Genomic DNA, 57,036 nt, shown 5'->3' with positions numbered 1-57,036 from the left:
ACGGGCCATACCGGCCGGCGGATCCGTAATGTCGTCAACATCGGTATCGGTGGTTCGGATCTGGGTCCGGCGATGGCGTACGAGGCGCTGCGCGCGTACACCGACCGGTCGCTGACGTTCAGGTTCGTGTCGAACGTGGAGGCCCCCACGACTTGCACGGTTGGCTGAGACAGAAACATCAGGTAGCCGAAGAATCCGCTGTCGACATGCGCGGTGCCTCACACTCGGACACCGCCTGCGTCGCCGCGTCCTCGACAGTACGCAGTTCGCCCATCGCGGATAGGAATGCAGGGGCGTCCTTGCTGACCGTGCCGTGGATCGTGGCGAGAGCACGGCTACGGCGTGCGGAGAGATCGGGCCGACGCTCGATCTCCACCTGAGCGGCCCAGTGAGTCAACCAGTGCTGAAGGTGTCCGATCTTGCCGGTCCGAAGGGCGGCGGCGAGTGCTTCTTCCTTGTGCTTTTCCATCTCGTCCAGGCGGTGAGGAGCGATCAGGGCGAGCGCCACGCGGACGGCGCCGGGGGTACGTTCGGGGCGCGGGACCAGCTCCGTGCCGTGATCCGGCTGTGTGCTCACGATGTCCTCCAAAAGGCGGCCTTGCGGGCGCTGCGCGCACTGGGCGAGTGCCGTCGCGATGGCATCGGTGGGCGGCGACTGTGCCATGAGGAGGCTGTACGGCACGGGTGGGCCCCGTTGCAGACGGCCAGGGCCTGTCGCCGACGAGGGCTACCGGGCCGGGTCGGTGTCGTAGGCGTGACGGGCCTGCTCGACCTTGTCCAGGTTGCCGGCCGCCCATTCGGCGAGGTGGGCGAAGAGCGGGGCGAGGCTGCGGCCGAGGTCGCTGATCTCGTACTCGACCCGAGGGGGGACCTCTGGGTGGTACGTGCGCACGACCAGGCCATCACGTTCCAGTTGCCTCAGCCGCTGGGTCAGCACCTTCGGTGTGATCCTGGCGATCCGCCGTTGCAGCTCGACGAAACGTTGCCGGCCGTGCGTGTTGAGGGTCCACAGGATCGGAGTGGTCCACCGGCTGAACACGATGTCCACGACCGGGCCGATGGGACAGGCCAGTTCGGGGTCGATCTCAGCGGGTGCCGTCCAGGTGGCGTTGCCGGGCATGCGCATCCCTTCGGCATAGTCATTTTCCTGTAGGTACCTACTATACCGACGGTGTTAGCGTCCCCGTGTCGCTCGGAGAGATGCCTTCTCGGCGGCGGCCTCGCCCGCTCGTGCGACGCCAACCATGCTGAATCGACAGGGGAGTTGGTCATGATCGTAGTGACGGGGGCAACCGGTAACGTCGGTCGTTCGCTCGTGCGGGCCCTCGCGGCAGCCGACGAGCAGGTGACCGCAACCTCACGGGGCATCTCGGAAGCGGACGTGCCTGAGGGCGTCCGGCATCAGCAGGCAGACCTGATCGATCCTGAGAGCCTTCGGCCCGTTTTCGAGGGCGCCGACGCGCTGTTCCTGCAAAGCGGTGGCCCCAGCGCGCACCTGCTGAGCCCCCGGGACATCCTCGACGTCGCCAAGGCCGGCGGCATCGGGCGGGTCGTCCTGCTGTCTTCTCAAGGAGTCGCGACCCGGCCGCAGTCGGCCTCTCACGGGGACACGGGACGCTCCATCGAGGACGCCGTCCGGCAGTCCGGCATGGACTGGACGCTCCTGCGACCCGGCGGCTTCGACTCCAACGCCTTCGCCTGGGCCGAGTCGGTCCGCGCCCATCGGGAGATCGCCGCGCCGTTCGCCGACGTCGGCCTGCCGACCATCGACCCGGACGACATCGCGGAGGTCGCAGCCGCAGCCCTGCGGGAGGACGGCCACGCCGGACGGATCTACGAACTGACCGGCCCCGCCCTCAGCACTCCCCGCCAGCGAGCCGAGGCGATTGCCGACGCGCTCGGCGAACCCATCCGGTTCATCGAGCAGACACGCGACGAGGCCGGCGCACAGATGCTGCAGTTCATGCCGGCGCCCGTGGTCGAGACCACGCTGACCATCCTCGGCGAGCCCACCCCTGCCGAGCAGCGCATCAGCCCCGACGTCGAGCAGGTCCTCGGCCGCGCGCCCCGCACCTTCGCCGAGTGGGCTCAGCGCCACATCGCTGCCTTCCGATAGGACCCGCCTTCCGATAGGACCCGCGGTCCCCGGCCATGGCGATCCTGGTCGATCCATCACCCAGCACTGCCGACCGCACTCAGACAGTCAGTCGCTGACGGGCCTGGGCGAAGTGACTCATTCCGGCGAACCGACGCTCAGTCGGATGAGGACGGCGGTGTTGGCGCGCGGCAGCGAGACGGTGAGGGTTCCGTCGGTCGGGTTCCACTCCGTGGTGGGGTCGGCGGTCGTGGGCTGGAGCACCGTGGGGTCGAGGTGTACGCCGCGCAGGTGCGGGACGGTGAGTGTGCGGGTGGTGTCGACGGGCCCGTTCTGGTCGTGACGGCTCGGGTCCGCCCCGTGACCGCCGTTACCCAGGTCCCCGCCCAGGCCCCGTCTCCAGACCACCAGGTACGTCGACTCCCGGCCCCGCAGCCCATGCGCGATCCAGGTGTCCTCCCAGCCGGGCAGGCCCAGCGGCCAGAACGGGTGCGCGTCGCCGATCCGGGGCCGGAGGTCCTTGTAGACGGAGATCGCCGAGCGGACGAGGTCGAACTGTTCGTCGCTCATGAGGTTGAGGAAGCCGGAGAGGTGGACCCGGCCGAGCAGTGCGCCGGTGAGGGTGAAGGCGATCTCGTCGAGGCTCTGGTCCGGCTGGGGGTAGGCCCACACGGCGGCCTGCTCGGGTGTGGCCGCGGTGGCGGCCGCGGCGGCGATGGGCGGGTAGCGCAGGGGGTCCTGCTGGTCGCTGGTGGACTGGAGTTGGGCCACCGCCAGTTGGGCGTAGTCCATGCGCAGGCCGCCCGAGCCGCAGTTCTCCAGGACGAGGTGGGGGTGACGGTCGAGGAGGGAGTTCATCCAGTCGAGGTGGGCGCGGTGGTGCCCGAGCAGGCCGGCGCCGGGGCTTTCGACGCCGCTCGTCGTGCCGGTGCCGACAGCGCCGTCCGTACCGACGGCCCCCTCCGTGCCCGGCCCGATGTTGATGTTGTAGTCGAGCTTCAGGTACCCGACGCCCCACTCGCCGACCAGCCGGTCCACGACCGTGTCGAGGTGGGCGCGGGCGGCCGGGTGGCGCAGGTCCAGATGGTGTCGGCCGTGCTCCGTGACGCGCACGCCGCCGCGCTGGAAGAACGCCTCGGGCGGCAGGGTGTCGGCCAACGGGCTGCGCACGCCGACCACTTCGGGTTCGAGCCAGAGCCCCGGGGTCATGCCGTGACCTCTGATGGCGTCCAGAACCTCCTGGATGCCGCCGGGAAAACGATTCGGGGCGGCCTCCCACGCGCCGACCGCGTCCCACCAGCCCTGGGCGTCGTCGTCGTACCAGCCGGCGTCGATGACGAAGATCTCGGCGCCGGCCCTCCCCGCCGCCTCGATGAGGGGCAGCAGCCGTTCGGTGGTGGGGTCACCCATGAGGGTGTTCATGTAGTCGTTGTAGATCACCGGGAGCGCGTGGTGGTCGGGGTGGTCGCGGCGGATGCTCCTGCGGTGGTCCGTGAGAGTCGCGAACGCGGCGTCCAGGCCGCCGGACCCGGCCCGGACGAGGACTGCGGGGACCGTGTGGAACTCCTGGCCGGGCGCGAGGGTGTGGTGCCACTGGTGGTGGGCGTCGTCGGGGCCGAACAGGGCGACGTACGCCGCGCCCTCACGTTCGCCGGACTCGAAGCGCCAGCCCGCGCTGGACTCGATCTGCCAGAGCCAGGCGCGGCCGTCCCGGTCGGTGAGGGCGGCGACGGGGAGATGGCGGCCGGTGGACCAACTGCCCTGCGAGTAGCGCTCGAAGCAGCCGCGTCCCTCATGGCCGTGGGCGGCCCGGCTCAGCGGGACGACCTGGTCGCGGAAGGCGGCCCGGCGCCAGCGGCACTCGGCGAGCCAGTCGTTGTCCGCCCAGTGCAGGGTGAGGCCGTCGAGGCCGCCGTCGGGGTCGCGGATGCCGCCGAGGGTCAGGGTCGACACGCTCTCCAGCCGGAGCGCGGTGGCGCCCTCGTTGACCAGGCGTACCCGCGCACGCAGGAAACCCGAGCCCGCGTCCGCGTCCGCACCCGATCCCGAACCCGAACCCGAACCCGCCTCCAGGGTGACCTCGGCGGCCAGCCCGGTCACCGGGTCCGCCAGCCGGATCGTCGTACGCTCCAGGCTTCCGACCTGGACCGTCTCGTGGCCGCGGTAGGCCAGGCGGTCACCGACGGCGGTCTCGATGAAGCGCTCCCCCGACCACATGCGCCCGTGACCGGTGACGGTGACCTCGACGAGCGGCACCAGACAGGCCCAGTCCTGGCCGGGCGCTCCCAGCCGCACCGAACCGGCCGCGTCCACGACGGCGTGCAGTGCGAGCGCCGGGTGCGCCCAGATACGGGATCTCTCGACTGTTCCTACGGCACTGGTCAACGCAACTTCCCCTTCTGGGACGGTTCGGTCCTGCGTGTCTCGTGTCAGCGCTGAGCTGGGGCTTCACGCTCGGCGGGAGGGACCGTGCGGCGCCGACGGATGTGATCGGCGGGTAAAGCCGCGATTACAGATCTCTTGACGCCCACCGTGTGACCGCTCACAATCCTCGCATGCATGTGACCGGTCACACAAGCTCCGGCAGCCACCGCGGTCCCCGACAGGGAGCTTCCAACTCGCCGCCCACCTAGACAGCCACCACCCTCCCCGGACACTCACCGCCCCCCAGCTCCGCCCCGCCACCCTTCCCCGTCGGACCAAGGATCCCGCCATGAGAAGAGCCGTTTCCGTCCTTGCCACCGCCTGTGTTCTCGGGCTGACCGCCACCGCCTGCAGCGACAGCACCGGTGGCGCCACGGGCGCCGCGCCGCAGGGTTCGGTCGATCCGACCGCCTCCCTCAAGGGCGTCAGCCTCACCATGTGGGTCGCCCAGAACAGCGTCTCGGAGCCCAAGCAGGCCATCGACGCGTTCGAGAAGGCCACCGGAGCCAAGATCACCACCGAGGTGATACCGGACCCCTACGAGTCGAACGTCCCCACCAAGCTCGCCTCGGGCGTCAAGCCGGACCTGATGTTCTGGCAGCCCACCGGCAGCACCCTGCCGTTCGTCCAGCCGGCCAAGAACCTGCTGCAGCTCGACAAGGAGGAATGGGTCTCCAAGCTCGGCGAGACGGAGAAGAGCCTCGGCCAGGTCGACGGTCACCGCTACGCGGCCATCGTCACCAGCCCCGCGGTCCTCGGCGTCTACTACAACAAGGACGTCTTCAAGAAGGCGGGCATCACCACCATGCCCACCAGCTACGACGACATGCTCGCCGACGCCGCGAAGATCAAGGCGAAGGTCCCGGGCGTCGCCCCGTTCTTCGAGGTCGGCGGCGACAAGTGGCCCCTGCAGTGGCAGGTGCAGGCCCAGATGACGGACCTGCCGCAGTCGTTCTGGGACAACCTCAACAAGAACAAGGACAGCTGGACCAACAAGACCATCGTCGACGCCATCACCACCTACAAGACGAAGGTCCTCGACGGCGGCCTGGCGCAGAAGAACTACAAGACGGCCACCTTCGTGGACCAGGGCAAGGCGATCATGGACGGCACCGCCGCGATGGCGGTGAACGTCACCGCGCTCCAGTCCGAGATCCAGGCCACCTCCAGCACCGAGGAGATGGACAAGAAGCTCGGCTGGTTCCCCATCGCCAACAGCTCCGCCAAGGCCGAGTACTCCCCCGACCAGACCAACGGCGTGGTCGCCTTCAACACCGGCGACACCAAGCGCCAGAACGCCGCCCGGCAGTTCATGTCCTTCTGGCTCGGCCCGAACTACCCGGCCTACATCAAGGCCAACAAGCTCGTGTCCGTCGAGCCGTCCGTGCCCAACCCCGAGGGCCTGCCGCAGACCGCCATCGCGCAGGCGAAGGCGCTGTCCACAGCCCAGGGAGTCTTCCAGGTCAAGGCGCTCACCGCCCCCGACATGCACCTCGCCCTCGCCGACATGATCTACGGCAAGAAGACCCCGCGTGAGGTCGCCCAGGCCGCCGAGGACCAGTTCAAGCAGGTCCTCAAGGCACGCGGCGTCTCCGGTTTCTGACCAATGCGCTCCGCTCGGAGGGGCCGTGAGGGGCGGTGGGTTGGCTGCGGGTTCGTCGTGGCTGGTCGCGCAGTTCCCCGCGCCCCTTCAGGGCGTTGCGGTGCCGTCGGTCTCAGCCCCTCGCCTGATCGTCCCCGGGAGGTTTAACAGTGGCGGACACAGCCACCATCGGCGTCGGTGACGCCACGCGCGAGAAGGAACCTGACCGGCCCTCGCGTCACGGCGTGCGGAGGCGCTCCCGCCGCAGGGCCAACCAGCCCTGGTGGTTCGCCGTGCCGGCGCTCGCCGTGTTCGGCCTGTTCTTCCTGCTGCCGAACCTGCTGAACTTCGTCTACCCGTTCACCGACTGGTCGGCGTTCCACTCGAAGATCGGCTTCGTGGGCCTGTCGAACTTCAGCACCATCCTGCAGGACGGGTCGATGGCCCGGGACATCCGTATCACCCTGGAGTACGCGGTGTTGGTGGCCGTCTTCCAGAACGGTTTCGGTCTCGGCCTCGCCCTGCTGCTTGAGCGCGACAGCCGCTTCAACCGCTTCTTCCGCGCGGTGTTCTTCCTGCCCGTGCTGATCTCCGCGCTGGCCGTCGGCTACCTCTTCCGGGCCCTGCTCGCCCAGGACGGGGCGCTGAACAGCGTGTTGTCCTCGCTGGCAGGGCATCACGTCGACACGCCCTGGCTCGGTTCGACCACCTGGACGCTGGTGGTGGTGACCCTCATCCACGGCTGGAAGTGGATGGGCCTGGCCATGCTGATCTACCTGGCGGGTCTCAAGAGCATGCCCGGGGACGTGCTGGAGGCCGCCCGCATCGACGGGGCCGGTGCCTGGCGCACCTTCTGGTCGATCAGGTTCCCGCTGCTCGCGCCCGCGGTCACGTTCAACGTGACGACCGCGCTGATCGGCTCCATGAACACCTTCGACATCGTCCAGGCCACCACCGCGGGCGGCCCCGGCAGTGAGACCGAGGTGTTCAACATCTACATGTTCCGCATCTTCGGCCAGGGGCTGTACGCGCAGGCGTCGGCGATGAGTCTGGTGCTGTTCCTCATCGTCGTCGTCCTCGCCGTACCCGTCATCGTCGGCCTGCGCCGCAGGGAGAACAACCTGTGACCACTCTTCCCGCGTTCGCCCCCGCACGCCGGCGCCCCCTGCGCTGGATACAACCGGCCGCCGTGCTGTTGATCGCCGCCGTCACCATCGGCATCCCGCTGTGGCTGGTGGCGGTCACCTCCGCCAAGCCGCAGGCCGAGGCCATCAAGCCCAACCTCGCCCTGCCGCACCACGTCCAGGCCGCCGCGAACTACCGACAGAGCTTCGACGAGGGCAAGATCGTCCAGGGTTTCGTCAACAGCCTGCTGGTCGTCGCCCCGTCCGTCGTCATCGTGCTGCTCCTCGGCGCGGGCGCCGCCTGGGTGTTCGCCCGCCGCAAGGGGCGCCTGGTCAACGCCATGTACGCGCTGAGCATCAGCGGGCTGCTGCTGCCTCCCGCGGTGATCACCATCGTGATGGAGCTGCGTCAGCTGGGGCTGGCCGGCACCCGCCCCGGCATGATCGGCGTCTACGCCGGGATGTACCTGTCCACGTCGATCTTCTTCATGACCGGGTTCATCCGCGCGCTCCCCGAGGAACTCGAGGAGGCCGCGCGGATGGACGGCGCCGGACCGGTGCGGGTCTTCCTGCGCATCATCCTGCCGCTGCTGAGGCCGGTCATCGCCACCGCGACGATCATGGTGATGCTGTTCGCCTGGAGCGACATCTTCTACGCCTTCTTCGTCCTCGGCGGAGGTGCCAAGGCCACCCTGCCGCTCAACCTCTACCAGGTCGCCAACGCCCAGCTGTACCTCAACAACTGGCATTTGATCTTCGCCTACGTGGTGATGATGAGCCTGCCGATGGTCCTCGTCTTCGTCCTGGCCCAGCGCCGCATCGTCTCCGGCATCACCAGCGGCGCCGTCAAGTAACCGCCCACGCCCCCCACTTCGCGTGGCAACCCACCCCCGCAGCACCCACAGACCTCCCGCGACGGTGCGGGAGGAGAAGGACAGTCATGCCTCGAACACCTCGCAGATCCGGACGCCTCCGCAGCCTCATGGGCGCGGGCGTCGTCGCCGCCGCCCTCGTCGGAACGGCTCTGACCGTGCCCGCCGCGCAGGCCGCCACACCCCAGTTGACCGTCGACCTCGGGCAGACCACCGGCGCGGTCATGCACGGAGCCAACGGCGCCCTGTACGGGCTCAGTGACGACGGAGTCCCCGGCGACAGCATCGTCACCCCGCTGCACATGACGTCGATCGCGACGAAGGCACCCGACGGCGCGCAGCACCCCAACGGTGACGCGCTCGCCGTCCAGCCCGCCTTCGCCCGCGGTGGCGGCGGCGACAACCTGATTTACATGCAGGACATCTACGCGCAGTGGCCCTACGAGAACCTCGGGCTGGACGACTACCTGTCCAAGGTCGACACCATGGTCCGCAAGGTGGCCGCCAGGCCCGACGCGGGCACGTTCGTGTGGGTGCCGTTCAACGAGCCGGACGGCAACTGGTACAGCGGCCTGGGCAGTTCGGACACGGCCACGTACAAGAACGCGCTGAGCAGGTTCGAGAGCGACTGGACCACGGTCTACCAGAGGATCCGGTCGATCATTCCGGACGCCAGGATCGCCGGCCCCAACGAGACGCACTACGACGCCCGCCTCATGGGCGACTTCTACCCGTGGGCGAAGGCCAACGACGTCCTGCCGGACATCACCACCTGGCACGAGCTGGACCCGGGCTCCCTGTCCCACTTCGAGGGCACCCTCAAGGCCTACCGGACCCTCGAACGCGACAACGGCATCAGCGCCCGGCCGGTCAACATCAACGAGTTCGGCAACCGCCGCGACCTGTCGGTGCCGGGCCAGATGGTCCAGTGGATGTCCATGTTCGAACGGAACAAGGTCTACGCCGACCAGGCGTACTGGGACGTCGCCGGGAACCTGGACGGCAACGTCAGCCAGACCAACATCCCCAACGGCGACTGGTGGCTGCTGCGTTGGTACGCGGGCCTGACCGGCAAGACCGTCGAGGTGACCCCGCCGCAGCTCAACGTCATCGACACCCTGCAGGGCATCGCGTCCCTCGACACCGGCCGGCGGCAGGCTCAGGTGCTCCTCGGCGGCGGGACCTCCGGCTCGGCGAACACCGTCATCCAGCACATCCCGGCCTCGTTCGGCCGCAAGGTCAACGTGTCCGTGGAGCGCACCGCCTGGAGCGGTTACGAGGGTGCGGGCCCCGCGCCGAGGGTGCTGGCCCGCACGACCTACCCGGTCGCCAAGGACGGCAGCGTCACCGTCCCGTTGACCGGCCTCGACCCGATGGCGGCCTACCGCATCACCGTCAACCCGGCCGGCAGCGGCTCGCCCGCCACGGCCGACGTCCCCTGGTCCGCGACGTACGAGGCGGAGGACGCCGCCCTCACCAGCGGCACCGTCTACACCCAGGGCACGGTGTCCAACCCGTACGGCTACGCCACCTCGGGCACGAAGGACGTCGGCAGCCTGAACCAGGCGGACAGCAAGGCCGCCTTCACCGTCGACGTCCCGAAGACCGGCACGTACGACCTCGACGTCTTCTACGGCAACCAGTCCGGCGGCCCGGCGACCCAGACCCTCACCGTCGACGGCGGCTCGCCCCGGACGATCACCTACTCACCGACCCTGAACTGGACCTACCGGGCCACCGCGGGCGCCTCGGTGTCGCTGACCGCGGGCACCCACACCCTCACCCTGGCCAAGGGGACCAACGAGGTCACCCTCGACAAGATCGACCTCACCGCGGCCTCCGGCGCGCAGACCGCCTACCCGGCCGCGTACGCCGACATCACCGGGAAGCCCTCCTACGACTACAGCGCCTCCGGCACCACGGGCGCCGGTGCGCTCGCCCTGAAGGCGGGCTCCTCGGCGGCCTTCGACGTGTACGCCCCGGCCGACGGCTACTACACCGTGCACACCGACTACGCGTCCGACGGACCGGCCGGGCTCTCCCTGGACGGTGCCACCGCGGTCCGCCTGCCCGCCACCCGCGGCAAGCTCACCGACCGGAGCTCACGGCTGTACCTGTCCGCGGGCAACAACCGTGTCACCGCCACCACTTCGGGCGCGACGACGCTGACCCTGCGGGACCTGCGGGTCGCCGCGAAGGGTGACACCTCGGGCGTCACCGCCTACGAGGCCGAGGACGGCACCCTCGCCGGAGCGGCCGTCGTCTCCTCGGACAGCTGGGCCTCCGGCGGCAAGTACGTCGGCTACGTCGGCAACGGTTCGGGCAACACGCTCACCGTCAAGGTCGACGCCGCCCACGCCGGGCGGTACGTCATGAACGTCCGCTACGCCAACAACCAGGTCGCGGGTTCCGGGAACTACAACACCAACGTCGTCTCCCGGGCGGCCCGGATCTCCGTCAACGGCACCGCGCAGACCGTCATGTTCCGCAACAACTACAGCTGGTCGAGCTACTGGGACCTGCCCGTCCCGGTCACCCTCGCCGCCGGCACCAACACGATCACCTTCGCCAACGCCGACGCCTACGCCCCCAACATCGACCGCGTCACGGTGGCACCGCTCACCGGCTGAGGAACGAACTCCGGTCGGGGCCCGGCCACTTGGGCCGGGCCCCGCCGGGGTTCGTAGCGATCCTGTGCTACGAGGCGAAGTCGCCGATAACCTCGCCCATGTTGTAGCTGTACAGCTCACGCTTGCAGGACGAGCAACTCGCGCTCGGCGCGTGCTCGCTCAGCGACCACAGTTGCGGTGCGAAGCCGTCGCCGCGGCCGTGCGCGAGGTACAGGTCCTCGGGGCCGAAGGAACTCTGCAGCGCCTTCGCGTTGCCGACGAGCTGCGTGGTGCCGTCGACCGAGGTCGCGGTGGCCTGGAGCAGACGGCCATTGTCGTAGCCGTTGCTGCGGTGGAAGTACCACTTGCCCTCGTAGCGGGTCACGCCCTGGATCTTGTGCCAGAGGGCTTCGCCGTTGAAGGTCGCTCCGGTGGGCAGGCCGTAGGCGGCGTCCGCGTTGGCCTTCGTGCCGGCTGAGCCTTCGACGGCGGCGGTGAGGACGGACATCGGGTAGGTGCCGACCCGGCCGGGGCTGCTGCCGCCGTTGTTGGTGTTGCAGTACTCACCGAGCACCATGTGGTCCGTGTCGGTGCGGTCCAGGGAGATGTAGGACGCCTTCGGCCGGGCGGTGGCGTAGCACTGGTTGCCGCTGGTGTCGCCGCTGGTCCTGGCCGCGGTGAACTTGAGCGAGGCGACCTGCGGCATGACGTAGCGGTAGCCGAAGCCGTACCAGACGTTGCTCTGCCGGCCGACGCGCTTCTTGTCCAGGACGTCGCTGACCAGGCCGTCGGGCGTCGGGTCGTTGACGTCCGCGTTGTTGTCCGGGTTGAGGTCCATGATCTTGCGGAGGTCGAAGACCCGCATGCCGTTGGCGGTGTCGGCGACGTACAGGTAGTTGCCGTACCAGACCATGCCGCCGGCGTGGATGCCGTTCTGGGCCTTGCAGGCGTTCGTCACCGAGGTGGTGCACTTGCCCTCACGCGCGTGCAGCGCGTCGAAGGAGATGTGGTCCTTGGAGTTGACGTAGGGCCAGACCAGCAGCACATGGCGGTACTTCTGGGTGGCCTGGTTGAAGAAGCTGACCCGGATGCCCTTTTCGTTGCAGGCGTCGGACGCGGAGTCCTGGACGCAGTTCTCGCGTCCCGCCTCGTAGTTGCTGCGGCCGGGGTTCTGCCCGTCGTACGAACCGACGGCGATGGGCTCGGCGTTGGACGTGCCCCAGTCCTCGTCCTCCTGCGCGTCCGAGACGCCGGAGATGGCCTGCGGAACCCATTCGCTGGACGTGGCGTCGTCGCTCTTCCAGCACACCCGGTGGTTCACGGCGAGGTCGGGGCCGTAGATGCCGGTCGAGCCGCAGCCGCCGTCCCAGCCGGCGTCCCGGTTGGCCTGTTCCATCAGCTCGGTGAGGCCCTGCTTGGGAAGCGCGGCGTCGAGCTTGTCCACGAGGCCGGTGAGGGACGAGCCGGCCTCCAGTTGGAAGTCGCCGGGGCGCCCGGGGACCGGGGCGGCGAGGAGCCCGGGGTTGCCCGACTCGGGCGGGGCCAGCGGGGTGCTTCCCGCGAAGTCGTCCTGTTCGCCCTCGGGTTCGTCGCTGAAGCCGTCGTCCGGCATGTCCTCGGTCGGCTCGTCCGCCGTCACCGCCGCGCGCGGCGTGGGGGCTGGGGCGGCGGACGCCCCGGTGGCGGGCATCAGCCCGGATGTCAGCGCCCCGGCTATGACCGCCGCGGCGGCCAGGCGTATTCGACCGGACAGGTGTGTCATGTGAAGGCCCTCCCGTTGGTGGAAACACGCGGATCAGCAGGCCTTTCACGGCCCGTCAGCCGATCGCGCCACCTCAGTCAACAGGCCAACTCAGGGCGTCATACGTACATTTGAGCGAGGGTCACCAGATCTACACGAACGCGCGGAGGGATCCGGCCGGGCGGCCCGCCGGGCGCGCCCGAACCCGGATCCGAGGAGTGCCCGAGCCCTACGGCGTGGGCAGCGCGACCGGTCCCCCGGTGCGCAGGGACTCGTAGGCGGCCAGGACGACGCGCAGGGTGCGCAGGCCCGACTCGCCGTCGGGGGACGGTCGTCGGCCGGTGCGTACGGCGTCGAGGAACTCGTCGAGCATGGCGGCGTCCAGGTCGGCGCCGCCCGCCTCCCAGCGGTCGCGGCCGGTGCCGGAGTCGAAGCCGCCGAGCAGCCGGGGGAAGGCGTCGAACTCCACGATCGCCTTCTCGGCGACGCAGGTCATGGCGAGGCCGCCCCAGGTGGGGTGATTGGGGGGATGGCTCCAGCTGGCGTCCACGGCGGTGACCAGCCCGCTGGGGTACCGGATGGTGACGAGGCCCGCGGTCTCGACGGCCGGGGTGGGACCGCCGTCGTCCAGGATGCGGTTGGCCTGGGCGTACACCTCCGCCGCCTGCTCGCCGTCCAGCAGGGCGTCCACCAGGTCGGCGATGTGGACGGTGTGGTCGGCCAGCGCCCCGCCGCCCGCCAGTTCCGGGTCGGCGAACCAGGAGTGTGAACGTGCCGGATTGGAGCCGTTGTTGGCTCCGTGGACGCTGACCAGTCCGCCGAGCGAGCCGTCGGCCAGGGCGCGGCGCAGGGCGGTGAACGCGGGGCTGAACCGCACCGGGTAGGCGGTCATCAGGGCGACCCCGGCGTGCGCGCAGGCGTCGATCATGGCCCGGGCGTCCGCCTCGGTGGTCGCGAGGGGCTTCTCGCACAGCACGTGGGCCCCGCTCGCGGCGGCCCGTTCGACCAGGTGCCGGTGGCAGGCGTTCTCGCTGGTGACCACCACGGCGTCGGGGCGCGAGGCGAACACCTCGTCCCAACTGTCGGCGTAGTCGGCACCGAGATCGTCGGCGAGGTCCCGGCCTCGGGTGGGGTCGTCGGGCGGGGCGTCGGGGTCCGCGGTGACCAGTTCGATGCCGTCGCGGTCGCGCAGCAGCCTGATGTAGGTCGCCGCGTGCAGATGGGCGAAGGACAGTACGGCGACTCTCACTGGTCGGTCCTCTCCGTGGTCACGGTCGTGGTGCGCGGGCCGAGTTCGACGGCACGCCCGGTGCGGGCGGACTCCGCCGCGGCCTGCGCGATGCGTACCGCGGCCACACCGTCCCGGGCGCTCACCCGGGGGTGCGGGCCGCCCGTGAACGCGTCGGCGAACTCGCGGATCTGGGTGAGGTAGGGCGACTCGCCGAAGTCCCCGTCGGGTATGCCGTCCGCCGGGCCGCCCGGCGCGCTACCGGTGATCCGCAGATCGAGGTGGGCCTGGGAGTCGTGCTCGACGGTGCCGCCGGTGCCCGACACGTGGAACGTGGTGCGAAACGGTGTCGCCGGCGGCCCCCACACGCCCACGACCTGCGTGATGGTGCCTCCGGCGTGGGTGAGTACGGCGGTACCGGTGGCGACCGACCCTTCCGGGGCGGGGGCGGTGAGGTGCCCCTGCTGCCGGGCGTGGACCCGTACGACGTCGCCGAAGATCCAGCGGGCGATGTCCATGTCGTGGATCATCTGGTCGGTCAGGATCCCGCCGGACCGCGCCGGGTCGGCGAACCAGCCGCTCCAGGTGGGGTAGATGCCGGTGCGGGTGAAGCGGGCGACCGCCACCCGGCCGAGGCCGCCGCCCGCGACGAGGTCCCGCAGCCGGGCGTAGGCGGGGAAGAACCGTACGACGTGTCCCGGGTACAGCCGCACCCCGGCCGCTTCGGCCGCGTCGGCCATGTCCTCGGCGTCGGCCGCGCTGAGCGCCAGCGGCTTCTCGCACAGGACGTGGGCACCGGCCGCGACGGCGGCCAGCGTGATCTCCTGGTGGGTGTCGGTCGGTGTGCACACGTCCACCACCTGGGCGCCGGCGATCGCCTCGCGCAGGGAGCCCGCGCTGGTCGCGCCGAACTCGCGGGCCAGGGCGGGGGCGCGGCTGTCGGGCGCGTAGACGCGTATCCGCGCGCCCAGGGCGACCCACGCGGGCAGATGAGCTCGGGCGATGCCGCCCGCGCCGATCAGCGCGACTTCTAGTTCTGCCATCGAATTCTCCGACCTTTGTGTGGTCCGCTCTCCGCCGGCGAGCGGGGTGCGGTCAGCCCTTGAGGGCGCCGCTGAGCACGCCGCTGATGAAGTGCCGCTGGAAGAACAGGTAGACGACCACCACCGGGGCGATCACGATCAGGGTGGCCGCGGCGAGCAGCGGTACGTCGACGCCGAACTGCCCGGTGAAGAAGCCCAGTCCGGCGGGGGCGGTGCGGCGGGTCGGGTCCTGGATCAGGATGAGCGGCAGCAGGAACTGGTTCCAGCTCCAGACGAAGTACAGGACGCCCAGGGTGGTCACCGCGGGGCGGGAGCTGGGCAGCAGGATCCGCCAGAGCGTCGCCCACGACGAGGCGCCGTCCAGCCGTGCCGCTTCGATGAGGCTGCGCGGCATGGTCGCGAAGTGGGCCCGCATCCAGAACACCCCGAACGGCATGAACGCGCCGATCTCCGCGAGGGCCAGCCCCGGCACCGTGTTCGTCAGTCCCGCGGCGCGCAGGTCGTAGTAGAGCGGGATGACGGTGCCCTCGGTGGGGATGGACAGACCGAGCAGCAGGTACGCGTAGAGCCGCCCGCGGCCGGGGACGTCCAGGGTGGCCAGCGCGTACCCGGCCAGGGTGGCGCAGATGACCGCGGCCGGCACCACGCACACCGCGATCACCACGCTGGAGCGCAGCAGCGTGCCGAAGCCCGCCGCGGACCAGGCGCGGGAGAAGTTCTCGAAGTGCAGCCCGTCCGGCAGGGCGAAGCCGGTCAGCGGGGCGCCCGCCGGCTGGAGCGAGGCCAGCAGCAGGGAGGCGAACGGTATGAGCACGGCGGCCATGAACAGCGCGAGCACGAGGGGTGCCGCCCATCGCCCGGTGAACGCTCTGGCGCCGGTGGGCGCGGCCCGGCCGGTGGGCGTGCCGGTGCCGGTGGGCGCGGCGGTGGTCGAGGTCACGGTGCCTCCCTGGACAGCCGGTTGATCACCAGGACGGCGAGCGAGATGACCGCCGTCAACGCGATCGCCAGGGCGCTGGCCACACCGACCGCGCCGCCCCCGAAGGCCAGGCGGTAGATGAGGATGCCGGGCACGACGGTGTTGTTGCCCGGGCCTCCTCCGGTGGTGATGTAGATGAGGTCGAAACTGGACAGGGCGGCGATGACGGTGATGGACAGCGCCACCGCGAACTCCGGTCGCAGCAGCGGGACGGTGATCGACGTGAACTCGCGCACCGGGCCCGCCCCGTCCATCCGGGCCGCCTCGTAGATCTCCTGGTCGATGCGCTGGGTCCCGGACAGGAACAGCACCATGCACAGGCCGGAGACGACCCAGGTCCCGATCAGTCCGACGGCGGGCAGGGCCCAGGTGAAGCTGCCGAGCCAGGCGTCGGCGAGGTGGCCCAGGCCGATCGCCCGCAGTGTCTGGTTGAGGACGCCGTCGTCGGCGTACACCCAGCGCCACAGGATGCCGACCGCGACCAGCGGGATGACCTGCGGCAGGAACAGCACCGTGCGGACCAGGCCGGTGCCCCGGCGTCCGGCCCGCCGGGACACGATCGCCGCCGAGACCAGCCCCACCGCGATCGGCAGGACGGAGAAGAACAGGATCAGCGCGCCGGCGTGCCAGGCGGCGGCGCGCAGCTGCGGATCGTCGGCAATGCGGCGGTAGTTGTCGATGCCGACGAAGGACGGGATGGTCACGCCGTCCCAGTCGAACAGCGAGAGGTAGGCGGTGTGCAGCAGCGGCAGTACGGCGAAGAGCGTGTACGGCAGCAGGGCCGGCAGCAGGTACAGCAACGCCACGGCCCGTCTGCGCCGGCGCCCGGACCGTAGCGTGCGGGGGTGTCGGAGCGCGGCGTGGTCCGGCCCGTGCTTCAGCGGCCGCGGGTCGCCGGGAGCACGGGGGGTGCCGGGTGCGCCGGGGACGCGGCCGGGATCGGTCAGTCGGTCGGCAGTGGTCATTTCTTGTGGTAGTTGTCGAAGTCCGTCTGCAGACCGGCCAGGAACTTGTCGGGGGTGACTTTGCCTCCGACGAGCAGCTGCAGCTGGGTGGTGAGGGTGTCGCCCATGGTCGGGCTGGAGGAGTTCTGGATGAACGGCTGCAGGCCGGCGTCCTTGACGATCGCCTGCCAGCCCGCCTGGACCTCGCCGAGCAGTCCGCTCTGGCTGGGCATGGCGCTCGCGTCGGGGGCCATGAAGCCCGCCTTGGCGATGATGGGGGCGGCCTGCGCGTCGGCGGCGAAGTCGAGGAAGGCGGCCGCCGCGGCGGCGTTCTTGGACTTGCTGGACACGCAGTAGTACACCCCGGCGCCGGTGGTGTGCAGCTTCCCGCCGGCGGTGACGGGCGGCATGGTGAAGTACCCGGCCCGCGCGCCCAGGCCCTTGGCGACCGCGGCGGCCGCCCAGTTGCCGCTGATCCGGAAGACGCCCCCGCCCTTGGCGAACGCGGCGGTGGCGTCGTTGTCGCTGACGCCGTTGACCTTCGGGGTGACGTACCCCTTGTCCACCCACCGCTTGAGTGTCTCGGCGGCCTTCTTGGCCTCCGGCAGCACGATGGTGGCGCCCTGGTGTCCGAAGGCCCACGCCTCGCGGTCCTTGGGGTCCAGGTAGGCCGACAGCAGCACGTTGAAGGGGTGGTTGAGTCCGCCGTCGAGGTTGCCGGCGACGAGCGCGGTCTCCCCGGCCGCCTTGGCCTTGGCGAACAGGGCCTCCAGTTCGTCCACGGTGGCCGGGGGGACGGTCAGGCCCAGCTTCTTGGCCTTGTCCTTGTTGTAGTAGACGCCCTCGAACGACAGGCCCGCTCCGACGCCGTACAGGTCACCGGTGCCGACGGTCTTGCCGTCGGGGGTGAGGGTGATCTGGTCCAGGCCGGGGAACTTCTGCGCCCAGCCGTACTGCTTGCCGTACCCGTCGACCTTGAGCAGCAGCCGGCCGGGGATGAGGTTCTGCATGCCGGGGGTGAACTGGGCGATGTCGGGGGCGGTGTCGGCCGACATGGTGGTGTTGATGCTCTTGAGGTAGTCGTCCCAGCCCGTGTACTGGCGCTTGACGGTGATGTTGGGGTGCTTCGCACGGAAGGCCGCCAGCAGGCCCGGGGTCATGGTGGTGTCGTCGGCGTCGGCGACCAGCAGCGTGATCTTCTTGTCGGCCGGTACGGCGGTGTTGGCGGGCGCGGCGCTGCTCGGGTCGGACGACGAGGCGCCCGGCGTCAGATCACTGCACGCGGTGAGTGCCGCGGCGCCGAGCGCGCCGGTGGCCGTGAGGAAGGTACGTCTCGAAAGGGACGACGGTCTGTGGCTCATGAGGTCTCCCGGGCGTGGCGGGACAGCGGGAGCCGACGGCGGGGCCGGCGGCGGAGGGCGCGTGGAGTGCGCCAGGGAACGCGAGGAGTGACGCGAAGAAGTCGGGCGGCGGCGTGGACGGGCCGGGGTCGCGGCGGGTCCTGCGGGCGGCGGATGTCTCAGCGGTCCGGGAGCGCGGTAGCGCCGTACCCTCATGCCGCGACAGTGCGCTAGTTCGATAAAGCAGTTGCGTTTTATAATCAGAGCGAGTCCGGTCCGCGTCAAGGACTCATGGCTGGATTGTTATCGTCGGGGCGGCCCGCGCCGGTCCCGTCACCCACTGCGCGGGCCACTCCACAGGAGGTTGATCATTGGCCAGGTCCAGGGACCGCTCCCCGTCCACGGCTCCCGCCACGCAGGCGCTGTGGCCGCTCAGTGGGCCGCCGGAGCCGAGGTCCCCCGGCGACGAACTGCCCGCGGTGGTGGGCGTCGCGGACCTGCGCGCCACGAACGCCGCGGCCGTCCTGGCCGCCGTCCGTTCCACGGACCCGCACCCCCGGCTCTCCACCCTGGCCGAGGCAACCAAGCTCTCCCGTCCCACAGTTGAGGCGATCGTCGAGGAACTGACCGACCGCGGCCTCATCGAGGTCGCCCCGGCCGTCTCCGCCCGCGGCCAGCGCTCCCCCGGCCGCCCGGCCCGCCGGTTCCGGTTCCGGCCGCACGCGGGCTTCGTCGTCGGGGTGGACGTACGGCCCCGGTCGGTCAGTGCTTGTCTGGCCGACCTCGACGGCCGGGCGGTGGCCGTCGAACGCAAGGCGGTCCGCGCCGACCTGGGCGGCCCGGCCCGGGCCCGCGCGGTCGTCTCGGTGGTGCGCGACGCGATCGACCGCGCCGGGGCCGACGCCCGGGTGTGGGCCGCGACGATAGGCACCCCCGGGCTGGTGGACCGGAGCAACACCCGTATCCGGCAGGCCGACAACCTCAAGGGCTGGGCCGAGACGGACGTCGTCGCCACCCTCCGCGACGCGCTCGGCTGCCCGGTCGCCGTGGAGAACGACGCCAACCTCGCCGCGCTCGGCGAACAGTGGCGCGGGGTCGGCGGCTCCGCCGACGAGATGGTCTTCGTGCTGCTCGGCGAACGCCTCGGCGCCGGCGTCATCACCGGCGGGCGCCTGCTGCGCGGGCACCGCGGCGCGGCCGGTGAGATCGGCTTCATCCGCTTCCCCGGCAGCCCCTCGTCACGTCCCGGCCTCGAACCCCTGGACGGCGCCGCCCCGGACCGTGAAAACCCCGGTCGGCACACAGGCGCCGACCTCGTCCGGGCCGCCGCCGAGGGGGATCCGCACGCGGTCTCGGCCATCACCTCGTACGGGCGGCGGCTGGCCGCCGGGATCGCCCCGGTGCTGCTCGCCCTCGACCCGGCCGTGGTGGTGCTCGGAACCGGCCTCTTCGCCGATCCGGCCCTGCTCCCGGCGGGGGAGATCCTGCTGAGCGCCACCGAGGAGGAAGCCGGCAGCCTCCTCGTCGACCTGCCGCGGTGGCGGCTGTCCTCCCTGGGCGACGAGGCCGTGATCACCGGCGCGGTACGTTTCGCCCTCTCCTCCGTGGAAGAGGTGCTCCGCACCCGACCGACCCTCCTTCCGGCCGGGGGGCAGTGAATCCGGCGCGCCCGGCAGGCGACACGGCGGCCACTGCTACCGCAGCGCACATGTACCAGCCAACCACGCACACGTGTCCGACGATATATGGGTATCAATCCTCAGAAAGGTGATTCAGCGGTTTCCCTGAGGAGGGATGCCATGGCCAAACGCCTGGTCATCTGTTGCGACGGAACCTGGAACCTCGCCGACCAACCGAGCAAGACCAATGTCGCCAAGCTCGCCCTGGCGGTACGCCGCCGCTCCGCCGTGGGGACGGAGCAGCGCGTGTACTACCACGACGGTGTCGGCACCCGTCGGTGGGAACGCCTGCGGGGCGGTGCGTTCGGCGTCGGGCTGTCGCGGAATGTCACCGACGCCTACCGCTTCCTCGTCGAGAACTACGAGGTCGGTGACGCGCTGTACCTGTTCGGGTTCAGCCGGGGCGCGTTCACCGCCCGTAGCCTGGCGGGCCTGGTGCGCAACTCCGGCATCCTGCGCCGCGAGAACGCCGGCCGGCTGGAGCAGGCCTGGACCCTGTACCGCGACCGGACCGAGAAACCGACCGGCACGGCCTCGACGCTGTTCCGGCGGGCGTACTCGTACGAGACGGAGATCCGCTTCGTCGGGGTCTGGGACACGGTCGGCGCCCTCGGCATCCCCGCCCCGGGCCCCCGCTGGATGCAGCCGGCGGTGAACCTCGTCAACCGCCGCTGGGCCTTCCACGACACCCAACTCAGCACCTGGGTCAACGGCGCCTTCCACGCGCTGGCCATAGACGAACAGCGCACGGCGTTCCGGCCGACCCTGTGGCAGCAGCGTCCCGGCGCCGAGGAGCAGGGGCAGGAACTGAAACAGGCGTGGTTCACGGGGGTGCACTGCGATGTCGGCGGTGGCTACCCGGAGACGGGCCTGTCCGACCTCACCCTGCTGTGGATGATCCAGCAAGCCCTCAGATACGGCCTCGAGTTCGACTGGGAGGTGCTCGGCGCGGCCCCTGCGGGCGTGACGGACCCGGACGGGGGCGTCGACTTCAGCGTCCGCCCCGCCGTCACGGGCAAGCTGCACGACTCACGGACACTGATGTACAAACTGAGCCCGCCCCTCCATCGGCCCATCGGAGCGGAGGCGGACGGCAAGGGCCGCACCGACGGGCGGGAGTGCCTCTCCGCGACCGCCGAGGAACGCCACGCCGACCCGCACGCGAACTACCATCCGCCGGGCCTCGACGCCTACCTCGCCAACCATCCGAAGGCGGACCGCGAACCGGTGCCCCGGTCGGTCGCCGAGGCTGCCGTCCCGTGATCTGAGGGTGGCTCAGGCAACGCTGTCTGAGGAGGCGCCGCGTTGGGTGAGTCTGCCTCCCGGCATCGCGGTCTCCTTCATGGTGCGGGTCTCCAGGACAGCGTTCACTCCCAACTCATTGCAACGAACGGCAAGGGTCATTGCGTTAGACGTCAAAATCATTGCAACGAATTTGACGTCTCTACCTGCAATGTTGGCGATTCATCGCAACTAACTCGTTGCCGAATCGAGAAATGCAACGTAGCTTTTCCATCGTCGGAAACAACGAGACGAAGGAAAACATGATGCAGAAGTTCGACACCCCCGCCCCGGTGACCGCTGTCCTCGACATCCCCGTCGGCCGCATCCAGTTCATCGCCGCCGACCGGGCCGACACCGCGGTCGAGGTCCTCCCCGCGAACGCCTCCAAGAGCCGCGACGTGAAGGCGGCGGAGCAGACCGAGGTCGTATACGTCGACGGCGTCCTGCGGATCAAGGCCCCGGAGGCGAAGAACCAGATCCTCGGCCCTTCCGGATCCATCGACGTGACCGTCCAGCTGCCCGCCGGCTCCCGCGTCGAGGCGAAGGCGTCCCTCGCCGAGCTGCGAGGCGTAGGACGCCTCGGCGACGTCTCGTTCGAGGGCGCGCAGGGCACGGTCAAGCTCGACGAGACCGCGAGCGCCCGGCTGACCCTCCAGTCCGGTGACGTCTCGGTCGGCCGCCTGGGCGGCCCGGCACAGATCAGCACCCAGAAGGGCGACCTCCGCATCGCCGAGGCCGTGCGCGGCACGGTCACGCTGCGCACCGAGGCCGGCGAGATCTCGGTCGGTGCCGCCCGCGGAGTCTCCACCTCCCTGGACGCCGGCACCTCCTACGGCCGGATCCACAACGCGCTCAAGAACACCGAGGGCGACGACGCCACCCTGACCATCCACGCGACCACCGCCTACGGCGACATCAGCGCCCGCAGCCTGTAAGAGGGCGCCCCGCGGCGATCGAGTCCGTCAGTCGAAGCTCGTAACAGTTCTCAAGGGGTACACCACCATGTCCATCATCCTTACCGACCAGGACCGTCCGGAGCTGCAGAAGGCCATCGAGGAGATGGTCGAGTCCGGCTTCACCGGAGTGGCGATGCGCGTGCACGACGAGCGGGGCGAGTGGGTCGGCAGCGCCGGGGTGCGCAAGCTGGGCGAGACCGCGAAGCCGCCGACGAACGGGTACGTCCGGATAGGCAGCAATACCAAGACCTTCACCGCGACCGTAGTGCTGCAACTGGTGGCCGAGGGCACGATCGGGCTGGACGCCCCGGTAACCGACTACCTGCCCGAGTTAGGGCTGGACCGGAAGATCACGGTGCGGATGCTGCTGCAGCACACCAGCGGGGTGTTCAACTTCACCGGCGAGTACTACGACGACGGGACGTTCGCGCCAGGGATCCCCGCAACGACCGCGGGCCAGGAGTGGGTGGACAACCGGTTCAGGACCTACCGGCCGGAAGAACTGGTACGGCTGGCATTGTCCAAGCCGGCGCGGTTTGAGCCGGGGACGGACTGGAGCTACTCCAACACCAACTACGTGCTGGCCAGGCTGCTGATCGAGAACGTCACCGGCCGCTCGCTCGCCGAGGAGATGCAGCGGCTGATCCTGGGGCCGCTCGGGCTGTCGGACACCGTGGTGCCGGACACCAGCCCGGAGATCCCCGAACCGCACACCCACGCCTACTACCGCTACGAGGACGCCGGCCGGCAGAAGACGGTCGACGTCACCCGCCAGAACCCCTCCTGGATCTCCACTGGCGGAGATATGATCTCGACCGCCCAGGACCTCCACACCTTCATCTCCGCGCTGATGGGCGGCAAACTCCTGCCGGCCTCGCTGCTGGCCGAGATGTGCAAGCCGCATCCCAAGGTCGGCTACGGCCTGGGGGTGTTCGTGCAGGACGCGGGTGAAAACGGCGGCACCGTCATCACCCACAACGGCGGCATGGCGGGCCACGCGGCGCTGATGTACAGCACGCCCGACGGCAGCAAGACCCTGACGGCCGCGCTGAACTATGTCGACGACGCCGCACTGTCCATGGCGGAGGCATTCCAGAAGGCAACACAAGGACTCGTCAAGGAGGTGTTCGGCGGCGGGCAGGCAGCGGCTGATGCAGCTCATCCGGCTCAGTAGGGATTCTTGGCGGCCGCGCGTTGGCGTCGGTCGCCCATCATCGGAGCTTCTTCGTGCTCGCAGTACTTCTCCTTCCTGGCGCGCTTCGCGCCTTCCTCCCCGCCCTGATCGGTCGGTCCGCTCTCGCGATGGGTGGTCTTGCTCTCCTCCTCGCCGTCCAGGGCAGTACGGGTTCGTACACGCAGGCCGGTTTCGCAACAGCGGTGTTCGGCATCGCCAACGTCATCGCCGCCCCCTGGCGTGCCCGGGCCGTCGACCGATTCGGTCAACGGATCGCGCTCACCACGATGGCCTCGGGCCAGGCCTCAGGGTTCATCGCTCTCGCGCTGATCACGGAAGGCGAGGGGGTTGCACCGATGTGGTTCCTCGTGCTCAGCGCGGTGGTCGGCCTTACAGCGCCACCTCTGGGGGCGGCGATGCGAATGGTCTGGGCATCACTCACGACGGCCGGTGACCAGCGAACAAAGGCATTCAGCATCGACGCGGTCTGCGAAGAGCTCCTTTTTGTCGGTGGTCCCGTCATCATCACCTCGGTCATCGTGGCCAGTTCTCCCAGCACCGGGCTCTGGGTGACCGCGGCAGCGGTCGTCTTCGGCACTGCGGCGATGACGTCCAGTGCGTCGTCGGGAGCGCTGCGCGGAACAGGAGGCAGTGGCGCGCGAGGCGATCGCCCCCTACGACAGCCAGGTTTCGCAAGGGTGTTGATCGTCCTGTCGGGCGTCGGTGGAGTCTTGGGCGTCGCGGAGATCGCAGCGCCGGCCGTCGCCGCGCAACGTGATGCTGTCGCGGCTTCGGGCTGGCTCCTGGCGGCCTTTGCCGGCGGAAGTGCTCTCGGAGGCCTCCTCTATGGGCAGCTGAACCTCAAGGCGGGAATCGGCAAGAGACTGTTCGCCCTCTGCGTCAGCATGGGGCTTGCCGCGGTGTTCGTGTCCCAGTTGGACACACTCGCTCTCTTCGCCGCGGGCCTCGCCCTCGTCGGCCTCTTCCTCGCCCCGTCCCTCATCACCGGATACCTCATTGCCGACACCATCGTTCCGGACACCAGCCGGACGGAAGCGTCGACATGGATCAACACCTCCGTAAACCTCGGAGCATCGCTGGCATCCGCCGCGGCTGGATTCGTCATCGACAGGTCCGGCGCAGGGCTTGCCCTCTTGCTCATGGGCGCGATCGCTCTCACGCTCGCCTCCGCCGGGCCCTTCACCCGGCTGCACAAGATCAAGTCGCCTGCAGACCATGCTCCCGATCCTTGCGAGCACGTCTGATCAGCAGCCACCGGCCTCCCGAGTGGTCAGACAGGCCCTCCGGCGCGTAACGGCGGCAGCGGGTGCGGGCCGTCTGCCACGGCCGACACACGCGGCCGTCCTGTCGCAGCCCGGGAGCCCCGGGCCCGGCAGGCCGGGGTCCGGCCGGAAGGGCGACACCGGGCGGAGTTAGCATCCGCTGCATGACGACTGCAGACAGCAACGGTGTTTCCTCCTCCCCCCTCGACGTCGAGATCGGTGCCCTCACGGGCGGTTCCGCGGACCTCTCCCAGTACGCCGGCCAGGCCGTGCTGGTGGTGAACGTGGCGTCCAAGTGCGGGCTGACCCCGCAGTACACCGGACTTGAGCGGCTGCACGAGCAGTACGCCGGCCGTGGCTTCACGGTGCTCGGGGTGCCCTGCAACCAGTTCCTCGGGCAGGAGCCCGGCAGCGCCGAGGAGATCGCCGAGTTCTGCTCGGCGACGTACGGCGTGACCTTCCCGCTGACCGAGAAGGCCGAGGTCAACGGGGAGGGCCGGCACCCGCTCTACGAGCGCCTGGTCGGGTTCGCCGACGCCGAGGGGCACAGCGGGGACATCCGCTGGAACTTCGAGAAGTTCCTGATCGGCCGCGACGGCGAGGTCGTGGCGCGCTTCTCGCCGCAGACCGAGCCGGAGTCGGCGGAGCTGGTCGCGGCCGTGGAGAAGGCGCTCGCCTAGCAACCCTGAGCACACTCTCGGCAGCTGTTGACCTTGCCCCTGGGGCAGGGCGGAGCGTCCTCGTCACCGGGCGGAAGAGCCGCCCGGCGACGGAGGATGATCCGGTGGACGACGAAAAGCTGCTCACCATCGGCGCGTTCGCGGCGCGGGCCCGTCTCTCGGCCAAGGCCCTGCGGCTGTACGACCGGCTCGGGCTGTTGGTCCCGGCTCACGTCGACGAGGTCAGCGGTTACCGCTACTACCGCGCCGGCCAGGCGGAACGCGCCCGGCTGGTGGCGATGCTGCGGCAGCTAGACATGCCGCTGGCGCGGGTCGCCGAGGTGACCGAGGCGGACGGGACGCAGGCCGCGGACCGGCTGGCCGCGTACTGGGCGGACGTCGAGAGCCGGGTGGCCGCGCAGCGCACGCTCGTGGAGTACCTCCGTGCACGACTGTCGGGGAGGAGCTCCGAGATGTACGGGAAGTTCGTGGTCGAGACGGTGGACGTGCCGGCCCAGCTGGTGATCACCGAGAAGCGGCACACCCTGGCCGACGAGCTGCCGGCCTGGATCGGCGCGTCGCTCGGGCGGCTGGAGGAGGCGGCCCGGGAGTGCGGGGGCGCGGCGGGGGTGCCGTTCGTCGTCTACCACTCCGAGGTGTCGATGGAGAGCGACGGTCCGGCCGAGTCCTGCGTGCCGGTGACCGACGAGGCGGCGGCCCGGGCCTGGGCGGAGCAGCGGGGGCGGGCCTGGCAGACGACGGTACGGGTGGAGCCGGCGGCGCGGCTGGCGTACACCCGGATCACCAAGGCGCAGGTGGCCCATCCGCAGATCCTGGCCGCGTTCGAGGCGGTGGAGGAGTGGATGGCGGCCCAGGGTCTGCGGCCGACGGGGCCGTGCCGTGAGGTGTACTTCGCGGACTGGGACGCGGCGGGCCCCGAGGACCCGGTGTGCGACGTGGCGTTCCCCGTGGGGTGAGGGGACTTGAGCCGTCGCCGGTCGGCGGCGCGCCGGTCGGGCCGCGCGCTTGGTGCGGGCAGAGCCGAGCCCCCTCGGCAAGGACGGCGATCTGGTCGAGAGGGCTCGTGGCATGGTGCTTGTGTAGTTGTCGGTGACGCATTCGGCTCGGGGGCGGGGCCAGGAGGAACCGCTCCCCTACGCCTTGACCGAGGCCACGAAGACGTTCCAGGCGTCCGCGGGGAACCTCACCTTGACCCCCTCGGGGCCGACCTTGGTGTCCCCCACGTCCAGCGACGTCTCAGTGGTCGACCTGACCATCACACAGGCGCCGTTGTTGTTCGTGTAGGAGGACGTCAGCCACGTTTCGGTGGCACCCAGGCGAATTGCCATGTTGTTTGCTCCGTTAGGCAGTAGCACTGTTCGAATTGCGCCAACCTTTACTGATCGTTGGCGTGATCGACGCTACTCGCCGCCCTTCCCTTTCGGAGCAGTCGTTCACTCTTCCGTGTGGCATATTCCAGGGGAGTCTTCCAGGCAGGTCCGGCCGCGTGTACTATCCGGCGCTTCCGCCTGGAAAGGCTCAACCGGCGTACTCCCGGGCGTACTCCTTCGCCACGTCCTCGATCAGCTGACGCGACTGGTCGACGTTCAGCGCCTGGGCCCGCAGGTGCTCGTACATGACCGTGTACTTCTGCACGTCCTGCGCCTTCTCCAGGTACAGGTCGCTGGTGACGCCCTCCATGTACACCACGCTCGAGTCGGCCGCGTCGGCGAACTCCAGGATCGAGTACTGCCCGTTGATGCCCGGGTGCGCTCCCACCTCGAACGGCAGCACCTGCACGGTGATGTGCGGGCGCTGGGACACCTCGGCCAGGTACTCCAGTTGTTCGCGCATCACCTGGCGGCTGCCCACGACGCGGCGCAGCGCCGCCTCGTCCAGCACCACCCACAGCCTGAGCGGTTCGCCCGCCGTGGCGATACGGTCCTGCCGCCGCAGCCTGACCTGCGCGCGCTTGTCGATCTCGGTGTCCGACGTCTCCGGCGAACCGCCCCTGATGATGGCCTCGGCGTAGGCGCGGGTCTGCAGCAGGCCGGTGATGATCTGGGGCTCGTAGACCCTGAGCGACTCCGCGTCGGTCTCCAGACCGATGTAGACGCTGTACGGGATGTCCCCGAACGCGTGCCACCAGCCCTGCTGCCGGGAGTCCTTGGCCATCTGCATCAGCGACTCGACGATGCGCTGGTCCTCGACCTCGTAGACCCCGCACAGGTCACGGACGTCACGCTGGCTGATGCTGCGCCGCCCGTTCTCCAGGCGGCTGATCTTCGACTGGGACACCAGCAGCCGCTCGGCGACTTCCTCGGCCGTCATGCCCTTGAGCTCACGGAGCCGGCGCAGCTCCTGGCCCAGCCGGCGTCGCCTGACAGTGGGATTGACATTGGACGCCACGGGACGTGCACCTCCGGCTGCGTGCCTCATACTTGCCACTTTGCGTATCTGCTGCTGAGCAGACTGCCACCAAGGTGCTTACTACCGCTGGGAAACGGTGGATATGCGCTGGGTGCACGGGTGTTGAGGCATTTTCGGCCGCCCGCTCGGAGCCGGTTTCTCGCTGGGGCCGGACATGCGGCCGCGCGGGGCGGCGGGCCCGTCCCGTCCGGTTGTCCGGACGTACGGTCCCGTCACCCCGCGCGGACCAGCGGCTCCCGAACCGGTCTGGGGACTGCGGTGCGGCGCTCGGCGGTGCGTGGTGCCCTGCTGGCGCCCTGCTGTGGCGCCTCGGTGCTGTAGGTCGTGCGGTCGTGCGGTCGTGCGGTGCCGTGGGACTGTGGCTCAGTGGGCCACGGCGCGCGCCATGGGTCCGCGGCGCGGTTGCATCGGAACGCCGTGCGCGGGTTCCGGTGCGGGCCTGGCTCCGGGGGCGACCTGACGGCCGGCCGGTGCCGGGCTGCGGCGCGGCTGGACCGCGACGCCGTTCTGGACGTCCATCACGGCGTGCGCGACGAGACCGCCCATGGGGTCGTGCCTGATGAGATCCCTGAGCCGGGAGCGGGAGGACCGCCCCTCGTTCCCCGGGTACAGATGCTTGCCGAGGCCCACCGCGTGCGCCAGTGCGGCGAGCGCCGCGGTCCGCGGGTCCGGCGGTACGCCGGTGCGGATCGCGGAGTCCAGTCGGGATCTGATCTCCCGGCTGATCTCGGTTTCCGTCGCCTGGTAGCGAGTCGTCGGCAACACCCCGCACATCTGGCCCGCCACGGCATGCACCATGCCGCACCGCTCCAGATACGAGAGGTAGGTCTGGCGCAGCCCGAGACGCGGCCCGCCAATCCAGTGGACGGCCCGTACGGGAGCGCCACGCCTTCGCAGCAACTCCAACGCGCAGTCCAGTGTTGGATCTCCAGTCGGCCGTGGGGACACCACGGCGATACGATCCCCGTCTGGGGCTATCCGTCCGGCCAGCGCCAGCTCCACTAGCTGTGCTCCGGCCAGACCAAGGTCGAGCGACTGCGGCTGTGCGGTGGTACCCGTGGTCGGGTCCAACGCCAGCAACAGAAGCTCCTCCGGAATGGTTCTGCGGCTCCTGCCCATCCATGCCTCCCCGCGTGGATGAATGACAGGGTGACCCCTCTCACATTGGTCTGTCGAGGGTGCGTTACCTGTTTGTGAGGGAACCGGTAGGTATGTCGTTCTCGTCTACCGGTTCGGTCAAGACCGTACACAGGACACTGGTACACGGTCCGGTCATCGCCTCAAAGCGGTGTCACGGGCGGCTGTTCACGGTTCGGTAGCCACGCGGACGACGTGTGGCACATGAGGAGGCATCGGTGGCGGGCGAGTCCCCCGACAGGTCGAAGCAGCACGAGTCGTCGGCAGAACCGACGTCGGGGAGTGCGGGTCCGGTTCCCGAAGCCAGGAACGAGACGAGCACGCCCCGTGACCCGCGGCTGTCCATGTCCCGCGAATCGGCCCCCAAGGCCCGCGGCGGCGTGGACACGGCGACTCGGGTGCTGTCGGTCCGAGAGCTCGAGGAGGCCACTGAGGGGGCCGTGGAGGCCTCGGAGGCCACACCGGAGCCCCCTGAGGCGTCCGGGACCGCCGCGGACGCCTCAGGCGCCGCGAAGGCCGGAGAGGCCGGGAGCTCGGACGAGGCGCCGGCCGGTTCCGGCGGGAAGGGCGACGCGGACGCGCCCGAGGAGGCCGACGCCGCCTCCGCCGACGCCGACGCGGACGTGGCGGACGGCGACGGCGACGACTCCGGACGCGAGGACGCCCCGGACGCGACGGACGCCGACTCCGGGGCCTCGGCGACCTCCGACGCCTCCGACGACGGCGATGAGGCCGACGGGGCGGGAGACGCCCGCCTGCGGGAAGCAGTGGCCGCCTGGGTGGCCTCGGCGGACGAGGAGTCTGCGGCGGACACGGCTGATGCGGCGGATGCGACGGACACGGCACATACTGACGCGAAGGCCGACAAAGCAGACGACGAGGCTGCCGAGGAGGCCGACAGCGCGACCGACGCTTCGGACGCCGACAGCGCCACGGACGCGGAGTCGGAGTCGGAGTCCGACTCGGACGAGCCCGAGGTCGAGGCCGAGGCGGAAACCGACGCGGCCGACGCACCTGACGCGGACGGCGTCACGGACGAGCCCGAGGCCGAGGCGGAAGCCGAGGGTGAGCCGGGTGACAAGGCCGAGGAGGCCGACGCCCCCGCCGACGCGTCCGACGAGCCCGACGTGGACGCAGACGCAAACGCCGCAACGGACTCGGAGGCGGACTCGGACGCGGACGCGGAGGCGGCCCCGGAGCCGGACGACTCCCCGGCCGCCGAGAAGACCACCCACCGCGACGCAGACACAGACACCGACCCCGACACCGACGACACCTCGAAGCCCGACGGCGACGAACCGGACGAATCCGACAAGGCCGACAAGGCCCCCGCTTCCGAGAAGCCCTACGCCGATCAGCCCACCGCCGTCTTCAAGGCCCCACGCCCCTCCGCGCCCGCCGTGGACCAGCCGACGACCATGTTGAAGCTCGGCGACGCGGCCAAGGCCCAGGACCCGGAGGACCAGGCCCCGGAGGACCAGGAACCCAAGGACCAGGAACCCAAGGACCAGGCTCCCGAGGATTCCAAGGCCAAGGACCCCAAGGCCAAGGACGCCAAGGACCCCGACGCCAAGGCCCCCGAGACCGACGCCGAGCGGACCAGCACCTTCGTCGCGCTCAAGTCGTTGGACGACCCCTCCGTGCGCAAGCCGAAGGCCGCCGACGCCACCACCGCGCTGCCCCGGGTCACGAAGCAGCCGCCCGCCGACGCCACCGCACCCGTGCCGCAGCTCGGGCCGGAGCGGACGACCCAGCAGCCGCTGCCGCCGAAGCCGCCGTTGGACCTGCTGGCGGAGCTGACGAACACGCCGCCGCCCCCGGACACGCCGGTCCGCACGGCCATCCGACGGGTCAAGATCTGGACCCCGCTGGCCCTGCTGCTCATCGTCGTGCTCGCGGTCGCGCAGGCCGTACGCCCGCTGCCGACGCCCGAGCTCCAGCTCACCGCCTCGGACAGCTACACCTTCAAGGGCGACAAGGCCGACATGCCCTGGCCGTCCGCCGGCCAGGCCGCCCTGGACGTCCAGGGCATCGGCAGCTTCGGCTCGTCCGGCGAGCAGAAGCCGGTGCCGATCGCCAGCGTCGCGAAGGTCATGACCGCCTACATCATCCTGCGCGACCACCCGCTGAAGAGCGGCGCCGACGGTCCGAAGATCAAGATCGACCAGGCCGCCCAGGACCAGTCGAACGCCGGCCAGGAGTCGACCGTCGACGTGACCAAGGGCGACTCGCTGTCCCAGCGCGAGGCGTTGGAGAGCATTCTGATCGCGTCCGCGAACAACGTCGCGCGGCTGCTGGCCCGCTGGGACGCCGGGTCGGAGAAGTCGTTCGTCAGCAAGATGAACGCCACCGCCAAGGGCCTCGGCATGACCAACTCGACGTACACCGACCCCTCGGGCCTGAACAACACCACCGTGTCCACGGCCGTGGACCAGGTGAAGCTGGCCAAGAAGGCGATGGACGAGCCCGCCTTCCGTGAGGTCGCCTCGATGATGTCGTACGTCGACTACAAGGGCACCAAGCACGACAACTGGAACCGCCTGGTCGGCTCCAACAACGTCGTCGGCATCAAGACCGGCACCACCACCTCCGCCCTCGGCAACCTCGTCTTCGCGGCGAAGAAAGAGGTGAACGGTGAGATCCGACGGGTCGTCGGCGCCGTGGTGCGGCAGCCCGAGGGCGGTCCGGACAACACCATCCTCGGGGGAGCGCTGGACGCCGGCGACAAGCTCATCCGGGCCGCGCAGGGAGCCCTGGAGTCCGCGACGATCCTGAAGAAGGGGGACGTCGTCGGGTACGTGGACGACGGTCTCGGCGGCCGTACGCCGGTCGTCACCACGAAGGACGTCACGGCCGTCGGCTGGGCGGGCCTCACGGTCAAGCTGACCTTCGCCGCCGACGACCTGCCGCACACCGCGAAGGCCGGCGCCAAGGTGGGCACGCTCACCGTCGGTGACGGCACCGGCAACGCGGTCAAGGTCCCGGTCGCGCTCCAGCAGGAGCTCGTGGAGCCGGGCTTCGCCGACAAGTTGACGCGCCTCGGCTGATCCGGACGAAGAAGTGACGCCGCCGCACCCCGCCGACCGGAACCCGTCCCGGTTCCGCTCCGCGGGGTGCGTGCTAGCGTCACGAGACGGGGTAGGCGCCGCTGACGGGACGCGGCCGAGAACAGAAGACAGGACACCACGGGGAGTGCCTTCAGGTGGCCACAGCGGAGCCGACACGCGCCGACGACACCGACCCGGGCCAGGGGGCCGGCCCGCGAATACGGCTGCCCGCGCACCCGGGCGACGACCACGCTCGAACCGACACCCACACCCACTCCGACACCGGCGCTGACACCATCACCAGTACCAGCACCGAGACCGGTGACGACGACACCACCCGCGACCGCGCCGAGGGCACCCCGGTCGAGGACGGCCCGCCGCCGTCCCGGTTCGCCGCCGCCTTCGCCGCCCTCCGTGCGTGGGGCCGGCGCCGCCCGGTCCTGTTCATCACCGCCCTCGCCGGCGCACTGCACATCGCCTGGTTCTTCACCTTCGCGAACAGTGGTGGCGACCTCGCCGCGCAGGACGCGTGGGCGGAGTTCGTCGGCCGGCACCCGGACTCGGCCTACAACCTGGCCTGGTACGGCGGTATGCACCCGGTGTCGTACAGCGTGGTGTCGCCGTATCTGATGTCGGTCCTCGGGGTCCGTACCACGATGATGATCGCGGGGACGCTCTCGGCGGGCCTGCTGATGCTGGTCCTGGTGCGCAGCCGCCCCGTGAAGAAGCCGTTGTGGCCCGCGCTGGCCGGGGTCTTCGCCCTCCTGTGCAACGCGATCTCGGGGCGGGTGACGTTCGGGCTGGGCACGATGTTCTCGCTGGCCGCGGTCGCCGTCGTGTTCTGCTGGCCGCACCGCTGGCGCTACAAGCGGTGGGCGAAGGCCCTGTGCGCGGCACCGCTGGCCGCGCTGGCCACCATGGCGTCGCCGGTCGCGGGACTGTTCGTCGGGCTGGTGGCGGTCGCGCTGTTCCTGCAGAAGCGGCGGCCGGGCGCGTGGGCGCTGGGCCTCGCACCGGCCGCCGTCGTGGCGGTGTCGGCGTGGCTGTTCCCGTTCTCCGGCACCCAGCCGATGTCGATCTTCTCGACGATCCTGCCGCTGGCGTGCTCGGGCGCCGTGTACGCCGTGGTCCCACGCGAGTGGACGTCCGTCCGGATCACGTCGGCCGTGTACGGGCTGTCGGTGCTGCTGGTGTGGCTGGTCAGCTCCCAGATCGGCTCCAACATCACGCGGCTGCCGATGTTGTTCGCGGGGGTCGTGCTGCTGGCGGCGCTGCCGTTCACGGAGCCTCGCTCGCGCAAGTGGTACACGGCCGTCCTGGCCTTCACCGGCTTCGTCGGCTGGATCGGCTTCAAGACGGTCGACGACATCATCCACACCACCCCGGCGGCGTCCTGGGCGCGTGAACTCGCGCCGCTGGTCAACGAACTGCAGGAGGTCGGCGCGGAGAAGGGCCGGGTGGAGGTCGTGCCCGCCCGCTCGCACCGGGAGGCCTCCGCGCTCGCGCCCTATGTGAACCTGGCCCGCGGCTGGAACCGGCAGGCCGACATGGAACGCAACCCGCTCTTCTACGACGACACCCTCAACTCGGCGAACTACCACGACTGGTTGCAGCGCTGGGCCGTGCACTTCGTCGTGCTGCCCAAGGACGAGCCGGACGGTGACGGCGGCCAGCGGGAGCGGCAGCTGGTGCAGCGCGGGATGCCGTACCTGCGGCAGATCTGGGGCGACGCCAACTGGCAGCTGTTCCAGGTGACCGACCCGGCGCCGCTCGCCGAGCCGGACGCGAGGGTGGACCGAGCCGCGCAGGGCGAGCTGACCATGGAGGTGGCGAAGGCGGGCCGGATCCTCATCCGCATCCCGTACTCGCCGTGGCTGAGCATCGTCGACGCCGAGGGCAACAAGCTGAAGCCACCGCAGGAGACGCAGGCGTCGCAGGAGCGGGGCGACGGGGAGGCGAAGTCGTACGACAACGTCAACGGCTGCCTGATGGAGACCGCGGAGGACGCCGAGGGCGACAAGTGGACGATGCTGATCGCCCCGCGGGCGGGAACGTATCGGCTGGCGGCGCCCTACACGCTGCCACGGGGTACTCCGTGCCCCGACGAACTGAAGTGACCGACGGACTGAAGTGACGCCTGGATCACCGGTGGGCGCCGACGCCGACCGGTGATCGTCAGCGCAGCCGGTCCACGTACCTGTCCGTACCCGGGACCGTCGGGACGAACGGTGCCAGCAGCTCCACCCTGCCCAGTCCCGACTCCCCCACCGCCTCCTCGAGCCCGCCGAAGTACTCCTCCCAGCACTCCCGTGGGTCCGTCTCCAGGAACCACAGCAGGGTCAGCCGGGTGTCGACGCCCTCGACCTGCTTGACGTACGTCATGCGGTCGCCGGGGAGCGGGGTGGGCCGGAAGACGGTCACCATCGCCGTCGGTGAGCCCGCGACCCGCCTCGGCAGGTGGCGGGAGACCAGCCACTCCAGCAACCTCGTCCGCTGTTCGGCGGATTCGGCGTCGACGACCTGGAGGACCAGCCCGGCGTAGGGGTGGTCGAGGGCGTGGAAGTCGCGGGGGCCCGCCGCGCCGTCCCGGTACACCGTCGCCTCGTGGTCCTGGAACGCGGTGAAGACGTGGGTGCGGTCCCGGTAGACGCGGCCGTCGCGGTTGAGGCGCTTGTTGATGCCGACCGTCCAGCGCATGTGGTCGTCGTAGCGGCCCTCGGTGACCCAGTACGTGGAGAGGTAGCAGCCCGCGGTGACCGGCTCGGCGACCGCCGACTTCTCCGGGCGGCGCAGGAGTTGCAGGTCACGGGTCGCGACCCAGCGGCGGCCGGCGAACATCCAGGGCATCGCCATCGCGCCGGCGTAGTAGTGGTCGTCCTCGTACCAGCGGTTGTACGCGTACTCGTGGCCCGGGTGCGGCTCGACCATGGTGATCAGGGCGTGGCCTGGGCGGACTCCGTACGGTCCCACGGCGGCCAGTTCGGCGTACGTCTCGCTGCGGGTGTCCTCGGGCATGGGCACTCCCCTTCCGCCTTCCCTTCCGTCCTCCTGCGGTCGTCCCTACTCTGACGCCCCGTCAGATGATTGGCCAGAGTCAGGGAGGACACCGATGTCACTGCTTACCGGGAAGACCGTCGTCGTGTCGGGAGTCGGCGCGGGGCTGGGTCACCAGGTCGCGGCGGCCGTCGTACGGGACGGCGGGAACGCGGTGCTCGGCGCGCGCACCGAGGCGAACCTCGCGAAGAGCGCGGCCGAGATCGATCCGGACGGGGCACGCACGGCGTTCCGGGCGACGGACATCACCGACGAGGGACAGTGCGAGGCGCTGGCCGGGTTGGCGCGGGAGCGGTTCGGGAAGATCGACGGAGTGATCCATGTGGCGGCCTGGGACAGCTACTTCGGCGGACTGGAGGACGCCGACTTCACGACCTGGCAGTCGGTGATCGACGTGAACCTGCTGGGGTCGCTGCGGATGACCCGGGCCTGTCTTCCGGCGCTGAAAGGGGGTGGTGGCTCGGTGGTGTTCATCGGTACGCAGTCGGCGGTCGCGGCGCCGTCCCAGGTGCGGCAGGCGGCGTACGCGGCGTCGAAGGGGGCGTTGACGAGCGCGATGTACTCGCTGGCGCGGGAGCTCGGGCCGTACCGGATACGGGTCAACACCGTGCTGCCGGGCTGGATGTGGGGGCCGCCGGTCCAGGCGTACGTGCGGTTCACCGCCCACACGGAGGGGGTGCCGGAGAGTGAGGTCCTGGCGCGGCTGACGGAGCGGATGGCGTTGCCCGAGCTCGCCTCGGACGCGGATGTGGCGGACGCGGCGGTGTTCCTGGCGTCGGATCGGGCACGGGCGATCACCGGGCAGTCGTTGCTGGTCAACGCGGGTGAGTTGATGCGCTGACCTGATCGTTTTCAGCCAATCCCAGGTTCACATACTTGGACGTGAGCCATCACTCCGAACTTTTTTGCGTTCTCTTGACCTTCCTCGCGCTTGCCGTGGCCATGCCCACCAACCCAGAGTTCACATGCCTGACCCTGGCGGCGGACCCTGGAAGGGGGCTCATGAACAGTCTCGACTGGGCCGTGCTCATCGGCTACTTCGGCGTGATGGTCGCGATCGGCATCTGGTCGCACAAGCGAGTGGACAACGTCAGCGACTTCTTCACGGCCGGTGGCAAGATGCCGTGGTGGCTCTCCGGCATCTCCCACCACATGTCGGGCTACAGCGCGGTGATGTTCACCGGCTACGCGGGCATCGCCTACACCTACGGCGTGACGTCCTTCGTCACCTGGTCGTTCCCGATCGCGCTCGGCATCGCGATCGGCTCGAAACTCTTCGCGCCGCGCATCAACCGGCTGCGCTCGCGCTTACATGTGGCCTCCCCGCTGGAGTACCTGAAGAACCGGTACGACCTGAAGACCCAGCAGGCCCTCGCCTGGTCCGGGATGCTGCTGAAGATCGTGGACGTGGGCGCGAAGTGGGCCGCGATCGCGACCCTGCTGTCGGTGTTCACCGGGATCTCGCTCAACCAGGGCATCCTCATCACCGGCGCGATCACTGCCGTGTACTGCACGATCGGTGGTCTGTGGGCGGACGCGCTGACCGAGCTCGGCCAGTTCGTCATCCAACTCCTCGCCGGCGTGGCGATGTTCGTCGCCGTGGTGATGAAGCTCAACGACAAGGGCATCGGCTTCTTCGGCGCCTGGGACGAGCCGGAGCTCAAGGGTCACGGGGAACCACTGGTCGGGCCGTACGGCACGGTCTTCCTGCTGGCCTTCCTGTTCATCAAGCTCTTCGAGTACAACGGCGGCATGCTCAACCAGGCCCAGCGGTACATGGCCACGGCCAGCCCGCGGGAGGCCGAGCGCTCGGCGCGGCTGTCGGCGGTCCTGTGGCTGGTCTGGCCGGTCGTCCTCTTCTTCCCGATGTGGATGTCCCCGCTCCTGGTCGACGCCCAGAAGCCGGACGGCTCCGACTCCTACGGCCTGATGACCGAACAGCTTCTCCCGCACGGCCTGTTGGGCCTGGTCATCGTCGGGTTCTTCTCGCACACCATGGCGATGTGCTCCTCCGACGCCAACGCGATCGCCGCGGTCTTCACCCGGGACCTGGCTCCGGTGCTGTCGGCGCGGGCCCGGGCCTGGGACTCACGCTCCGGCCTGATCGCGGCCCGGGTGACGACGGTCGTGTTCCTCGGCCTGTCCATGGCGGTGGCGACGCAGGTCAACTCCCCCGCGTTCAAGGACATCATCACCGTCGTCATCAAGTGGGTCGCCGGCCTGATGGGGCCGATCGCGATCCCGATGATGCTGGGCCTGCTGCGTCCGTTCCGTCGGTCCGGACCGACGGCGGCGCTCACCAGCTGGTCGATGGGCCTGCTCGCCTTCTGGCTGGTCAACTACCCGATCAACTGGAACGTCGACGGTGGCGTCCCGCTCGAGTACCAGGTCTCGATCCCGCTGGCCGTGTCCCTGTTCCTCTACATCTTCGTCGGCTTCGTGAAGCCGGAGGACACCCCGAACCGCCTGGCGATCATCGAGAAGGTCAACACCGACGACGACAGCAGCGCCGCGGCGGCGGTCCCGACGCCGGCCCCGGCGGGCGACGACGTGGTGGGGACGACTCCGGTGAAGGACTGACCTGCGGCTCCGAAAGACCGGAAGGGCCCGGAAGGCTTTGATGGGCCCGGAAGGGCTTTGATGGGCCCGGAAGGGCTCCGACAGTAATGGCTCAGGCCCGCGGATAGCGGGCCAGCCACCCGGGGGACGACCCCGCCGGACCGTGCAGCGCCGGCCCCTGGGTCATCTCCATCGCGAAGTCGTCGGCCAGTTCCAGCAGCGTCGGACGGCCCTCCAGCTCGGCCAGCCAGGCCGGGGGGAGGGCCGTCTCGCCGTGCAGGGCACCGAGCAGGGCGCCGGTGAGGGCGCCCGCGGCGGCGGAGGGGCCGTCGTGATTGACGGCCAGCCGCAGCCCGTGCCGTACGTCCTCCCCCACCAGCGCGCAGTACACCGCGGCGGACAGCAACCCCTCCGCCGTACCCTCCGCCAGGAGCTCCTCGACCCGGGCCGACGTCGGCATCCCCTGCCGTACCGCGCCCAGCGCGTGTTGCAGCGCGTCCGAGACGGGCTGGTGACCCGAGCGGGCGGCGAGCAGGGCGAGCGCCCGCTGGACGGCCGTGTCCAGGCTCTCGCCGAGGGCCAGCGCGTGCACGATCGCGGCGTACGCGCCCGCCGAGAGGTAGGCGACGGGGTGGCCGTGGGTCTGCGCCGCGCACTCCACGGCGAGCTGGACGACGAGCTGCGGCTCCCAGCCGACGAGCAGCCCGAAGGGCGCGGAGCGGGCGGTGGCCTCGGGGCCCGCCTCGGCCGGGTTCTTGGGCGCCTCCAGCGTGCCCATGGCCTCGTCACCGAACCCGATCAGCAGCGATCTGGGCGGTTCCCGGCGGGCGTACAGCCACTCCTCCCTGGCCAGCCATCCGTCCTCGGCGCGCCGGAAGTCGGGCCCCCAGTCGCGCTGGGTGGCGGCCCAGCGCAGATACGCGCGGTGCAGATCGGTCGGCGGATGCCAGGCCCCGGTGTCCCGGCGGACCTGCGCACGGATCAGCCCGTCCACGGTGAACAGGGTCAGCTGGGTGAGGTGCGAGACCGCGCCGCGCCGCCCGTGCCCGAACCCGAGATCGACGAGCCCCTCCGCGCCGTACTCCTCGCGGATCTCCTCCATCCCGAGCCCGTCCACCGGCGCGCCCAGCGCGTCCCCGACGGCCCCGCCCAGCAGCGTGCCGCGCACCCTGCTCCGATAGTCCTGCTGCTCGACCCGCCCCCAGACGGCCCCGGCTGTCGCACCCACCAAGACCTCCCACGGCGACCGTCCACACGTACGACAGCTCAGCACTGTAATCGAACGTGGACAAACGGTTCAGGGGCGGGGCGTTAGGCCGGGTGTGACCGAGTTAAGTAGCGATTGCCCTTTATATTCACTTCTCGGCCGTAACGAGCGACATAGCTTCTTACGCTGCTACGACAGCCGAACGACACTCCCTGCACCGGCCTGGGCGTGGGGCCCGGAACGCCCGTTCGCAGCCGTCGCAGTTCTGGAGGGGGTCGGGGCGGGCGGTCTCCGGCCCGGGTTCGAAGGGGGGCGGCAGGAGGGCGGTGAGGCGGTGGGCCAGGAAGCCGGCCGGATGACGCACACCTTCCGGAGGAAGTCCTGCCGCGAGCGTTCGCTGTACGTCGTCGGGGGCGACGCCTCGCTCCAGCCAGATGGCCACGGCGGGGGCGAGGCGGTGCACGTCGCGCTCGGCGAGGTGGAGTCGAGGGTCGCGGGTGCGGAGGCCTGCCAGTACGTTGCGGGCGGCGTGGTGAGCGGGGAGGTCGAGAGCCGGGGCGGACAGCGGCGGGGTGGTCGAGCCCGGTTGTTCCGGCTCCTTGGGGTCCGGGGCCGGTTCGCGGCGCGGGGCGGGGGTGGTACGGGCCGTGCGCTTCTGGGGCTTGTTGTAGGAGGTCGTGCGCGTCACGATCCGCCCCGACGGCAGGCGCTCCTTGGTGCGGGACAGATACCCGTGCGTCTCCAACTCCCGCAGTGCCGCGGCGATCCGCGTCTCGCCCTCGGGGAACTTGGCCGCCAGGACCTTGATGCCGACGAGGGTTCCGGTCGGGAGCGACTGGATGTGGGTGGCCAGGCCGATGGCCGTGAGCGACAGATCGGGATGCTGGGCCAGATGGTTTCCGACGACCGTGAACTCCTGGTTGTGGCGTTCGTCCACGTGGGCAACTCCGAGGCGGGAACGGGCGAAACGGGCGGAACGGGAGCGCGTGGGCGCGCTAAGGTGCTGATCAGTCATCGGGAAAGGTTCCGTTTCCTTGGTGATCAGGCCCTCGTTCGGGATGCCAGTCCCGGCGGGGGCCGTTTGCTGTGTGCGGCTGTCCGTCGCCGCTGCCCTTCTGACGCTGCCTGACGAATTCGCCGACACGCCAGCGGAATCAGACGCGATCACCCGACCGAGTGACCAGGGGTGCGGTGGCGACGGGCTGGGTGGGGCGGGGTTGGTTCTTTCCCCGGTTCTTTGTCTTTGGCGTCGGGCTCGGCCGGGTCACTGGTGCGTGCGATCCGGTGTCAGTTCGGCCCACACCGTCTTGCCGGGCGCGGGCGCCGCGTCGACGCCCCAGCGGTCCGCGTACGCCGTGACGATGCGCAGGCCACGGCCGGATTCCAGGTCGTCGGCGACCGAGTCGGCAGGCAACGGGAGCCGGTCACCCCTGGCATCGGTCACCTCAATGCGGAGAGTGCCGTCGGCGTGCAGCTCCAGCCCGAGCCGGAAGTCCCTTCCCGCTACCCGCCCGTGGAGTACGGCGTTCGACGCCAGCTCGGCCACGATGTGCACCGCGTCCTCGAAAGGCAGGTCCCAGTCATCGAGTTGCCGCTCAGTGAGCAGCCGGGCGAGGCGAGCACCTCTTCGAGTGGCGGACAGCCGAACCGCGAAGTGGCGCGTCGGGGAGGTGACTTGGGAGGGAGATTTCCGGCTCATGTCACCCAGCGTGGCCAGTCGCCCCTACCCTGACCAGCAACGACCCCGGTACGGACAGTGACTGTCCGGAGCTCGGCCCGGGGTCGTACGGCTCGTACGACGGGAGGGGCGAGGGTGGAGGACGAGGAGACCGCGGCCGTACTCAGGACGGTCGGACGTCAGGTCAAGGTGTGGCGGGAAGCCGCCGGGATGAAGCAGGCGGAACTCGGGGCGGCCATCGGGTACGGCGACGAGATGGTCTCGTCGGTGGAGCGCGGTCGCCGTGTCCCGAAGCCGGACTTCCTCGACAAGGCCGACGAGGTGCTCGGCGCGGGCGGAAAGCTCTCCGCGATGAAGGAGGACGTGGAACGGGCTCGGTATCCCAAGAAGGTGCGGGATCTGGCGAAGCTGGAGGACGAGGCGGTCGAACTCGGCGCCTACGCCAACCACAACATGCATGGCCTGTTGCAGACACCGGAGTACGCGCGGGCGTTGTACGCGAGGCGGCGGCCGGCGTACCCGGAGGACGAGATCGAGCGTTACGTCGCCGCGCGGGTGGCACGGCAGCGGATTCTCGATCGGGTGCCCGCGCCGCTGCTCACCTTTGTCCTGGAAGAGGTGACTCTGCGGCGGCCGATCGGGGGCAGGATGGTGTTACGGCAACAGCTCGAACACCTGCTGGAGATCAGCGCGTTGAGGCATGTCGAGATCCAGGTGATGCCCACGGACCGCGACGACCACGCTGGACTGGGCGGTCCGCTACAGGTTCTGAAACTCCGGGACGGCAAGACGCTGGGGCATTCCGAAGGGCAGCTGTACAACCGCGTGTTCAGTGATCCACGGGAAGTCCAGATCCTGGATATGCGCTATGGAATGATCCGGGCGCAGGCCCTCTCGCCCCGGGAGTCACTGGCCTTCATCGAGAAAGTCACGGGAGAAGAGACATGACCACCACGCTGAAGTGGTTCAAGAGCAGCTACAGCAGCAACGACGGCCCCGAGTGCGTCGAGGTCGCCATAGCCCCCACCCACACCACCGTCCACGTCCGCGACTCCAAGGACAAGCAGCGCGCCCAACTCGCCTTCGCGGATGCCGCGTGGACCGAGTTCGTGGAGTTCGCGGGACGCTGAGCGTCGGGGAGTCCGCTCAACCACGCCGGTGTGGGGACACGGTCCGGCGACAGAACCGACTGCATGTCCCCCTGGCTCCGGAGGCGCGCATCGAGGCCCATGACGCGCCGGGACGGCGAGGATCTCTACCTGACGACCACACGCCACGACCAGCAGCGCGAGGAGACGGCGGACATCACTATCCGCCTTCTCGCCACCGGGCCTGCACCCGCCACCTCGGGCTCCTATGGAAGAACGTCTTCCTCAAAAGGCGAGCCAGCACACTGCGCGGTGTCGGTGGGACTTGTTGGTCGCGGCTGCTGCTGGACAGGGTCGACGTGACGGTGTCTGCCCGGCCGTGATACAGGACGGACGGGCACTCACATGATTCAGATGCGACAGATCAGCCGTCTGAGGTTCGATTGCATTTTCTGCTGGCCCGCTAGGCAACGGGCCAGCAGAAAGGATTCCTACGAAAATTCCCTCCAGAAGGGCCGCTCCTCGAGCTCTCCGAACCTCGCTTGCCCTGAGAGGAGGTCGACCAAAATTGGCCAGCAGTCCAGCAATTGATCCTAACCCGTGGCCAAGAAATGCGAAGAGTTGTACGGAGCGATAAGAACCTCCCCTTTCACCTGTACGCTATCCCAATCGATCGCCAATTCAGGCTCGCGGGGCTTTCGGCTTGATTGCAGAAATTTTTCCGCAATGAAGCGACCCTGTTCTTTCGAAATCATGAACCTGTCCTCATGAATATCCAGCTATCCCATGTGGGTGCATGGCTTGCGCTCCCGGATTGTCCGTGTCACACGGCGCTTGAGCTTTAGCTCAGTTGAATCAACAGTGTCCGATTCAAAGCCGAGCGCCCGGCGTGGACGCTTCTCGGGAAGAGAGGGTCCACACCGGGCGCGCCCGGTGCTACGAGACTGCCTCAGCGTTGACCTGAGTCACCCGCGCTCCGGTGATCTGCAGGGCCTCGATGATCCGACCGGCGGCGTCTGCGGCAAAGAGAGCCTCGCTCACGCTTAGGACGAATCCACGGACGGGAGGATGGTGCATCTCACGTTGCAGGAGAACTGTCTCCCCTTCCACCGTCGCGAAGGCAAAACACACCCACTCCGCGAGGTTGTCACAGACGGTCTCTGGACTACCCCAGCGCTCTTCCAACGCTGGAGGATCGATATCGACTTGAGCCAGGTACCTCATGCCGCCCAGACGTACATCCCGTTCCGTGATTCTTTGCAGAATTGTCTGAGGCGGTTCTACTCGATCCATACCTACCGCGCCTCTGTGATGATGATCGGGACGGAGGCCCAATCCTCGCCGTTCTTGGTGAAGGTGTTGACCCCTTCCTCGACGCCGGCCTCCCAGGAAACGTATCCGGGAGGAGTGCGGTTCTGGGGCTTGGGCTTCACAGTGGTGAAAAACTCCATACTTCCCGGTTTGGCATTCTTCGGAATCGGGCCTCGGTGTGCCTGGGCCGTGGGGTTGCCCCCCCACCTGGGGGTAACGCCCCACAACTCGCCCGACTCGATGATAGCCCGGCTATTCTCCACCGTCTGAGTCGGCGAAGCGAGCCGATGGAACGGACCGTACAAGGTCACCGGACCCTCCGGCAGACTCTTACCTACAGTAAGCATTTTGGTGCCGGCCGCAACAGTCGCGCCACCGACCGCCAGGCTTCCGCCGGAAGCCCCGCCTGTAGCCATTTCTGCGATCTCCGCGGCGCACACCGGGGCCGCGGCCAGGCATCCCTCGCCCACGGCGACGGCGACCGGGGCGGCGACCACTGCCGCCGCCACGCCCACGACGACGCCTAGCACGACTTTCTGCCAGGTTTCGAGCTTGGGTCGGTCGGTGATGAGGTCCCTAGCGGCCTGGTTCGCCGGGATCGGGTAGCTACCGTTGAGCAAGTTCCAACGGGGCTGTTCCTTCTTTTCAGGTACCGGGTCGGGTCCCTTCTTGAAGACCACCCTCGCCGACTTGACGCCCCCGTCCGTGCGGACGGTGACGGTCATGGTGCCGCTTCCGGTACCGCCGCTCGGCTTCTGGTACTGGACCGTCTGGGTGTAGGTCTGTGTGTAGTGCCACACCCACCCGCTGCTGTTCTTTGTGTAGTACTCAACACCGCCGTTGCAGTGGCCTGAGGCACCGCCACACATGCCATCGGGACGGAGCCCGGTGGGGTCGGACTGGGTGACAGGGGTGTTGTTGGCGTACGCGTAGCCGTTGAGGGACTCGTGGTCGTGGGGGGCGAGGACGGGGTCGACGGAGAGGAAGCGTCCGGTGGCCGGGTCGTACTCGCGGGCCCCGATGTGGGTGAGTCCGGTGTCGGCGTCAGCAGGCTTGCCGAGGAATCCCTTGTCGTCGGGCCAGGCCGGTGGTGTGGCGCCGCGTGGCTCGCCGAAGGGCTTGGTGTAGCGGCGGGTGACGGCCTGGGTGGTGGCGTCCACCGTCATCGAGGCGGTGCCGTGGTGGTCGTCGACCATCCAGGACAGGCCGGTTTCGGTGCGGACGGCGGTGGCGTCGCCGGCCGGGTAGTAGCGCTGGGCGGTGAACTTCTTGGCGGCCGTGTCGTAGTGGAGTTCCTGGCCGGCCAGGTAGAGGACGGTCTTGCCGGGGCCGCGGCGGATCAGGAGTTCGCCATTGGCGTCGTAGAGGTAGTCGGTGGTCTTGTTGCCTTCGGTGAGGCGGGTGAGTTCTCCTTCGATGTCCCAGGTGAGGCTCTGCGCGGTGCCGGTGGGGCTGTAGCGCTTGGTGGTGTTGCCCTGCTCGTCGTAGGTGTACGGCTTGGCGGTGCCGCCGTTGACCGTGACGGACGTCAGGGTGTGGGGCTGACCGGCGCCGGAGGCGTTGACGGCGGGGTAGCCGTAGCCGGTTTTGGTGTCACCGGTGGTCTTGTGCTCGGTCTGATTGTCGCGCAGGCCGCCGGGCTTGTAGGTCCAGCTGGTCCAGTACGGGGCCGGCCCGCCGAGGGCGCTCGCCGAGCGGGCGGTGGCGCAGTCGTTGGAGGACGGAGTCCAAGCATCAGTCAGACGGCGGTAGCCGTCGTAGGCGAAGCACTGGGTGTCCTTGCCATTGGCGTTGTCCGTGACCGACTTGACGTTGCCCGAGACGTCGTAGGTGTAGTCGACGTCGCTGGTGTAGCCGGTGTTGGTCTGGTCCTTGGTGTGGGAGTTGGCCAGTCGGCGGGTGCCGTCCTCGTAGCGGTTGAGGATCTGGAGCTGCTTGGCGTCGGTGGAGGTGCCCAGGCGGGTCTCCCCGATCTCTCCGTACGGGGAGTAGCCGATGTCCTGGACGTAGTCGGTCATGCCGTCGGTGCTTATGAGCATGCCGAGGCCGTTGTAGCGGTTGCTCACGGTCTCGGCGGGCAGACCGGCCACCGCGGGCATCGAGGTGGACTGGACGGTGCCGTCGATGTTGTAGGTGGTGGACGTGGTGAACGTCTGCGGCGCGTGAGCGTCGGCGACCAGGGGGTCGGCGGCGGCGATGACGGTCTTGGTGGCCTTGGGGCGGCCTAGCGCGTCGTATCCGGTGGCGGCCTGGGAGTAGATCTTGCCGGTGGTGCCACCGACGTAGCGGATCGCGGCGGTCGGCTGTCCCTTGGCCAGGGAGTCGTAGGTGAACTTGGTCAGTTGGTGGGCGTTGTCCTTCACCCCGTCCCAAGTGCCGGTCTTGCGGTTGAGCTCGTCGTAGTCGGTGATCAGGGTGCGGGAAACATCGTTGAGGGTCGTGGTGACGGTCAGCGGCTGGTCGATGTCGTTGTAGGTCGTGTCGACCTTGCCCTTGTCGGGGTCGGTGGAGGTGGTCTTGCGGCCGCGCAGGTCGTAGCCGTACGTCCAGACTGCTCCGTCCGGACCGGTCATCTTCTTGAGCTGCCCGCCGGGGGTGTACTCGTACAGGGCGCGGGTGTAGTCGCTGCCGGTCGGGACGGGGCCGCCGTACTCACGGCGCTCGGTGATCCGGCCGCGGGCATCGAGGAGTGTCAGGGTGCCGGTGCCACCTGCCGCGGCGGTGACGGCGGTGCGATCGCCCTGCTCGTCGGTCTTGGTGCGCCACTTCTCCTGGTCGTAGATCCGGAAGATTGAGGCGGTGGCACGGCCGGCGGCGTCGAAGACCGTCTCAGTGGAGGCGGGGGTGGAGCCGGGGTAGGTGTTGGCCAGGGTGCCCGACGGGGCGTTGTTGTCGTGGATCTGGCTGTTGGAGATGTACGCCAGACCGCGGTCGTCGTAGAGGGTTTCGGAGATCACCCGGCCGCCGTTCGGCGCGGGGACCTGCTTCTGTCGGGACCGCAGCAGGCTGTCGAAGATCTCGTAAGAGCTGTTGTAGGTCTTTCCGTCGGCCTTGAGGGCGTCGGTGCGGACCCAGGTCTCCTTGTCATTGTTGATGCTGTAGGCGTAGACGATGCTGGCGGCGTCGTCGAGTGCGCGGGAGCGGTCTGGTTTCCAGACCGACCGCAGGCGGCCGAGCGCGTCGAAGGCCCACTCGGTGATGTTGCTGTTGGCGTCGGTGGTCTTGGTCGCCGTGCCCCATGCCGGGTCCACCTCCGTGGTGGAGGTGTAGAGCTTGGGATCGGTTGTGGTCTTGGCCGTCAGCGGGCCGTAGCCGGCGTCGTCGGGGACGTAGGTGGTCTTGATCGTTTGATTGAGGGCGTTGGTTGCCGTGGCCGGTCGGCCGAGCTTGTCGTAGGTGGAGCTGGAGACCTGCTGGTACACGGGCTTCTTGTCGAGCTCGCCATAGCTCGCGACACGGTAGGAGGCAGTGATCTCGCCCTTGGTGGGCGCCGCCCCGACCGCCTGGCCGTCGTAGGCCGTGGTGATGTCGGAAACGACGTCCCCGGGGATCGCTGGGGTGGTCGCGCAGGGAACCGCGTAGGTCTCGGTGCGCGAGACCGCGTTCACCAGCCAGGCCGAGGTGTTGCGGGCATAGCTGGTCCGCACGCACGACTCGTCGCCGGTCTTGGCGGCGTCGCCGCTGTCCTCCACAGTGATCGGCATGCCGTACGTGGTGTCGTACGTGGTCTTCTGCTTGACCGTGCGGGTGCCGGTGGAGATCTTGGAGCGGGTGGAGGTCTCACCGGCCTGGACGATCCAGGAGTCGGTGGTGCCCCAGCTGTAGGTGTGGCTGCCGGTCTTGTGCGACCACGGCGTGTTGATGGTTCCGCTGAGTTCCTCGGTGCCGTTGTAGATGATGGTCTCGCGGACGAAGCCGGCGTACTGGCGGGAGTCGTCGATGGCGGTGTTGGCGGAGTCGGTCACTTTCTCGACCCGGGCGGTGCCGTCGAGCTCTTTCTCGCCGTTCAGGCCGCGCATGTAGAGCGTCAGCTTCTTGCTGCGCGGGCCCTCGGAGTCGCCGGAGGTCTCCACGACCTCGCCGTAGCCGCGCCACTGCGACCAGGTGCGGTTGGACGGCTTGGTCAGGCCCTCATCATCGGCGTAGGCCCAACCGGCGCCGCCCTGGTAGTCGTAGTGCTTCTCGCCGGCGTCGCCATGGCCGTAGGGGTCATCCTGGAGGACGGCGGTGACCACGTACTTGTGGAACCAGTCGGTGACCGGGGTCGCCCCGGACTGGGACCACTTGACCGGGAAGCAGCGGCGGGTGTTCTTGTCGATGTCCGCCGGCATGCTGGTGCCCCAGATGCAGTCGGGGTCCGAGTAGTTGACGGTGAGAGTCGAGCCTGTCTCGGACTTGATGGTGTGCACCCGCCACTTGATGTAGCGCAGGGTATCCGGGCCGCTGCCCTCGACGTGGTTGGACAGCTGGATACCGCCGAAGACGACCGGCGGCATGGTCGCCGCGGTGGTGTTGGCCTTGCCGGTGTTTTGGATGGACTTCAGCCACAGGCTCGCCGAGGAGGCGTCACCGCTGTCGGGGAAGTCCTGCTCCAGGTGCCAGGTGTCCACGTCCCGGCGGGTGGTGCCGGTGCCGGTCCACACCGAGGTGGTGATGTCGGTGAGTCGCTTGCGGGTGAAGAATGCCGGACCGATCTGGGTGGTGCACTTGGTGTTGGACGCGCAGATCATGTCGAAGGGCACGTCGGGCCAGTTGGCCTTGGTGTCCTTGGTCAGGCTGGAGCAGCCACCCGAGACGACGCAGCGCTCGGCGTAGGTGAAACTGACCTGCTGCGCGGCGGGCTTGGTGTAGATCAGGTCGCTGCGCAGGCCGTAGTCGATGCGGTTGAGGTAGCCGCCTCGGGTGTAGCCGGTGCCGTTGACGGTGGTGTCGGCATTCTTGGAGTAGTAGTTCGTCTCCCGGCTGTACCAGTACGTGGAGGCGTTGTTGTGGGTGTCCACGACGTAGTCGAGGTTCCAGCGCCAGGCCTGGTTGCAGAAGGAGTCGGCGAAGCCGCTGGACTTGTAACAAGGTTCGCCGGAGTCGTCGCCGAAGACCGGGACGGTCCACACGGAGTTGGTGACCGGGTCGTCGTCGGCGGTGTCGGTCGTTCCCTTGTCGCTCCAGCCGGGCATCCGGTGCTTGCCGAAGACGTACTGGATGCCGGACGCGTCCGTGACCTTCCAGTACTCGGTGTTGTTGTCGCCGTTGCCGGTGGCGCCGGTCAGGTGCTCGACGCGAGTGCCGTCCTCGTTCTTCAGCTTCCATGCGCCGCCGGACGACTCGGACTGGGCGGCGGTGTCGCAGGCCGCCTTGTCGGCGCAGGAGTTGACCAGCTCGACGGCCTTGCCGTTGAGGACCAGGGTGGCGTTGGCGTATTTCCAGCACAGGTCGCCCTTGCCGGACTGGCCGTCGTCCTTACAGGAGCCGTACTTGCGCTCGATGTAGGACTCGGTGATCGAGAAGCCTTCGCCGATCACCGAGGTCTGGTTGTTCTCCCCGGCCGTGCGGCCGTCCACCGAGGCGGAGTTGTAGGAGATCGACAGGCTCGGGGCCGGCCCGGCAGTCGCCGGGGGAACCCGCAGCGGGTAGTTCCAGGTGAAGTCCCCCGTGCTGCCGCCGCCCTCCCAGGTTGCTGTCGGGGACAATGTCGTGGCGCTGAAATCGCTTCCACCGCCTGAGCTGTCAGCCGCCGCCGCCATCAGCATCGGGGTTCCGGCCGTCAGGGTGCGGGCGGAGACTGTGCCCGTCAGGGTCTGGGACTTCGCGTCATTGTCCGCGCCCGGCACTGGTCTCTGAGTGCGGCAGGACTTTTTCTCCGGGGTGGTCAGCGCACATGCGGGGAGTGTCACCAGGCTCAGGCGGGGGCCGAAGTTGCCGCCGTAGACGTCCTTGAAGGAGGAGTAGTCCAGGGAGATCCGGAGCTTGTCGCTGTCACCGGCGGAGTTTTCGGATGCGCTTTTCGCCGGGTCGAGGGTGAGCAGGATGCCGTTGACGCCCGCCTTCTTCGCGGCCGACTGGGGGTGGACGCTGAGCGCCACCTTCTCAGCCGGACCGGTGGCCTTCGCCTCCGTCTTGCTCTTCGACTTGGCCTTCAGCGGCTTGCGTGCAGGGGCGGCGAACTGCTGGGCCAGCTTCACGCCGAGCCCGCCGACGGTGACTGCTGCCCCGCCGATCGCCGGGACTTCAGCAGTAGCCTTCCCAGACTTCGGCCACGCGGCTTTCTTCAGCCGCTCACGGGTCTGGTGAGCGGCGGGGGCAGCCTTGTCCTTCGGCGCCGTGGACGTGCTGGGCTTGAGTACGCCCACCTTGTCGATCTTCGCGTCGGGCCGATCCTCCAGCTTCTTGCGGGCTGCCGGGGGCTGGGCCTGGGCAGCGAAGTCGTAGCCCGACGGAATCACGACTTGCGGAAGGATGGAGAGGGAGACTACGAGTGCGCCACGACCGAGCCAGCGGCGTATGACCGCCCCTGGCAAGCGTGTGAGTAAGGGTGATGAAGACACGGTGATTTCCCGGTTCTCGGATATGGGCAGGAGCGTCTCGGGCTGCGTCGGGCGCCCGAGAGCGACGGCATCGGCACGTCCGTGGAGACGTGCAGATTGTGTTTCGAGCAGACGGGGACGGGGGCGGGACGGGCATGGTGCCCGCCCTGCCCCTGTCCGCTTCTACTGCTGCTCGGTGTTGCGCCGGTTGGCGATCGTGTCGGTGGAGGTAGCTCCGGCCCAGACGCGGACGCTGTCGATCGTTCCGGGGAAGTAGCGCGTGGCAGCGCCGTTGATCTTTGCTCGACCGACCTCGAATGCTCCGCCGCCCTGCCAGGGGGTGGAGTACGGCACGCCGTCCTCGTCGCCCATCAGGGCGCTGTCGACGTAGAGCTTGAGCCCGCCGAGCTTGGAGGTGTCGTCGGGGTCGGCTGCTGCCTGGGCGTCGTAGACGACCGTCAGCATGACGGGGACGCCCAGCTTGGCCGTGGTCAAGGCGGTGGACTCGCTCTTGGTCCAGACCGCTCCGGTGCCGTCCTTGTCGGGGCGGCCGAACGTCCACCGTCCCTGGGTGCTGCCAGCCGGCTGCTCGTACCAGACGCCCCAGGAGGACTGGCTCGTCCCGGACTGGCCGAACACCTGTACTGCGTACGACTTGCTGGTGTCGGCGAACTTGGCGGGAGCCAGCGTCACCCAGGCGGTCGCGGTGAAAGAACCCGAGTCGTCGACGATCGGACCGGGGGCGGTGGCATACCCGCTGGTGCCGTTCAGGGCCATCCGCTGCGTGGTCGTGACCTCTTCACCGATCTCCGGGTCGCCGGTGGTGAACTGGGTGAGCGCGGCCCCGTTGAGGGTCAGGTTCCGGCCGAAGCCGCTGGTGTCCTTCACCGTGCTGCCGGTCGCGTTGGCCATGTCCGTCGCGTCCCACTTGGCGACAAGGGCCGGGACCGGGTCGCCGGAGGTGCCGTCGCTGAGATCCTCGTCCTCCAGCCAAGCCTCGTGGGCGACTTCTGTGTCCGCGAGCGCGCGGGACCAGACCTTCACCTCGTCGATGGTGCCGGCGAAGTTCTCCGTGCCGGATCCCGATGCCAACAACCGGCCGACTTGCAGACCCCTGGATGCCTTCCACGGCGTCACTGTGAGCTGCACCGGGTCGCCTTGCGGGACACCGTTGACGTAGAGCTGGATGGTCTGCGCAGCCGCGTCGTAGACACCGGCGAGATGGGTCCAGGCGTTCAGGACAGGCGGCTTGGTGCCGACGGAGCGGGTGATCGCCGGACTGGCGACGTCCGTCTGGTGCCGGTTGAAGACCCAGGCGTTCAAGGCCGTGGAGTAGTACAGCTGGAACCCGGATGCGTTCGTGCCCGCCTGCGACAGGACGGTGTAGTTGGCGTCCTTCTTCCCCAGACGCGCCCAGGCAGAGACGGTGAAGGACTTGGTGGTGTCCACCGCCGGGCCGGAAGTGGAGAGATACGCGGACGTGCCGTTGAGCTTCGCCGAGCCGGAGCCGCTGCGGGCCAGGGTGTCCCAGACGGCCCCCGAGGAAGTCAGGGGGTGCTGGGCGGCGGTTGTGGCGTCGGTGAGGGCGTTGTCCAGGTGCCAGATCCCCGAGGGCTGTTCGGCCCCCTTCACCAGGAAGCTGTAGTAGCCGGTGAGCGAGCTGTGGCCGGCCGCGTCAAAGCCCCAGACCTGGACGGTGTTCTCACCAGCCTGGTTCGGCGTGATCGTCCGGTTGGTGGCCGTGCCCTTCGCGACGGTGATCGGAGCGGAGACTGCGCCGCTGTTCAACTTCCACTTGTAGCTGACGACGTCCGACTGGATGCCGGCCGTGGCGGGGTTGGTGTCCCCGGGGGTGAAGGTGAACTTGCCCGGCGTGCCCACCCCGCCCGCGGCCTCGTCGGTCTCGGCCGGCTTGTAGACGCCGTCCGCACTGGACACCACCGGGGGTGGCGGCGAATCGGTGTCGACCCGGAAGTAGCACCAGGACGACCAGGCCGAGTCAAGAACTCCGGTGGCGCCCCGGTCCGTCTTGTAGTACGCCTGCGTCTTGACCCTCATCCGGTAGTCCTTCTGCGCCGGTAGAGCGCTGGAGGACGCGGCACGGGAGGCGTTGTCGGCCACCCAGGCGCCGTCCGGTGAGGCCGCGTACCAGGCACGGCTGGAGCCATCGGCCTTCCACACCTCGAACACTGCGCGCAGCTGAGAATTGGAGCCGTCGGCTGACTGCACCGTGGCCAGCATCTTCGGTGTGCTGTCACCGGTGGCGAAGGGCAGCGTGGAGGCGTTGCAGGCCCGCCCGGTGGTGCCCTGCTGGACCCCGTACGAGGTCGGCTTGCCGGGGTAGGAGACGTAGGTGACCGACAGCTTGGCGTCATTGCGGAACCGTGCCCAGGCGCCCGCGTCGGACTCGTCGTGCGCGGTCAGCGAGAAAGTGATCTGCGCATCCTTGTTCGCGGCGTGGGAGGCGAGGGTCGTCGTCAGGTTCTCATTCGTCTCCTCCCCCACGTTGTCGCTGAAGCGCACCCAGTTCGCCGGCTGCGACGGGCTGCACAAGGTGCCCCGCCCGTAGGCCACGTTCCGGTCGCCCATCAGGTCATCCGCGGCAGGGCGGCTCGACCAGGTGGTGCTGGAGGAGATGCCCTTGTTCACGTGGCTCAGGTCGTACCAGTGCGGATCGCAGGAGAACGTCCACAGCTGGTACACCTCCATCGTCGCGTCCAGGATCTTCTTCCCGTGGATCGACGAGAGCGGGTACTCGAAGTACATGCGCTGGGTGTACGGGCTGTTGGCACAGAGATAGCCGGCGTAGTTGGAGCAGCGCCCCACGCCCTTGTCCCCGTCGAACTCCCAGAACTTGTCACCGTCCGAAGACAACGCTGTCCAGTCGCCCAGCGCGATGCCCTTGGTGGGCGGGTCGATGTAGAGGGGGAAGACGGTGTCCTCGCCGTGGAGTAGCGCCGGATCAGGCACGATCTCCAGGGTGGTGTCGGTGACTTTGAGCGGGAGCTCGCTTGCCGCGTCGCCGTTTCCGGGGCCCTCCGAAGGGGCTGGCTCGCCCCCAGCGGCGGGCAGCGGGGACGCCTCCGTCGCCTCCGGCTCTGCCGAAGAAGGAGTAGGGCGGGCGAGTTGCGTGGTGACGCCAGCCGTAGCGGTATCAGTGGTCGGGGTGTCACCGGCCGAGTCCCACATCCTCCCCGCTGGGGTCTCGAAGACTGGGGTCCCATCGCCGTCTCGCGCGACGAAACCGCCGTCGGCCGTCGGGGCGATGTCCAGGCCGCCGCCGGAGACGGTCATCCTGATCGTCGCGAGCGCCGGGTTCTCCGCCGCCGCCGCAGTCTTGACCACGAGCACCGACGTGTAGCCGGAGCCCAGCGCGGTCAGTTTCAGATCGACGTCCGGAAGGACGCCGGCGTAGGTTGCGCTGTCGCCGTCGAGCTGGGGCGCAGGCAGTGCGGTGGGCCAGCCGAACTGCAGCTCGTGCCCCTCGTCCTCCAGCGTGACCAGCCCGTCCCCGCTGCCGCCGCCTGAGAAGGTAAGACCGGCCGTCGTGTTCTTCGCCCGAACAGAGCCGTCGGCCTCGTGCACGAGGGTGGTGTCGATGGGGGCCCAGACGCCGTCGTCGTTGCGAGCCCGAACGGGAGCCGCGTTCATCTCCTGCGTGAAGGTGCCGTCCGGATTGGCAAACAACTCAGACGACTCGGTGGTCGCCGCGTCCACGGCTATCCGCTCACCGGTCTCCACCGCGAGAGCACTCGCTTCCGATTCCGGAGCCCTGTCAGCCGCTACCGAGGCCGCCCCGTCATCAGCGAGCGCCGGAGTCACACCGGCCCCGGCCACCGCACCCCCCAGGAGCGTGACGGCTATCGCCCAACTCCCCACCGCCTGACGCCAGCCGTGCCGCCGTTTCTGCGTTAACACGCCCCCACCCGTCCCCTTAGATTTTTTTTACAAGAAGCTGTGAGGATCATGTGTTGGTTGATCACGTCGGTCAATGGTGTCCCGGATCACACTGGCCACTTTTCAGCCTGCCGGGATTACGTGGCAGCGCTTTGATCTTTGCCTGCCTGCCGTACCTGACCAGGCATCCGAGGGGGCCAGATTGGGTATCACCCGAGGGGACGCGGGTCGCGATTTCGCGCGCCGGCCGACCGGCTTCCTCTGTTTGGAATCCTCGTCGAGCGCCACTGCCGGCAGTAGGCGGAGCAGGTCGTGCGCCTCGGCCGGGCTCAACAGGGGCAGCCGTTCCGTGGCGTGCTCGACTGGAGCGAAGGTGATGTCGTCGAGGTCGACGTGCGCGAGTTCATCCAGTTCTGGGCAACGGTCCGCAATCGCAGGGGTCAGGCATGGACGCCAACAGAATCTCGTCGCCTGGACGAAACTATGCCGCTCATCCCCCAGCGCGATGTCGAGGTTGGCGTGGAGCAGGTCGATCTCGCTACGGCGGCCGACGAAACCCGCCCGTTTGCGGCGCCCGATCAGCTCCTGCATCGACGGCCGCGCGGGCGTCATGCCGCTCCACCCCCGGTAACAGTCCCGCCCGAAGCCTGGCAGAGGCACGCGCTCCCGGACAGCCCCTCATTGATTGACTTCGGAATACGTTCCGAAGTACCGTCGGTTCATGTCCACACCCATGGTCGCCTTCTCCGAGCTCTCCAAGAACTCGAAGCGTGTCGCCGAGACGCTCGAGCGGGCTCAACGCGTGCACATCACACGTCGGGACGGCGAGGATCTCTACCTGACGACGGCACGCCACGACCAGCAGCGCGAGGAGACGGCGGACATCACGGCCCGCCTCCTCGCCGCCCTGGTCCGCAGCGACGCCGGCGAGCGGGCCATACTCCGCGCGCTCCCCTCGGTCTTCCCCTGGGTCCGCCACCTGTCGGGGGACGAGCTGAAGCAGTTCGTGGCCGAGCTCATCGACGCCACGCACGACGTGGCCCAGCTGGAGGTCCACGCCAACCTCCATCGAGTCGTCGTGGAATGGCGCGCCACGGCAAGGGTCCTTGCCGACCCCGCGCTCACCGCACAGCTCACCCGTCGACTGCCGGACGAGGACCACGGCGAGGTGACCGCTCCGTGAGCCCGAAGCGCGGCGACGATGTCGCTCCCCCGCCGGTGGGCGGGGAATGGCGTCTGCGATTCGCAACGAACGAGGCAGCGAAGGGATGGGGTGAACTGGGCGCAGAGGCACCGGGCAACACACGTCGCTGCTTCGAGGCCTTACGCGGCAACCCTCTGTCCCGAGCGGATCCCGACCGTCAACATCGACTGCGCGGCCGTCTGGCAGTGGGACATCTGGACGGTCGGGAGTATCCACAATGGGAGTACGAGGTGACAGCAGGCGGACGGGTGCGCTACCTCGTCGATGAAGCGCGACGCACTGTCCATCTCGTGTACGCGTCCACCAGCCATCCGGAAGACACCGAGTAGTCCCCAACTCCGTTGGCAGCGGGCGTCATTCTGACTCAATGACTACAGCGGCCCCCGTTCTCCGGGGAAAATGTCAGGCTGGGTCCGGCGCTGCGGTTGAGGGTGAACGACTGGTATGCCTTCTTTGCCCCAATCAATGGTCGGGTGAGATCTTTCCCGTTTCCCCAGTCCACCGTCCCGAGGGCGGGGGCTGTGCTGGGCAGATCGCCCCCCAGGACGAAGTTTTTCGTTTCGTAGGCTCGCTCGTCCGCCTTACTGCGCCAGTCGGGCGCCGTGCAGAGTTCCGCGTCGGGCGATCGCGGGGACGATGCCGCGGGCGCGAACCTGATCGCGGTAGACGTCGTGGTCGTAGCCACGGTCGGCGAACAGCGAATTTGGCTTGCGGCGGGGCCGGCCGAGCCGGCCGCGGACCGGCGGGATCGCGTCGAGCAGCGGAAGCAACTGCGTGACGTCGTTACGGTTGCCCCCCGGTCAGCAGAACCGCGAGCGGGGTGCCGTGCCCGTCGGTGCTCAGATGGTGCTTCGAGCCGGCCCGGCCCCGGTTCGGCCAGCAGGACCTCGTAGAGCCGCTGCCAGACACCGGCCTCGTTAGCAGTCCCGCAACCGCCGCCAGCACGTCACGCCCGAGCCGAAACCGAGTTCCTGCGGCAGGTACTCCCACTGAATTCCGGTGTGCAGCACGTACAAGATCCCGCACTGCAAAGGACGGGTTCTAACGTTCGTCTCAGGTTCGCTCGGTAGGAAGTAAGCATCCAGATACCGCACCACACAAACACCTGAGGAGAGACTGACATGAAGCCCATGGGACGCCGCGGTTTTCTCACCGCCGCCACGGCACTTGGCATTGGTGCCGGCGTGTCCACGCATGCCATTGTCTCGGCAGCGGACGAGAACGAGACCCCGGACAAGACTTCGGACATTTCGCTGCGGGACAAGGACCTGCCCTTCATCGGCACGGAGGAGACCTTTTCCACCCATGAGTTGATGGTGCTGAACGACAGGTTGTTCCTCGAGGATACTGGTCTTGCCGAGCTCGGCCCGCGCCGCATCGCTGCTATGGATGAGGCGGGGATCAACGTTCAAATCCTCTCCGCACATACGCCAGGTGTGCAGAATGTCAAAGGTCAGAAGGGTATCGATTTTGCGTATCGTCTCAACAAGATGCTCGTCGATGGACCGATGGCCACCTATCCGGGGCGGTTCAAGGCATTTGCAACCTTACCTCTGCAGAATCCGGAGGCCTCGGCAGACGAACTGGAACGTACAGTTCGGGAAGATGGCTTCCTGGGATGTCTGACCAATGGAATCATCGGGAAGAAATTCCTCGACCACCCCGACTTTGAGCCCCTGCTGGCGCGCGCCGAAGCCCTTGATGTGCCGATATACATCCATCCGGGCCTGCCGCCTGACGAGGTTTTCGACATCTACTACAGCAACATGCGGCCGGAATATCAGAAGGAGTTCCAGGACCAGGTTCTCAGCATCTCTGCATATGGGTGGCACCAGGAAGTCGTTACTCAGTGCCTCCGAATGATCACCTCAGGAGTATTCGACAGGCACCCCAAACTCCAGATTATCATCGGCCATATGGGAGAGGGCCTTCCGTTCTTCTACAAACGCATCGTGGAGAAGATGAGCGAAGTGACCGAGAAAAGCCTGGACAAGCCGTTCGAGCAATATTTCCATGACAATTTCTGGTTCACCACCAGCGCATTCCCCCAGACTGAACTGCTCGATCTCCTGCTGAAGTACATAAGTGTGGATCGAGTGATGTTCGCAACCGACTACCCGTTTGCGGACATGAAAGTCCAAACCGACTGGTTCCGGGGAGTCGATATGCCACGCGAAGCCAAGGAAAAAATTGCGTTCCGAAACGCGGAAAAATTGCTCGGAATGAAAGTGCCCGTGAATTGACGGAGTCGAGTTGTCGGTGAGCGATAAGGCAGCAGTCGGGTGCCACGGCGAGCGATGGCCGACACGATGCCGCGCTCGCGGACCTGGTCGCGGTGGACGGGGGGCGGCCGCTACGCCAAGCACGGCACCCACATCCCCGGGGAGCTCGTCACGCTCCCCGGGTCTGTGGGTGGCAAGGTCGTGCTGGACGTCGAGCGCGTCCTCAAGGCCGGGGCCGGCCTGGGCTAATTGGCCGTGTCCACCTCGCTCTCCGGCACTTCCGCCAACTCCACGTCGTGCACGAGGGGTCCGTCTCCCACGATCACCTGGCCCGCTCGGGACGCGTACGGCGTAGCCGTCGCCGCCAGCAGGTACTCCCCCGCCTCCGGCACCGCCACGACGTACGACCCGTCCGCCAGCGACGTCACCCGGTCCAGCTGACGCCCGCCCTTCGTCAGGAGCGTCACCGTCGCGCCCTCCACCGGCTCGCCCTCCTGTGTGCGGACGAAGCCGTGGATCACCGAAGCGGGCTCACTCGGCGACGGGACCTCGTCCTCGTCCTCCTTCGGTTCCACCGCCAGATGCGGCAACCGCTTCTCCAGCCCGGCCGGAAGCCACCAGTTCGCCTTGCCCAGCATGTGCATCGCCGCCGGGACCAGCGCCGT

General features: G+C 68.9%; 41 protein-coding genes and 2 pseudogenes. 22 read left to right on the top strand and 21 right to left on the bottom strand.

Translation table 11 applies throughout. The features are described from left to right. Positions 1 to 141: pseudogene (locus tag ABZ027_RS34975) on the top strand (glucose-6-phosphate isomerase); the annotation flags it as partial. Positions 142 to 178: 37 nt separating this feature from the next. Here the strand turns inward: ABZ027_RS34975 and ABZ027_RS34970 are convergent. Next, complete coding sequence (locus tag ABZ027_RS34970; RefSeq protein WP_356775521.1) at positions 179 to 664, bottom strand: hypothetical protein; 486 nt, start codon at positions 662 to 664, stop codon at positions 179 to 181. 63 nt (positions 665 to 727) lie between these two features. Next, on the bottom strand, positions 728 to 1,126 hold the full coding sequence (locus tag ABZ027_RS34965) for a helix-turn-helix domain-containing protein (protein ID WP_356775519.1): 399 nt from the start codon (positions 1,124 to 1,126) through the stop codon (positions 728 to 730). 144 nt (positions 1,127 to 1,270) lie between these two features. On the opposite strand from ABZ027_RS34965, the gene ABZ027_RS34960 reads away from it, so the two are divergent. Beyond that, positions 1,271 to 2,116 (top strand): NAD(P)H-binding protein, encoded by an 846-nt coding sequence (locus tag ABZ027_RS34960; protein WP_356775517.1) that lies wholly within the window; start codon positions 1,271 to 1,273, stop codon positions 2,114 to 2,116. A gap of 117 nt (positions 2,117 to 2,233) precedes the next feature. Here the strand turns inward: ABZ027_RS34960 and ABZ027_RS34955 are convergent, their stop codons facing one another. Continuing rightward, entirely contained in the window at positions 2,234 to 4,480 is a 2,247-nt protein-coding gene (locus ABZ027_RS34955) for a glycoside hydrolase family 36 protein (protein WP_356775515.1), read from the bottom strand. Positions 4,481 to 4,808: 328 nt separating this feature from the next. On the opposite strand from ABZ027_RS34955, the gene ABZ027_RS34950 reads away from it, so the two are divergent. The 4 genes from ABZ027_RS34950 to ABZ027_RS34935 all read left to right on the top strand — a co-directional run bounded on the left by ABZ027_RS34950 (position 4,809) and on the right by ABZ027_RS34935 (position 10,727). Further along, the gene (locus tag ABZ027_RS34950; protein ID WP_356775513.1) at positions 4,809 to 6,122 is read left to right on the top strand and encodes an extracellular solute-binding protein; all 1,314 of its coding nucleotides are present in this window, start codon (positions 4,809 to 4,811) and stop codon (positions 6,120 to 6,122) included. A 149-nt stretch (positions 6,123 to 6,271) separates the two neighbouring features. Beyond that, on the top strand, positions 6,272 to 7,228 hold the full coding sequence (locus ABZ027_RS34945) for a sugar ABC transporter permease (protein ID WP_356775511.1): 957 nt from the start codon (positions 6,272 to 6,274) through the stop codon (positions 7,226 to 7,228). Continuing rightward, positions 7,225 to 8,079 carry a carbohydrate ABC transporter permease gene (locus ABZ027_RS34940; RefSeq protein WP_356775509.1) on the top strand — a complete coding sequence of 285 codons (855 nt, stop codon included), beginning with the start codon at positions 7,225 to 7,227 and terminating at the stop codon, positions 8,077 to 8,079. The genes ABZ027_RS34945 and ABZ027_RS34940 overlap by 4 nt, the downstream gene beginning before the upstream one ends. An 86-nt stretch (positions 8,080 to 8,165) precedes the next feature. Further along, complete coding sequence (locus ABZ027_RS34935; protein WP_356775507.1) at positions 8,166 to 10,727, top strand: CBM35 domain-containing protein; 2,562 nt, start codon at positions 8,166 to 8,168, stop codon at positions 10,725 to 10,727. 67 nt (positions 10,728 to 10,794) lie between these two features. Here the strand turns inward: ABZ027_RS34935 and ABZ027_RS34930 are convergent, their stop codons facing one another. From ABZ027_RS34930 to ABZ027_RS34905, 6 genes are all read right to left on the bottom strand, one after another. Next, positions 10,795 to 12,468: a hypothetical protein gene (locus ABZ027_RS34930; protein WP_356775505.1), complete on the bottom strand. Its 1,674-nt coding sequence runs from the start codon at positions 12,466 to 12,468 to the stop codon at positions 10,795 to 10,797. Between the two features lie 208 nt (positions 12,469 to 12,676). Continuing rightward, positions 12,677 to 13,696, bottom strand: a complete 1,020-nt coding sequence (locus tag ABZ027_RS34925; protein ID WP_356775503.1) for a Gfo/Idh/MocA family oxidoreductase — start codon at positions 13,694 to 13,696, stop codon at positions 12,677 to 12,679. After that, positions 13,693 to 14,718: a Gfo/Idh/MocA family oxidoreductase gene (locus tag ABZ027_RS34920; protein ID WP_356775501.1), complete on the bottom strand. Its 1,026-nt coding sequence runs from the start codon at positions 14,716 to 14,718 to the stop codon at positions 13,693 to 13,695. Before ABZ027_RS34920 ends, ABZ027_RS34925 begins: the two co-directional genes overlap by 4 nt. A gap of 52 nt (positions 14,719 to 14,770) precedes the next feature. Beyond that, positions 14,771 to 15,658 (bottom strand): carbohydrate ABC transporter permease, encoded by an 888-nt coding sequence (locus tag ABZ027_RS34915; RefSeq protein ID WP_356775499.1) that lies wholly within the window; start codon positions 15,656 to 15,658, stop codon positions 14,771 to 14,773. Next, entirely contained in the window at positions 15,655 to 16,662 is a 1,008-nt protein-coding gene (locus ABZ027_RS34910) for a sugar ABC transporter permease (protein WP_356775497.1), read from the bottom strand. The genes ABZ027_RS34915 and ABZ027_RS34910 overlap by 4 nt, the downstream gene beginning before the upstream one ends. Next, on the bottom strand, positions 16,659 to 18,002 hold the full coding sequence (locus ABZ027_RS34905) for an extracellular solute-binding protein (RefSeq protein WP_356775495.1): 1,344 nt from the start codon (positions 18,000 to 18,002) through the stop codon (positions 16,659 to 16,661). The genes ABZ027_RS34910 and ABZ027_RS34905 overlap by 4 nt, the downstream gene beginning before the upstream one ends. A gap of 350 nt (positions 18,003 to 18,352) precedes the next feature. Here ABZ027_RS34905 and ABZ027_RS34900 point away from each other — a divergent pair, with 350 nt between their 5' ends. The 7 genes from ABZ027_RS34900 (at position 18,353) to ABZ027_RS34870 (ending at position 25,993) form a co-directional block, all read left to right on the top strand. Then, positions 18,353 to 19,639, top strand: a complete 1,287-nt coding sequence (locus tag ABZ027_RS34900) for an ROK family transcriptional regulator (protein ID WP_356775494.1) — start codon at positions 18,353 to 18,355, stop codon at positions 19,637 to 19,639. A 141-nt stretch (positions 19,640 to 19,780) separates the two neighbouring features. Next, positions 19,781 to 20,923, top strand: a complete 1,143-nt coding sequence (locus ABZ027_RS34895; protein WP_356775493.1) for a DUF2235 domain-containing protein — start codon at positions 19,781 to 19,783, stop codon at positions 20,921 to 20,923. A 233-nt stretch (positions 20,924 to 21,156) separates the two neighbouring features. Further along, the gene (locus ABZ027_RS34890; protein ID WP_356775491.1) at positions 21,157 to 21,879 is read left to right on the top strand and encodes a DUF4097 family beta strand repeat-containing protein; all 723 of its coding nucleotides are present in this window, start codon (positions 21,157 to 21,159) and stop codon (positions 21,877 to 21,879) included. Between the two features lie 67 nt (positions 21,880 to 21,946). Further along, the gene (locus ABZ027_RS34885; RefSeq protein WP_356775489.1) at positions 21,947 to 23,074 is read left to right on the top strand and encodes a serine hydrolase domain-containing protein; all 1,128 of its coding nucleotides are present in this window, start codon (positions 21,947 to 21,949) and stop codon (positions 23,072 to 23,074) included. 128 nt (positions 23,075 to 23,202) lie between these two features. Beyond that, positions 23,203 to 24,339, top strand: a complete 1,137-nt coding sequence (locus ABZ027_RS34880) for an MFS transporter (RefSeq protein WP_356775487.1) — start codon at positions 23,203 to 23,205, stop codon at positions 24,337 to 24,339. Between the two features lie 182 nt (positions 24,340 to 24,521). Beyond that, positions 24,522 to 25,037 (top strand): glutathione peroxidase, encoded by a 516-nt coding sequence (locus tag ABZ027_RS34875; RefSeq protein WP_356775485.1) that lies wholly within the window; start codon positions 24,522 to 24,524, stop codon positions 25,035 to 25,037. A gap of 104 nt (positions 25,038 to 25,141) precedes the next feature. Continuing rightward, complete coding sequence (locus ABZ027_RS34870) at positions 25,142 to 25,993, top strand: MerR family transcriptional regulator (RefSeq protein ID WP_356775483.1); 852 nt, start codon at positions 25,142 to 25,144, stop codon at positions 25,991 to 25,993. A gap of 177 nt (positions 25,994 to 26,170) precedes the next feature. Here ABZ027_RS34870 and ABZ027_RS34865 read toward each other — a convergent pair whose 3' ends face one another. From ABZ027_RS34865 to ABZ027_RS34855, 3 genes are all read right to left on the bottom strand, one after another. Continuing rightward, positions 26,171 to 26,365 carry a DUF397 domain-containing protein gene (locus ABZ027_RS34865; RefSeq protein ID WP_356775481.1) on the bottom strand — a complete coding sequence of 65 codons (195 nt, stop codon included), beginning with the start codon at positions 26,363 to 26,365 and terminating at the stop codon, positions 26,171 to 26,173. Between the two features lie 190 nt (positions 26,366 to 26,555). After that, on the bottom strand, positions 26,556 to 27,425 hold the full coding sequence (locus ABZ027_RS34860) for a helix-turn-helix transcriptional regulator (RefSeq protein ID WP_356775479.1): 870 nt from the start codon (positions 27,423 to 27,425) through the stop codon (positions 26,556 to 26,558). 384 nt (positions 27,426 to 27,809) lie between these two features. Next, entirely contained in the window at positions 27,810 to 28,565 is a 756-nt protein-coding gene (locus ABZ027_RS34855; RefSeq protein WP_356775477.1) for a GPP34 family phosphoprotein, read from the bottom strand. Positions 28,566 to 28,927: 362 nt separating this feature from the next. Here ABZ027_RS34855 and ABZ027_RS34850 point away from each other — a divergent pair, with 362 nt between their 5' ends. Next, complete coding sequence (locus ABZ027_RS34850; RefSeq protein WP_356775475.1) at positions 28,928 to 31,630, top strand: D-alanyl-D-alanine carboxypeptidase; 2,703 nt, start codon at positions 28,928 to 28,930, stop codon at positions 31,628 to 31,630. A 155-nt stretch (positions 31,631 to 31,785) separates the two neighbouring features. Further along, positions 31,786 to 33,747 (top strand): MFS transporter, encoded by a 1,962-nt coding sequence (locus tag ABZ027_RS34845; protein WP_356775473.1) that lies wholly within the window; start codon positions 31,786 to 31,788, stop codon positions 33,745 to 33,747. A gap of 58 nt (positions 33,748 to 33,805) precedes the next feature. On the opposite strand, the gene ABZ027_RS34840 is transcribed toward ABZ027_RS34845, so the two are convergent. Further along, complete coding sequence (locus tag ABZ027_RS34840) at positions 33,806 to 34,645, bottom strand: hypothetical protein (protein WP_356775471.1); 840 nt, start codon at positions 34,643 to 34,645, stop codon at positions 33,806 to 33,808. 94 nt (positions 34,646 to 34,739) lie between these two features. Between ABZ027_RS34840 and ABZ027_RS34835 the strand changes: the two genes are divergently transcribed. Together ABZ027_RS34835 and ABZ027_RS34830 are read left to right on the top strand one after the other, a co-directional pair. Continuing rightward, the gene (locus ABZ027_RS34835; RefSeq protein ID WP_356775469.1) at positions 34,740 to 35,525 is read left to right on the top strand and encodes an SDR family oxidoreductase; all 786 of its coding nucleotides are present in this window, start codon (positions 34,740 to 34,742) and stop codon (positions 35,523 to 35,525) included. 161 nt (positions 35,526 to 35,686) lie between these two features. After that, entirely contained in the window at positions 35,687 to 37,264 is a 1,578-nt protein-coding gene (locus ABZ027_RS34830) for a sodium:solute symporter family protein (RefSeq protein ID WP_356775467.1), read from the top strand. Between the two features lie 91 nt (positions 37,265 to 37,355). Here ABZ027_RS34830 and ABZ027_RS34825 read toward each other — a convergent pair whose 3' ends face one another. The 3 genes from ABZ027_RS34825 to ABZ027_RS34815 form a co-directional block, all read right to left on the bottom strand. Beyond that, a complete protein-coding gene (locus tag ABZ027_RS34825; protein WP_356775465.1) occupies positions 37,356 to 38,471 on the bottom strand; it encodes an ADP-ribosylglycohydrolase family protein in 1,116 nt (371 codons plus the stop codon). A 160-nt stretch (positions 38,472 to 38,631) separates the two neighbouring features. Further along, positions 38,632 to 39,465 (bottom strand): helix-turn-helix domain-containing protein, encoded by an 834-nt coding sequence (locus ABZ027_RS34820; RefSeq protein ID WP_356775463.1) that lies wholly within the window; start codon positions 39,463 to 39,465, stop codon positions 38,632 to 38,634. A 249-nt stretch (positions 39,466 to 39,714) separates the two neighbouring features. After that, the gene (locus ABZ027_RS34815; RefSeq protein WP_356775461.1) at positions 39,715 to 40,149 is read right to left on the bottom strand and encodes an ATP-binding protein; all 435 of its coding nucleotides are present in this window, start codon (positions 40,147 to 40,149) and stop codon (positions 39,715 to 39,717) included. Positions 40,150 to 40,263: 114 nt separating this feature from the next. On the opposite strand from ABZ027_RS34815, the gene ABZ027_RS34810 reads away from it, so the two are divergent. Beyond that, positions 40,264 to 41,076 carry a helix-turn-helix transcriptional regulator gene (locus ABZ027_RS34810; RefSeq protein WP_356775459.1) on the top strand — a complete coding sequence of 271 codons (813 nt, stop codon included), beginning with the start codon at positions 40,264 to 40,266 and terminating at the stop codon, positions 41,074 to 41,076. After that, positions 41,073 to 41,258, top strand: a complete 186-nt coding sequence (locus ABZ027_RS34805) for a DUF397 domain-containing protein (RefSeq protein WP_356775457.1) — start codon at positions 41,073 to 41,075, stop codon at positions 41,256 to 41,258. Before ABZ027_RS34810 ends, ABZ027_RS34805 begins: the two co-directional genes overlap by 4 nt. 1,253 nt (positions 41,259 to 42,511) lie before the next feature. Here the strand turns inward: ABZ027_RS34805 and ABZ027_RS34800 are convergent. The 3 genes from ABZ027_RS34800 to ABZ027_RS34790 form a co-directional block, all read right to left on the bottom strand. Continuing rightward, positions 42,512 to 48,967 carry an RHS repeat-associated core domain-containing protein gene (locus ABZ027_RS34800; RefSeq protein WP_356775455.1) on the bottom strand — a complete coding sequence of 2,152 codons (6,456 nt, stop codon included), beginning with the start codon at positions 48,965 to 48,967 and terminating at the stop codon, positions 42,512 to 42,514. Positions 48,968 to 49,231: 264 nt separating this feature from the next. Beyond that, positions 49,232 to 52,966 carry a LamG domain-containing protein gene (locus ABZ027_RS34795; RefSeq protein WP_356775453.1) on the bottom strand — a complete coding sequence of 1,245 codons (3,735 nt, stop codon included), beginning with the start codon at positions 52,964 to 52,966 and terminating at the stop codon, positions 49,232 to 49,234. A 102-nt stretch (positions 52,967 to 53,068) separates the two neighbouring features. Further along, a complete protein-coding gene (locus ABZ027_RS34790) occupies positions 53,069 to 53,557 on the bottom strand; it encodes a DUF6417 family protein (RefSeq protein ID WP_356775451.1) in 489 nt (162 codons plus the stop codon). A gap of 109 nt (positions 53,558 to 53,666) precedes the next feature. On the opposite strand from ABZ027_RS34790, the gene ABZ027_RS34785 reads away from it, so the two are divergent. Then, positions 53,667 to 54,128 (top strand): prevent-host-death family protein, encoded by a 462-nt coding sequence (locus ABZ027_RS34785; RefSeq protein WP_356775449.1) that lies wholly within the window; start codon positions 53,667 to 53,669, stop codon positions 54,126 to 54,128. Positions 54,129 to 54,739: 611 nt separating this feature from the next. Here the strand turns inward: ABZ027_RS34785 and ABZ027_RS34780 are convergent. Then, positions 54,740 to 55,171: pseudogene (locus tag ABZ027_RS34780) on the bottom strand (transposase); the annotation flags it as partial. 99 nt (positions 55,172 to 55,270) lie between these two features. On the opposite strand from ABZ027_RS34780, the gene ABZ027_RS34775 reads away from it, so the two are divergent. Together ABZ027_RS34775 and ABZ027_RS34770 are read left to right on the top strand one after the other, a co-directional pair. Then, positions 55,271 to 56,392, top strand: a complete 1,122-nt coding sequence (locus ABZ027_RS34775; protein WP_356775447.1) for an amidohydrolase family protein — start codon at positions 55,271 to 55,273, stop codon at positions 56,390 to 56,392. A gap of 54 nt (positions 56,393 to 56,446) precedes the next feature. Further along, positions 56,447 to 56,620: a hypothetical protein gene (locus ABZ027_RS34770; protein ID WP_356775445.1), complete on the top strand. Its 174-nt coding sequence runs from the start codon at positions 56,447 to 56,449 to the stop codon at positions 56,618 to 56,620. Here the strand turns inward: ABZ027_RS34770 and ABZ027_RS34765 are convergent. Continuing rightward, a partial coding sequence (locus ABZ027_RS34765; protein ID WP_356775443.1) for a carboxypeptidase-like regulatory domain-containing protein occupies positions 56,617 to 57,036 on the bottom strand: 420 nt, incomplete at its 5' end. The two genes, ABZ027_RS34770 and ABZ027_RS34765, sit on opposite strands and share 4 nt — an antisense overlap.

It is taken from the genome of Streptomyces sp. NPDC006332 (genome assembly GCF_040612855.1).
GTDB lineage: Bacteria > Actinomycetota > Actinomycetes > Streptomycetales > Streptomycetaceae > Streptomyces.
Note: the sequence above shows the minus strand (reverse complement) of the source record. Positions and strands in the feature narration are given on the sequence as shown.

Coding starts and splice junctions, on each gene's coding strand:
- ABZ027_RS34820 (WP_356775463.1), bottom strand. CDS start 39,465: ATGACTGATCAGCACCTTAGCGCGCCCACGCGCTCCCGTTCCGCCCGT.
- ABZ027_RS34770 (WP_356775445.1), top strand. CDS start 56,447: ATGGCCGACACGATGCCGCGCTCGCGGACCTGGTCGCGGTGGACGGGG.
- ABZ027_RS34895 (WP_356775493.1), top strand. CDS start 19,781: ATGGCCAAACGCCTGGTCATCTGTTGCGACGGAACCTGGAACCTCGCC.
- ABZ027_RS34935 (WP_356775507.1), top strand. CDS start 8,166: ATGCCTCGAACACCTCGCAGATCCGGACGCCTCCGCAGCCTCATGGGC.
- ABZ027_RS34890 (WP_356775491.1), top strand. CDS start 21,157: ATGCAACGTAGCTTTTCCATCGTCGGAAACAACGAGACGAAGGAAAAC.
- ABZ027_RS34865 (WP_356775481.1), bottom strand. CDS start 26,365: ATGGCAATTCGCCTGGGTGCCACCGAAACGTGGCTGACGTCCTCCTAC.
- ABZ027_RS34970 (WP_356775521.1), bottom strand. CDS start 664: ATGGCACAGTCGCCGCCCACCGATGCCATCGCGACGGCACTCGCCCAG.
- ABZ027_RS34950 (WP_356775513.1), top strand. CDS start 4,809: ATGAGAAGAGCCGTTTCCGTCCTTGCCACCGCCTGTGTTCTCGGGCTG.
- ABZ027_RS34885 (WP_356775489.1), top strand. CDS start 21,947: ATGTCCATCATCCTTACCGACCAGGACCGTCCGGAGCTGCAGAAGGCC.
- ABZ027_RS34815 (WP_356775461.1), bottom strand. CDS start 40,149: ATGAGCCGGAAATCTCCCTCCCAAGTCACCTCCCCGACGCGCCACTTC.
- ABZ027_RS34840 (WP_356775471.1), bottom strand. CDS start 34,645: ATGCCCGAGGACACCCGCAGCGAGACGTACGCCGAACTGGCCGCCGTG.
- ABZ027_RS34960 (WP_356775517.1), top strand. CDS start 1,271: ATGATCGTAGTGACGGGGGCAACCGGTAACGTCGGTCGTTCGCTCGTG.
- ABZ027_RS34805 (WP_356775457.1), top strand. CDS start 41,073: ATGACCACCACGCTGAAGTGGTTCAAGAGCAGCTACAGCAGCAACGAC.
- ABZ027_RS34880 (WP_356775487.1), top strand. CDS start 23,203: ATGGGTGGTCTTGCTCTCCTCCTCGCCGTCCAGGGCAGTACGGGTTCG.
- ABZ027_RS34855 (WP_356775477.1), bottom strand. CDS start 28,565: ATGGGCAGGAGCCGCAGAACCATTCCGGAGGAGCTTCTGTTGCTGGCG.
- ABZ027_RS34785 (WP_356775449.1), top strand. CDS start 53,667: ATGTCCACACCCATGGTCGCCTTCTCCGAGCTCTCCAAGAACTCGAAG.
- ABZ027_RS34920 (WP_356775501.1), bottom strand. CDS start 14,718: ATGGCAGAACTAGAAGTCGCGCTGATCGGCGCGGGCGGCATCGCCCGA.
- ABZ027_RS34775 (WP_356775447.1), top strand. CDS start 55,271: ATGAAGCCCATGGGACGCCGCGGTTTTCTCACCGCCGCCACGGCACTT.
- ABZ027_RS34835 (WP_356775469.1), top strand. CDS start 34,740: ATGTCACTGCTTACCGGGAAGACCGTCGTCGTGTCGGGAGTCGGCGCG.
- ABZ027_RS34905 (WP_356775495.1), bottom strand. CDS start 18,002: ATGAGCCACAGACCGTCGTCCCTTTCGAGACGTACCTTCCTCACGGCC.
- ABZ027_RS34875 (WP_356775485.1), top strand. CDS start 24,522: ATGACGACTGCAGACAGCAACGGTGTTTCCTCCTCCCCCCTCGACGTC.
- ABZ027_RS34910 (WP_356775497.1), bottom strand. CDS start 16,662: ATGACCACTGCCGACCGACTGACCGATCCCGGCCGCGTCCCCGGCGCA.
- ABZ027_RS34790 (WP_356775451.1), bottom strand. CDS start 53,557: ATGACGCCCGCGCGGCCGTCGATGCAGGAGCTGATCGGGCGCCGCAAA.
- ABZ027_RS34930 (WP_356775505.1), bottom strand. CDS start 12,468: ATGACACACCTGTCCGGTCGAATACGCCTGGCCGCCGCGGCGGTCATA.
- ABZ027_RS34965 (WP_356775519.1), bottom strand. CDS start 1,126: ATGCGCATGCCCGGCAACGCCACCTGGACGGCACCCGCTGAGATCGAC.
- ABZ027_RS34850 (WP_356775475.1), top strand. CDS start 28,928: ATGTCCCGCGAATCGGCCCCCAAGGCCCGCGGCGGCGTGGACACGGCG.
- ABZ027_RS34830 (WP_356775467.1), top strand. CDS start 35,687: ATGAACAGTCTCGACTGGGCCGTGCTCATCGGCTACTTCGGCGTGATG.